Annotated in this window: 52 protein-coding genes, 2 tRNA genes, 1 pseudogene and 1 riboswitch (1 of these 56 cut by a window edge); of the genes and pseudogenes, 26 read left to right on the top strand and 29 right to left on the bottom strand. The window is 58.3% G+C overall.

The window, feature by feature from the left end:
• From ACZ5M5_RS25675 to ACZ5M5_RS25715, 9 genes are all read left to right on the top strand, one after another.
• Positions 1-1,207, top strand: partial view of a tetratricopeptide repeat protein gene (locus ACZ5M5_RS25675; protein WP_060740651.1) — the 3' portion only. 518 nt of this gene lie to the left of the window's left edge; 1,207 of the gene's 1,725 nt are visible here — the last part of the coding sequence; its start codon lies off the left edge, out of view; its stop codon occupies positions 1,205-1,207.
• A 4-nt stretch (positions 1,208-1,211) separates the two neighbouring features.
• Complete coding sequence (lolB, locus tag ACZ5M5_RS25680; RefSeq protein WP_464738150.1) at positions 1,212-1,829, top strand: lipoprotein insertase outer membrane protein LolB; 618 nt, start codon at positions 1,212-1,214, stop codon at positions 1,827-1,829.
• 1 nt (position 1,830) lies between these two features.
• The gene (ispE, locus tag ACZ5M5_RS25685; RefSeq protein WP_464738151.1) at positions 1,831-2,682 is read left to right on the top strand and encodes a 4-(cytidine 5'-diphospho)-2-C-methyl-D-erythritol kinase; all 852 of its coding nucleotides are present in this window, start codon (positions 1,831-1,833) and stop codon (positions 2,680-2,682) included.
• 37 nt (positions 2,683-2,719) lie between these two features.
• A tRNA-Gln gene (locus ACZ5M5_RS25690) sits at positions 2,720-2,794 on the top strand.
• Positions 2,795-2,841: 47 nt separating this feature from the next.
• Entirely contained in the window at positions 2,842-3,783 is a 942-nt protein-coding gene (locus tag ACZ5M5_RS25695) for a ribose-phosphate pyrophosphokinase (protein WP_003171603.1), read from the top strand.
• Positions 3,784-3,925: 142 nt separating this feature from the next.
• Positions 3,926-4,528: a 50S ribosomal protein L25/general stress protein Ctc gene (locus ACZ5M5_RS25700; RefSeq protein WP_060740648.1), complete on the top strand. Its 603-nt coding sequence runs from the start codon at positions 3,926-3,928 to the stop codon at positions 4,526-4,528.
• 166 nt (positions 4,529-4,694) lie between these two features.
• Complete coding sequence (pth, locus tag ACZ5M5_RS25705; protein WP_335945599.1) at positions 4,695-5,279, top strand: aminoacyl-tRNA hydrolase; 585 nt, start codon at positions 4,695-4,697, stop codon at positions 5,277-5,279.
• Between the two features lie 22 nt (positions 5,280-5,301).
• A complete protein-coding gene (gene ychF, locus ACZ5M5_RS25710) occupies positions 5,302-6,402 on the top strand; it encodes a redox-regulated ATPase YchF (protein WP_060740647.1) in 1,101 nt (366 codons plus the stop codon).
• 281 nt (positions 6,403-6,683) lie between these two features.
• Entirely contained in the window at positions 6,684-7,892 is a 1,209-nt protein-coding gene (locus ACZ5M5_RS25715) for an MFS transporter (protein WP_464738152.1), read from the top strand.
• 786 nt (positions 7,893-8,678) lie between these two features.
• On the opposite strand, the gene ACZ5M5_RS25720 is transcribed toward ACZ5M5_RS25715, so the two are convergent.
• A complete protein-coding gene (locus ACZ5M5_RS25720) occupies positions 8,679-9,266 on the bottom strand; it encodes a hypothetical protein (protein WP_060740645.1) in 588 nt (195 codons plus the stop codon).
• Between the two features lie 3 nt (positions 9,267-9,269).
• Positions 9,270-9,713: a DUF3592 domain-containing protein gene (locus tag ACZ5M5_RS25725; protein WP_060740644.1), complete on the bottom strand. Its 444-nt coding sequence runs from the start codon at positions 9,711-9,713 to the stop codon at positions 9,270-9,272.
• Positions 9,714-9,858: 145 nt separating this feature from the next.
• A riboswitch (cobalamin riboswitch) is annotated at positions 9,859-10,053 on the top strand.
• A gap of 141 nt (positions 10,054-10,194) precedes the next feature.
• Between ACZ5M5_RS25725 and ACZ5M5_RS25730 the strand changes: the two genes are divergently transcribed.
• Genes ACZ5M5_RS25730 through ACZ5M5_RS25740 form a run of 3 tightly spaced genes read left to right on the top strand, consistent with a single transcriptional unit; the run spans position 10,195 to position 13,009 of the window.
• Positions 10,195-11,208, top strand: coding sequence for an ABC transporter substrate-binding protein (locus ACZ5M5_RS25730; protein WP_060740643.1), 1,014 nt, complete (start codon positions 10,195-10,197; stop codon positions 11,206-11,208).
• A complete protein-coding gene (locus tag ACZ5M5_RS25735) occupies positions 11,205-12,221 on the top strand; it encodes a FecCD family ABC transporter permease (protein ID WP_060740642.1) in 1,017 nt (338 codons plus the stop codon). Before ACZ5M5_RS25730 ends, ACZ5M5_RS25735 begins: the two co-directional genes overlap by 4 nt.
• Positions 12,218-13,009, top strand: coding sequence for an ABC transporter ATP-binding protein (locus ACZ5M5_RS25740; protein ID WP_464738153.1), 792 nt, complete (start codon positions 12,218-12,220; stop codon positions 13,007-13,009). The genes ACZ5M5_RS25735 and ACZ5M5_RS25740 overlap by 4 nt, the downstream gene beginning before the upstream one ends.
• Before the next feature lie 48 nt (positions 13,010-13,057).
• On the opposite strand, the gene ACZ5M5_RS25745 is transcribed toward ACZ5M5_RS25740, so the two are convergent.
• The 5 genes from ACZ5M5_RS25745 to ACZ5M5_RS25765 form a co-directional block, all read right to left on the bottom strand.
• Complete coding sequence (locus tag ACZ5M5_RS25745; RefSeq protein ID WP_464738154.1) at positions 13,058-15,283, bottom strand: OsmC domain/YcaO domain-containing protein; 2,226 nt, start codon at positions 15,281-15,283, stop codon at positions 13,058-13,060.
• A 51-nt stretch (positions 15,284-15,334) separates the two neighbouring features.
• On the bottom strand, positions 15,335-17,035 hold the full coding sequence (locus tag ACZ5M5_RS25750; RefSeq protein WP_464738155.1) for a methyl-accepting chemotaxis protein: 1,701 nt from the start codon (positions 17,033-17,035) through the stop codon (positions 15,335-15,337).
• Positions 17,036-17,085: 50 nt separating this feature from the next.
• Entirely contained in the window at positions 17,086-17,520 is a 435-nt protein-coding gene (locus tag ACZ5M5_RS25755; protein WP_464738156.1) for a PDC sensor domain-containing protein, read from the bottom strand.
• Positions 17,521-18,017: 497 nt separating this feature from the next.
• Complete coding sequence (locus ACZ5M5_RS25760; RefSeq protein WP_464738157.1) at positions 18,018-19,079, bottom strand: ankyrin repeat domain-containing protein; 1,062 nt, start codon at positions 19,077-19,079, stop codon at positions 18,018-18,020.
• A gap of 66 nt (positions 19,080-19,145) precedes the next feature.
• On the bottom strand, positions 19,146-20,363 hold the full coding sequence (locus ACZ5M5_RS25765; RefSeq protein ID WP_464738158.1) for an MFS transporter: 1,218 nt from the start codon (positions 20,361-20,363) through the stop codon (positions 19,146-19,148).
• Positions 20,364-20,694: 331 nt separating this feature from the next.
• On the opposite strand from ACZ5M5_RS25765, the gene ACZ5M5_RS25770 reads away from it, so the two are divergent.
• The 3 genes from ACZ5M5_RS25770 (at position 20,695) to ACZ5M5_RS25780 (ending at position 23,630) form a co-directional block, all read left to right on the top strand.
• Complete coding sequence (locus tag ACZ5M5_RS25770; protein ID WP_464738159.1) at positions 20,695-22,752, top strand: methyl-accepting chemotaxis protein; 2,058 nt, start codon at positions 20,695-20,697, stop codon at positions 22,750-22,752.
• A 103-nt stretch (positions 22,753-22,855) separates the two neighbouring features.
• Positions 22,856-22,932: transfer RNA gene (locus ACZ5M5_RS25775), tRNA-Met, on the top strand.
• Positions 22,933-23,075: 143 nt separating this feature from the next.
• Positions 23,076-23,630: a hypothetical protein gene (locus tag ACZ5M5_RS25780; protein WP_464738160.1), complete on the top strand. Its 555-nt coding sequence runs from the start codon at positions 23,076-23,078 to the stop codon at positions 23,628-23,630.
• Positions 23,631-23,663: 33 nt separating this feature from the next.
• Here ACZ5M5_RS25780 and ACZ5M5_RS25785 read toward each other — a convergent pair whose 3' ends face one another.
• Positions 23,664-23,999, bottom strand: coding sequence for a hypothetical protein (locus ACZ5M5_RS25785; protein WP_464738161.1), 336 nt, complete (start codon positions 23,997-23,999; stop codon positions 23,664-23,666).
• A gap of 311 nt (positions 24,000-24,310) precedes the next feature.
• Here ACZ5M5_RS25785 and ACZ5M5_RS25790 point away from each other — a divergent pair, with 311 nt between their 5' ends.
• On the top strand, positions 24,311-25,519 hold the full coding sequence (locus tag ACZ5M5_RS25790) for a Druantia anti-phage system protein DruA (protein ID WP_464738162.1): 1,209 nt from the start codon (positions 24,311-24,313) through the stop codon (positions 25,517-25,519).
• Here the strand turns inward: ACZ5M5_RS25790 and ACZ5M5_RS25795 are convergent.
• The 4 genes from ACZ5M5_RS25795 to ACZ5M5_RS25810 all read right to left on the bottom strand — a co-directional run bounded on the left by ACZ5M5_RS25795 (position 25,509) and on the right by ACZ5M5_RS25810 (position 32,146).
• Positions 25,509-26,735 carry a hypothetical protein gene (locus ACZ5M5_RS25795; protein WP_464738163.1) on the bottom strand — a complete coding sequence of 409 codons (1,227 nt, stop codon included), beginning with the start codon at positions 26,733-26,735 and terminating at the stop codon, positions 25,509-25,511. The two genes, ACZ5M5_RS25790 and ACZ5M5_RS25795, sit on opposite strands and share 11 nt — an antisense overlap.
• A complete protein-coding gene (locus tag ACZ5M5_RS25800) occupies positions 26,735-27,883 on the bottom strand; it encodes a hypothetical protein (RefSeq protein ID WP_464738164.1) in 1,149 nt (382 codons plus the stop codon). Before ACZ5M5_RS25800 ends, ACZ5M5_RS25795 begins: the two co-directional genes overlap by 1 nt.
• Complete coding sequence (locus tag ACZ5M5_RS25805; RefSeq protein WP_464738165.1) at positions 27,880-30,525, bottom strand: ORC-CDC6 family AAA ATPase; 2,646 nt, start codon at positions 30,523-30,525, stop codon at positions 27,880-27,882. Before ACZ5M5_RS25805 ends, ACZ5M5_RS25800 begins: the two co-directional genes overlap by 4 nt.
• A gap of 706 nt (positions 30,526-31,231) precedes the next feature.
• Positions 31,232-32,146 carry a LysR substrate-binding domain-containing protein gene (locus tag ACZ5M5_RS25810; protein ID WP_207280904.1) on the bottom strand — a complete coding sequence of 305 codons (915 nt, stop codon included), beginning with the start codon at positions 32,144-32,146 and terminating at the stop codon, positions 31,232-31,234.
• A 112-nt stretch (positions 32,147-32,258) separates the two neighbouring features.
• Here ACZ5M5_RS25810 and ACZ5M5_RS25815 point away from each other — a divergent pair, with 112 nt between their 5' ends.
• From ACZ5M5_RS25815 to ACZ5M5_RS25825, 3 genes are read left to right on the top strand one after another with little or no spacing between them, the layout of a single operon-like run.
• The gene (locus ACZ5M5_RS25815; protein WP_207280903.1) at positions 32,259-32,615 is read left to right on the top strand and encodes a hypothetical protein; all 357 of its coding nucleotides are present in this window, start codon (positions 32,259-32,261) and stop codon (positions 32,613-32,615) included.
• The gene (locus tag ACZ5M5_RS25820) at positions 32,615-33,541 is read left to right on the top strand and encodes a DMT family transporter (protein ID WP_464738166.1); all 927 of its coding nucleotides are present in this window, start codon (positions 32,615-32,617) and stop codon (positions 33,539-33,541) included. Before ACZ5M5_RS25815 ends, ACZ5M5_RS25820 begins: the two co-directional genes overlap by 1 nt.
• A 45-nt stretch (positions 33,542-33,586) precedes the next feature.
• On the top strand, positions 33,587-34,315 hold the full coding sequence (locus ACZ5M5_RS25825) for a helix-turn-helix transcriptional regulator (protein WP_103308959.1): 729 nt from the start codon (positions 33,587-33,589) through the stop codon (positions 34,313-34,315).
• Here ACZ5M5_RS25825 and ACZ5M5_RS25830 read toward each other — a convergent pair.
• The 10 genes from ACZ5M5_RS25830 to ACZ5M5_RS25875 form a co-directional block, all read right to left on the bottom strand.
• Complete coding sequence (locus ACZ5M5_RS25830; RefSeq protein WP_464738167.1) at positions 34,302-35,000, bottom strand: 4'-phosphopantetheinyl transferase family protein; 699 nt, start codon at positions 34,998-35,000, stop codon at positions 34,302-34,304. The genes ACZ5M5_RS25825 and ACZ5M5_RS25830 overlap by 14 nt on opposite strands.
• Positions 34,997-35,368, bottom strand: coding sequence for a hypothetical protein (locus ACZ5M5_RS25835; protein ID WP_464738168.1), 372 nt, complete (start codon positions 35,366-35,368; stop codon positions 34,997-34,999). The genes ACZ5M5_RS25830 and ACZ5M5_RS25835 overlap by 4 nt, the downstream gene beginning before the upstream one ends.
• A 10-nt stretch (positions 35,369-35,378) precedes the next feature.
• On the bottom strand, positions 35,379-36,782 hold the full coding sequence (locus tag ACZ5M5_RS25840) for a GNAT family N-acetyltransferase (protein ID WP_464738169.1): 1,404 nt from the start codon (positions 36,780-36,782) through the stop codon (positions 35,379-35,381).
• Positions 36,783-36,844: 62 nt separating this feature from the next.
• The gene (locus tag ACZ5M5_RS25845; protein WP_092172228.1) at positions 36,845-37,402 is read right to left on the bottom strand and encodes an RBBP9/YdeN family alpha/beta hydrolase; all 558 of its coding nucleotides are present in this window, start codon (positions 37,400-37,402) and stop codon (positions 36,845-36,847) included.
• Positions 37,392-39,104, bottom strand: a complete 1,713-nt coding sequence (cmlS, locus tag ACZ5M5_RS25850) for a chloramphenicol-biosynthetic FADH2-dependent halogenase CmlS (RefSeq protein WP_103308968.1) — start codon at positions 39,102-39,104, stop codon at positions 37,392-37,394. Before cmlS ends, ACZ5M5_RS25845 begins: the two co-directional genes overlap by 11 nt.
• Positions 39,105-39,119: 15 nt before the next feature.
• A complete protein-coding gene (locus tag ACZ5M5_RS25855) occupies positions 39,120-39,740 on the bottom strand; it encodes an LbetaH domain-containing protein (protein WP_060740627.1) in 621 nt (206 codons plus the stop codon).
• On the bottom strand, positions 39,737-41,104 hold the full coding sequence (locus ACZ5M5_RS25860; protein ID WP_464738170.1) for an ANL family adenylate-forming protein: 1,368 nt from the start codon (positions 41,102-41,104) through the stop codon (positions 39,737-39,739). Before ACZ5M5_RS25860 ends, ACZ5M5_RS25855 begins: the two co-directional genes overlap by 4 nt.
• Positions 41,101-41,784, bottom strand: a complete 684-nt coding sequence (locus ACZ5M5_RS25865) for an SDR family NAD(P)-dependent oxidoreductase (protein WP_203225754.1) — start codon at positions 41,782-41,784, stop codon at positions 41,101-41,103. The genes ACZ5M5_RS25860 and ACZ5M5_RS25865 overlap by 4 nt, the downstream gene beginning before the upstream one ends.
• Positions 41,785-41,797: 13 nt before the next feature.
• A complete protein-coding gene (locus ACZ5M5_RS25870; protein ID WP_207280891.1) occupies positions 41,798-42,682 on the bottom strand; it encodes a hypothetical protein in 885 nt (294 codons plus the stop codon).
• Positions 42,683-42,708: 26 nt separating this feature from the next.
• Positions 42,709-43,017 carry a hypothetical protein gene (locus tag ACZ5M5_RS25875; RefSeq protein ID WP_060740623.1) on the bottom strand — a complete coding sequence of 103 codons (309 nt, stop codon included), beginning with the start codon at positions 43,015-43,017 and terminating at the stop codon, positions 42,709-42,711.
• Between the two features lie 222 nt (positions 43,018-43,239).
• Here ACZ5M5_RS25875 and ACZ5M5_RS25880 point away from each other — a divergent pair, with 222 nt between their 5' ends.
• The 3 genes from ACZ5M5_RS25880 (at position 43,240) to ggt (ending at position 48,906) form a co-directional block, all read left to right on the top strand.
• Complete coding sequence (locus tag ACZ5M5_RS25880; protein ID WP_464738171.1) at positions 43,240-44,469, top strand: cation:proton antiporter; 1,230 nt, start codon at positions 43,240-43,242, stop codon at positions 44,467-44,469.
• A gap of 47 nt (positions 44,470-44,516) precedes the next feature.
• A complete protein-coding gene (locus ACZ5M5_RS25885) occupies positions 44,517-46,901 on the top strand; it encodes a penicillin acylase family protein (RefSeq protein ID WP_464739454.1) in 2,385 nt (794 codons plus the stop codon).
• 151 nt (positions 46,902-47,052) lie between these two features.
• Entirely contained in the window at positions 47,053-48,906 is a 1,854-nt protein-coding gene (gene ggt, locus ACZ5M5_RS25890) for a gamma-glutamyltransferase (RefSeq protein ID WP_464739456.1), read from the top strand.
• Here ggt and ACZ5M5_RS25895 read toward each other — a convergent pair.
• From ACZ5M5_RS25895 to ACZ5M5_RS25910, 4 genes and pseudogenes are all read right to left on the bottom strand, one after another.
• Positions 48,888-49,121 (bottom strand): helix-turn-helix domain-containing protein, encoded by a 234-nt coding sequence (locus ACZ5M5_RS25895; RefSeq protein WP_060740620.1) that lies wholly within the window; start codon positions 49,119-49,121, stop codon positions 48,888-48,890. The genes ggt and ACZ5M5_RS25895 overlap by 19 nt on opposite strands.
• A 7-nt stretch (positions 49,122-49,128) precedes the next feature.
• Complete coding sequence (locus ACZ5M5_RS25900; protein ID WP_060740619.1) at positions 49,129-49,683, bottom strand: DUF2975 domain-containing protein; 555 nt, start codon at positions 49,681-49,683, stop codon at positions 49,129-49,131.
• A gap of 91 nt (positions 49,684-49,774) precedes the next feature.
• Positions 49,775-50,206 carry a methyl-accepting chemotaxis protein gene (locus ACZ5M5_RS25905; protein WP_371856606.1) on the bottom strand — a complete coding sequence of 144 codons (432 nt, stop codon included), beginning with the start codon at positions 50,204-50,206 and terminating at the stop codon, positions 49,775-49,777.
• A gap of 108 nt (positions 50,207-50,314) precedes the next feature.
• Positions 50,315-51,181, bottom strand: a pseudogene (locus tag ACZ5M5_RS25910) (PAS domain-containing protein); the annotation flags it as partial.
• A 128-nt stretch (positions 51,182-51,309) separates the two neighbouring features.
• Here ACZ5M5_RS25910 and ACZ5M5_RS25915 point away from each other — a divergent pair.
• The 3 genes from ACZ5M5_RS25915 to ACZ5M5_RS25925 all read left to right on the top strand — a co-directional run bounded on the left by ACZ5M5_RS25915 (position 51,310) and on the right by ACZ5M5_RS25925 (position 54,719).
• Complete coding sequence (locus tag ACZ5M5_RS25915) at positions 51,310-52,728, top strand: short-chain fatty acid transporter (protein ID WP_024618910.1); 1,419 nt, start codon at positions 51,310-51,312, stop codon at positions 52,726-52,728.
• 113 nt (positions 52,729-52,841) lie between these two features.
• The gene (locus ACZ5M5_RS25920) at positions 52,842-54,011 is read left to right on the top strand and encodes a hypothetical protein (protein WP_060740617.1); all 1,170 of its coding nucleotides are present in this window, start codon (positions 52,842-52,844) and stop codon (positions 54,009-54,011) included.
• A gap of 180 nt (positions 54,012-54,191) precedes the next feature.
• Entirely contained in the window at positions 54,192-54,719 is a 528-nt protein-coding gene (locus ACZ5M5_RS25925) for an SET domain-containing protein (RefSeq protein WP_060740616.1), read from the top strand.
• 10 nt (positions 54,720-54,729) lie between these two features.
• Here ACZ5M5_RS25925 and can read toward each other — a convergent pair whose 3' ends face one another.
• Positions 54,730-55,374, bottom strand: a complete 645-nt coding sequence (gene can / locus ACZ5M5_RS25930; RefSeq protein ID WP_003185433.1) for a carbonate dehydratase — start codon at positions 55,372-55,374, stop codon at positions 54,730-54,732.
• Between the two features lie 132 nt (positions 55,375-55,506).
• Here can and ACZ5M5_RS25935 point away from each other — a divergent pair, with 132 nt between their 5' ends.
• Positions 55,507-55,911, top strand: coding sequence for a hypothetical protein (locus ACZ5M5_RS25935; protein WP_060740614.1), 405 nt, complete (start codon positions 55,507-55,509; stop codon positions 55,909-55,911).
• A gap of 446 nt (positions 55,912-56,357) precedes the next feature.
• Here the strand turns inward: ACZ5M5_RS25935 and rimI are convergent, their stop codons facing one another.
• Together rimI and ACZ5M5_RS25945 are read right to left on the bottom strand one after the other, a co-directional pair.
• Positions 56,358-56,810 carry a ribosomal protein S18-alanine N-acetyltransferase gene (gene rimI / locus ACZ5M5_RS25940; RefSeq protein WP_047229376.1) on the bottom strand — a complete coding sequence of 151 codons (453 nt, stop codon included), beginning with the start codon at positions 56,808-56,810 and terminating at the stop codon, positions 56,358-56,360.
• Positions 56,803-57,582 (bottom strand): energy transducer TonB, encoded by a 780-nt coding sequence (locus ACZ5M5_RS25945; RefSeq protein WP_192264316.1) that lies wholly within the window; start codon positions 57,580-57,582, stop codon positions 56,803-56,805. Before ACZ5M5_RS25945 ends, rimI begins: the two co-directional genes overlap by 8 nt.
• Between the last annotated feature and the right edge of the window lie 89 nt (positions 57,583-57,671).

Here is a 57,671-nt window from a genome sequence, read left to right on the forward strand (position 1 = left end):
AAGCTTCGATCGCCTGTTGCAGCGCCACCCGAATAACGGCCAGCTGATTTTCGGCAAGGCCCTGCTGCTGCAACAGGATGGCGACACCCAGGGCGCCCTCACCCTGCTGGAAGACAACCCGCCGGAAGCCGGCGAAGTGGCGCCGATCCTGCTGCGTGCCCGCCTGCTGCAAGGCTTGAACCGCGGCGACGAAGCCTTGCCGCTGCTGGAAAAAAGCATCAAGAAGTACCCGGACGACAAACGCCTGCGCCTCACCTACGCCCGCATGCTGGTGGAAAACAACCGCATGGACGACGCCAAGGTGGAGTTCTCCAGCCTGGTCCAGCAATACCCGGAAGACGACGAGCTGCGCTATTCCCTGGCGCTGGTCTGCCTGGAAGCCAAGGCTTGGGAAGAGGCCAAGGGTTACCTGGAAGACCTGATCGCCCGGGAAAGTCATGTCGACTCGGCCCATTTGAACCTGGGTCGCATCGCCGAAGAACGCAACGACCCCGAGAGCGCACTGATCGAGTACGCCCAGGTCGGCCCGGGCAACGACTATCTGCCGGCGCAGTTGCGCCAGGCCGATATCCTGATCAGCAATGGCAAGACCGCCGATGCCCAGAGCCGCCTCGCGGTACAACGCGACTCCCAGCCGGACTACGGCATCCAGCTGTACCTGATCGAAGCCGAAACCCTGTCGGCCAACAATCAGGGCGACAAGGCCTGGAACGTACTGCAGCAAGCCTTGAAGCAGTACCCGGACGATCTGAACCTGTTGTATACCCGCGCCATGCTGGCGGAAAAACGCAATGACCTGGCCCAGATGGAAAAGGACCTGCGCCTGATCATCCAGCGTGACCCGGACAACGCCATGGCCCTCAATGCCCTGGGCTACACCTTGTCGGATCGCACCACCCGCTATGACGAAGCCAAGCTACTGATCGAACAGGCCCACCAGATCAATCCGGAAGACCCGGCGGTACTCGACAGCCTTGGCTGGGTGAATTTCCGCCTGGGCAATCTCGACGAAGCCGAACGCCTGTTGCGCCAGGCCCTGGAGCGCTTTCCCGACCAGGAAGTCGCCGCTCACCTGGGCGAGGTCCTGTGGGCCAACGGCAAACAACGCGAAGCCCGGCAGATCTGGAGCCGATTCCTCAAGGATCAGCCTGACAGCCCTATCTTGCGCAGCACCATCAAACGCCTGACCGGATCCGAGACCCTTTAAGATTATGTTTTTGCGCCATCTCATCGCTTTCAGCTTCATTGCCTTGCTCGCCGGTTGTGCGGGCTTCGGCGCCCGTGAATCCGTCCAGGGCCAGGGCAACCAGGCCCAGTGGCGCGAGCACAAGCAACAACTGAGCGGCCTCGACGGCTGGCAGATCGACGGCAAGATCGGCATCCGCGCCCCGAAAGACTCGGGCAGCGGCACGCTGTTCTGGCTGCAACGCCAGGACTACTACGACATTCGCCTGTCGGGCCCACTGGGTCGCGGCGCGGCCCGCCTGACTGGCCGGCCGGGCCAGGTTTCCCTGGAAGTCGCCAATCAGGGACGCTACGAGGCCCCGAGCCCCGAAGCGCTGCTGGAAGAGCAACTGGGCTGGAAACTGCCGGTTTCCCACCTGACCTGGTGGGTCCGCGGGCTGCCAGCGCCGGACAGTAAAAGTCGCCTGACCCTCGATGCCGACAGCCGCCTGTCCAACCTGGAACAGGATGACTGGCAGATCGAATACCTCAGCTATGCCCAGCAGAACGGCTACTGGCTGCCCGAACGCATCAAATTGCACGGCAGCAACCTCGACGTCACGCTGGTGATCAAGCAATGGCAGCCGCGCAAGCTGGGGCAATGACATGACCGCTGCACGCCTGACCCTGCCCTCCCCGGCCAAGCTCAACCTGATGCTGCACATCCTCGGCCGTCGTCCGGACGGCTACCACGAGTTGCAGACGATCTTCCAGTTCCTGGACTACGGCGACGACATCACCTTCGCCGTGCGCGACGACGGCGTGATTCATCTGCACACCGAGTTCGAAGGCGTGCCCCACGACAGCAACCTGATCGTCAAGGCCGCGAAACAACTCCAGGCGCAATCCGGTTGTACGCTGGGCATCGATATCTGGATCGAGAAAATCCTGCCCATGGGCGGCGGCATCGGTGGCGGCAGCTCGAATGCGGCGACGACTTTGTTGGGCCTCAACCATTTGTGGCAGCTTGGCTGGGACATTGATCGCCTGGCTGCCCTGGGCCTGACGCTGGGCGCCGACGTGCCGGTTTTCGTGCATGGCCACGCCGCTTTCGCCGAGGGCGTCGGGGAAAAACTCACCCCAGTGGAACCCGAGGAACCCTGGTACTTGGTGCTGGTGCCGCAAGTATCTGTAAGTACAGCAGAAATTTTTTCAGATCCACTGTTGACACGTAACTCTCCTCCCATTAAAGTGCGCCCCGTTCCCAAGGGAAACAGTCGAAATGACTGCTTACCGGTGGTAGCAAGGCGTTATCCAGATGTTCGTAACGCTTTGAATTTGTTAGGTAAATTTACCGAAGCAAAACTCACCGGAACTGGAAGTTGTGTGTTTGGGGGCTTCCCAAGCAAAGCTGAAGCTGATAAAGTCTCGGCCCTTCTTACAGAGACCCTTACAGGGTTTGTAGCAAAAGGAAGCAACGTTTCGATGTTGCATCGCAAGCTGCAAGACCTGCTCTAAAAGGAATCGAGTGCTGGGCACTCGCAGCAACAGATACAGGGGCGTCGCCAAGCGGTAAGGCAGCAGGTTTTGATCCTGCCATGCGTTGGTTCGAATCCAGCCGCCCCTGCCATTTTCCTATACTCATCCAGGTATACCCTCAGCCTTCAGGTACTGCGCGTGTCCAAGATGATGGTCTTTACGGGGAACGCCAACCCCGATCTGGCTCGGCGTGTCGTACGTCAGCTGCATATCCCTCTCGGTGACATTTCTGTCGGTAAATTTTCCGACGGCGAAATCACTGCCGAGATCAATGAAAACGTTCGCGGTAAAGACGTCTTCATTATTCAGCCGACTTGCGCTCCGACCAACGATAACCTGATGGAACTCGTCGTGATGGCTGATGCCTTCCGCCGTTCCTCGGCTACTCGTATCACTGCTGTTATTCCTTACTTTGGTTATGCCCGTCAGGATCGCCGTCCGCGTTCCGCACGTGTGGCCATCAGCGCGAAAGTCGTGGCTGATATGCTCACCGTAGTCGGCATCGACCGTGTCCTCACGGTTGATCTGCATGCTGACCAGATTCAGGGTTTCTTCGATATTCCCGTGGATAACATCTACGGCTCCCCCGTCCTGGTGGATGATATTGAAGACCAGCGCTTCGAAAACCTGATGATCGTGTCCCCGGACATTGGCGGCGTCGTGCGTGCACGGGCTGTTGCCAAATCCCTGGGCGTGGATCTGGGTATCATCGACAAACGCCGTGAGAAAGCCAATCACTCCGAAGTGATGCATATCATCGGCGACGTCGAAGGGCGCACCTGTATCCTGGTCGATGACATGGTCGATACCGCCGGCACCCTGTGCCACGCGGCCAAGGCCCTGAAAGAGCATGGCGCTGCCAAGGTCTTTGCCTACTGCACACACCCTGTGCTGTCCGGTCGGGCAATCGAGAACATTGAAAATTCCGTGCTGGACGAGCTGGTGGTGACCAATACCATTCCGCTGTCCGCTGCAGCACAAGCCTGTGCGCGTATCCGTCAACTGGATATCGCACCGGTGGTTGCCGAAGCGGTTCGCCGCATCAGCAATGAAGAATCGATCAGCGCGATGTTCCGCTAAGGGCCCTGCCCTTCCCAGGACATCTCGTTGACGAAAAGCGCCCCGCCCCGACATCACCTGTCGGGGCGGGGCTTTTTTGCCCATACCGTGCCTGACGCTGGTCGCAAACGTCACTCGGTCATGGCTATTTTGGAGATACAACATGAACGATTTTACTCTGAATGCTGAAGTGCGTTCCGACCTGGGGAAAGGTGCGAGCCGCCGCCTGCGTCGTCTCGCAAGCCTGGTTCCAGCTGTAGTCTACGGTGGCGACAAAGCCCCTGAGTCCATCAGCATGCTGGCCAAAGAAGTTGCCAAACTGCTCGAAAACGAAGCGGCCTACAGCCACATCATCGAGCTGAACGTTGGCGGCACCAAGCAAAACGTCGTGATCAAAGCCCTGCAGCGTCACCCGGCCAAAGGCCACGTGATGCACGCTGACTTCGTCCGCGTTGTTGCCGGTCAGAAGCTGACTGCTGTTGTTCCAGTGCACTTCATCAACGAAGCTGCTCCGGTCAAGAAAGGCGGCGAGATCTCGCACGTGACTTCCGAGCTGGAAGTTTCCTGCCTGCCGAAAGACCTGCCTGAATTCATCGAAGTCGACCTGGCTGACGCCGAAGTTGGCACGATCATTCACCTGTCCGACCTCAAGGCTCCTAAAGGCGTTGAGTTTGTTGCTCTGGCACACGGCGATGACAAGGCTGTTGCCAACGTCCACGCTCCACGTGTTGCTCCAGAAGCCACTGAAGAAGGCGCTGCAGAGTAATTTCACTCTGTCGCCGGAGTGACCGGAAACATCGCGGACTGGAACGTAGCGAGACAGCGGGCGAGAACGCGAAGTTTACTTAACGGTAAATCCGCCATTTTCGTCCACTGTCGCAACACCGCCTGATTGCGACATCGTTATCCACACTCCAGGAAGGGCCCCTATCGTGACTGCCATTAAACTGATCGTTGGCCTGGGAAATCCAGGCGCTGAATACGAACAGACCCGGCATAACGCAGGGGCCCTTTTTGTTGAGCGCATCGCGCACGCACAAGGCGTCAGCCTCACGGCCGATCGCAAGTATTTCGGCCTGACCGGGCGCTTCTCGCACCAGGGTCAGGATGTTCGCCTGTTGATCCCCACCACCTACATGAACCGCAGCGGCCAGGCCGTGGCGGCATTGGCCGGTTTCTTTCGCATCAAGCCTGAAGAAATCCTGGTGGCCCACGACGAACTCGACCTGCCTCCGGGCGTTGCCAAGCTCAAGCAAGGCGGCGGCCATGGCGGTCACAACGGGTTGCGCGACATCATCGCGCAACTGGGTAATCAGAATACCTTTCACCGCCTGCGGCTTGGCATCGGCCACCCAGGCGTTGCCAGTATGGTTTCTAACTTTGTCCTGGGTCGTGCGCCTCGCGCCGAACAGGAAAAACTCGATGCCAGCATCGACTTTGCCCTCGGCGTGCTGCCGGATATCCTCGCCGGTGAATGGAACCGCGCGATGAAAAACCTGCACAGCCAGAAGGCCTGACACTTATCCGAGGGGAAACACCATGGGATTCAATTGCGGCATCGTCGGCCTGCCTAACGTCGGCAAGTCCACCCTGTTCAACGCCCTGACCAAATCCGGTATCGCGGCCGAGAACTTCCCCTTCTGCACCATCGAGCCGAACAGCGGCATCGTGCCGATGCCCGATCCGCGCCTGGAAGCCTTGGCGGCTATCGTCAACCCCAAGCGCATCCTGCCGACCACCATGGAATTCGTCGACATCGCAGGCCTGGTGGCTGGCGCGTCGAAAGGCGAAGGCCTGGGCAACAAGTTCCTGGCCAACATCCGTGAAACCGATGCCATCGCCCACGTGGTGCGCTGCTTCGAAGACGAGAACGTGATTCACGTCTCCAACAGCGTCGACCCGAAGCGCGACATCGAAATCATCGACCTGGAACTGATTTTCGCCGACCTCGACAGCTGCGAAAAACAACTGCAGAAAGTTGCCCGCAACGCCAAGGGCGGCGACAAGGACGCGGTCGTCCAGAAAGGCCTGCTGGAACAATTGATCGCCCACTTCACCGAAGGCAAGCCTGCACGCAGCCTGATGAAGAACATGAGCACCGACGAGAAGCTGGTGATCAAGGGCTTCCACCTGTTGACCACCAAACCGGTCATGTACATCGCCAACGTCGCTGAAGACGGTTTCGAGAACAACCCGCACCTGGATGTGGTCAAGGCCATTGCCGAGGAAGAAGGCGCCATGGTCGTTCCGGTCTGCAACAAGATCGAAGCGGAAATCGCCGAGCTGGACGACGGTGAAGAGAAAGACATGTTCCTCGAGGCCCTGGGCCTGGAAGAGCCTGGCCTGAACCGCGTGATCCGCGCCGGCTACGAGATGCTCCACCTGCAGACCTACTTCACCGCCGGTGTCGAAGAAGTGCGCGCCTGGACCGTCCGCGTGGGTGCCACCGCACCGCAAGCCGCCGGTGTGATCCACACTGACTTCGAAAAAGGCTTCATCCGCGCCGAAGTCATCGCCTACTCGGATTTCATCCAGTACAAGGGCGAAGCGGGCGCCAAGGAAGCGGGTAAATGGCGTCTGGAAGGCAAGGAATACATCGTCAAGGATGGCGACGTGATGCACTTCCGTTTTAACGTCTAACCCGCCACGCCGCTCCACGCAGTATCCAAAAAGCCCCGTTATCGCCCCGCGATGCGGGGCTTTTGCGTTGGAGCATCTCGTTGCAATTCAGAACCGTCCGATATCAATCCGTCGCCCGCCTCCGCCTGGGCTTCGTTTGCTTGAATAACTGGCCTGCCCAAATAACGTGTAACGGCCCATTCGCAGGCGTGCTCAAATGACCAGCCGCCGGTTTGCCGTCCCATCAGTTTGTGTCACAGGCAGCGGGTTATTCATCAGTGTCACATGATAAAGGAAGCATCATGGCAAACCCCTACCGCGAACTTTTCTCCGCCCCGGGCGCCATCGGGCTAGTGATTACGAGCGCCATTGCCCGTCTGCCACAGGCAATGATCGGCATTGGCATCATCACCATGCTGGTGCAGCAGACAGGACTTTATTGGCTGGCAGGCGCGGTCGCCGGCACTTACACCCTGGCGACTGCGCTTATCGGTCCGCAAGTATCGAAACTCGTCGACCGGCGGGGGCAACGCCGGGTTCTACCCCCTTTGGCGGCCTTCAGCACCAGTATGCTGCTCGCGCTGATCATTGCCGTGTATATGAGCGCTCCGGTCACATTACTGTTCATTCTCGCGGCATTGGCGGGCACGATGCCAAGCATGCCCGCCATGATAAGGGCACGCTGGATACAACTTTTCCGTGGCAAGCCACAGCTACACACAGCCTTTTCCCTGGATACCGTTATAACTGAACTGGCCTTTGTCATCGGCCCACCACTTGCCATTGGTTTGAGCATCAGTTTTTTCGCCCAAGCCGGGCCCCTTGCTGCGGTCTTGTTGTTGATAGTCGGCGTGACGGCGTTTCTCATGCAGCGGCAGACGGAACCGAAGGTGGTCGTGGGCACGGCGAGGAGTACAGGGTCGGCCTTGCTTATCCCCGGCGTTCCTACCATCGTGCTGGCACTGTTGGCGATGGGCGTCATTGGAGGATCCGTTGACGTGGCGGTTGTCGCCTTCGCCAACGCACAGGGCTGGCCGGCGTCTGCCAGCTTCATCCTGGCAACCTATGCCCTCGGCTCACTGATCGCTGGCCTGACGTTCGGCGCCTTAAGGGCTTCCATGCCGATTGATCAGCAGTTTTTTATCGGCTCGCTGGTAACGGCGGTCACTGCTGTGTTGCCCATTCTTTCACCGAACGTCTATGTCCTTTCCGGAATGCTATTTTTGGCAGGCATGTCGTTTGCGCCAACGATGGTCATCATCATGAATCTCGGTACGATGATTGTTCCGCCTTCCAGGATCACCGAAGGGTTTACGTGGATGTCGACCGGCGTCAGCATCGGCGTAGCGCTCGGCGGCGTATTGGCGGGCTTGGTCATCGACGCCTGTGGCGCCCAGACAGGGTTCGGCGTCGCGATTGTCGCGGGCCTGGCCATGGTGCTGATAGTGTTTGCAGGGCTGCGTACACTGCGCGCTTCGTCTGCAACTGGTCACGAAATCACCTTCCAGTGAGGTGCATGACTGGACTTGATGCATGCCTCGATTTCCAGAATCCATTCAGTGTGGCCGCCACTCGGTGCCTCGCTAGGGCTCGGCATGCCCTCACTCCGGCATTTATGTAACTGAACCACCGTCATCGCGAGCAAGCTCGCTCCCACACTGGATCGGGAACGATCTACAGATTTGCGGCCACTGCAAATCCCTGTGGGAGCAAAGCTTGCTCGCGATAGCAGTGGATCAGCTTGCATCTGCGTTGAATGTACCCTCGCCTTCGCGAGCAAGCTCGCACGCATTGGGTCGCTGACGATCTACAGATTTTCGGCCACTGCAAATCCCTGTGGGAGCAAAGCTTGCTCGCGATAGCAGTGGATCAGCTTGCATCTGCGTTGAATGTGCCCTCGCCTTCGAGAGCAAGCTCGCACACATTGGGTCGGTGACGATCTACAGATTTTCGGCCACTGCAAATCCCTGTGGGAGCAAAGCTTGCTCGCGATAGCGGTGGATCAGCTTGCATCAGCGTTGGATGTACCGCCGTCTTCGCGAGCAAGCTCGCTCCCACAATGGGATCGCACTAGGACCGGAAGAGCCAGGTCGGCTATAAGGCCGCCTCGCGAGCAAGCTTTGCTCCCACAGATCTGACAGGTGTACGAGCGGGAGAGCCAGGCCGGCTGTCAGGCCGCCTCGCTTTTGATCTTGATCTGGGGCGCCCCGTTAACCACGCTGGCCGAACGCAGGCATTGTGGAGTGGGCATCCCGGCATGCATGCCGGGATAGCCGTGGCATTACTCCACAATCCGACTAGAACAGATAGCCTATGTAAATCGCAGCGCCGCCACCGGCCTGCAGGCCAGCGTTTATACCGGCCATGACCACCGCCCCCTTGGCCGACTTCGCCAGCCGCTGGTTGACCAGGGTGGAAGCGATGAGCGAGGTCGCCGGGTTGGAATTCAGTGCCATCGACAACGCCAGCAACTTGGGATCAAGCCCGAACAACAGCGCCGTGGCCGAGCCGCCGATTCCCAGGCCCACCCCTACTTCGGTGTACATGCAAGGTCCGGTGATATCGTCACTGGTCAGGTCACGAGCGACCAAGGCATCGCTGACAAACACCTTGCCGGTGCTGGGAAACGCCTCCGCCGCGCCGGCCGCAGCCACACCCTTGCCCTTGATCTGGATATTGATCTTGCCGAAACGCGGCAGCCGCGCGCCGAATCCGGCACCGACTCCGACGCCGCCGTAGCGGTAGCTGATGTCCTCGCCCTCGGGCGAACGCAGGATGATCGAACCGCCGCTGCCCGCCACCATGACCACGGTCAGGCCGCCGCCGCTGGCGGTCTGATACTGCCAGCGACTTTCATTGACCGGGATCGGGATGTTGTAGCTCATACGTTAAAGTCCTTTATGTGAATGAACCGCACCGCGACCGCGCTGACGGATAGCTTTTGCCAGACCGACCAGCGTGAACACCAGACCGATAAGACCCAGGACCCCGGAAGTGCCCCACAGCGCGGCCAAGTCATCGACGATGGCGCTGTTGGCAGGCTGCTCGGGCAGGTAATGCACCCGCACCGGCTGACCCTGCTGATAGCCGAAAATGAAGCCGCCCTGGGGGTAGGAGATTTTTTCACCACTGCTCGTGGTGAAGGCGATCTCAGGATGCGAACCACCGGCATTCAAGTGGCTGACGATGCCATCGGCGGTCTGTGCGCGGTCGAGAAACTCGCGTCGCTCAAGCGTGAGATTGATGGCAATGCTCAACAAACCGATACCAATCAGGGCAAACAGCAGGCCCAGCAATATCTTCCCGATGTGTGACGGGGTGTAGTTAGCCATGGTTTGTCTCAGTGTTCGTCCATGAAGAGGGCGACCAGAATAGCAAGAAGCGGCGCTATGCCGCACCTCCGGAAAATCATTCCCGCAACCGTACGACGCCAGGAGAAGACCTCTCAGTGGCGAGTGGTGATAAACACCCTGATCGACTACCATGCCCAGCGCCGGTTCCCCCACGGGACTAATAGGGAATCCGAGATGCCACGCACGGCATCAAACGGAACTGCCCCCGCAACTGTAGGTGCTGAGCCTGCTCCTCAATGGCCACTGGGATCGCCCCGGGAAGGCTGGAGCCAGGCGATGACGCATCAGTCAGGAGACCTGCCGGCCAAGTCAATCACTAACCGGCGGGGTGTCCGGGAAGGGCATCCTTGCGTTGCGCGTCACTGGGCCGATCGGCACTTCAGTGCTTCAGCGGCAGCGTTCGATGATGTGTTTTCCAGTCCGTCCCCTGCTCCGTGTACGGTCAACTGGAGTTTGCGTCATGCTGCTGCCCCGCCTTGCCCCCCTTGTCATCGCCCTGGGTCTGCCGAGCCTCGCCCACGCGGCTCCAACTCACTATCCCCTGACCCTCGAGAACTGCGGCAGCACGCTGACTTTCGAGCAATCGCCCAGTCGCGCCGTGACCATCGGCCAGGCCGGCACTGAAATGCTCTATGCCATGGGGTTGAGCGACAAGGTGGTCGGCACTTCGCTCTGGTTCAACGATGTGCAGATGAAATACAAGGCGCAGAACGACAAGATCGAACGCCTGGCTGATAACGAGCCGAGCTTCGAGGCGGTGATCGGCAAACGCCCGCAACTGGTGGCGGTGGAACTGGAATGGATGGTCGGGCCGCAAGGGGTGGTCGGTACCCGCCAGCAGTTTCACGAACTGAAGATCCCGACCTACCTGATGCCCTCCGATTGCGAAGCCAAGGATAATCTGGTCGGTGCGGACGGCACGCGGCTGGAGGCGTTTCGCATCGACAGCATCTACAAGAGCATCAGCCAGTTGGCTGAAATCTTCGACGTACAGGAGCGTGGCCAGCAGTTGAATGCCCAACTCAAGGCGAGCCTGGCGAAGTCTATCGCCACGGTGCAGGCCAAGGACCTCAAGCAGACGAGCGCGCTGTTCTGGTTCTCCAGCGCCAGTCTGGATATCGACCCCTATGTGGCCGGGCACAAGGGCATTCCTGACTTCATGCTCAGTACCCTGGGCGTGCGCAACGTGGTCGAATCCGATGAGGAATGGCCGACCGTCGGCTGGGAAACCATCGCCAAGGCCAACCCGACCTTCCTGGTCATTGCCCGCATGGATCGCCGACGCTTTCCGGCTGATGACCATGAAAAGAAGCTGCAATTCCTGCGCAGTGACCCGGTGACCCGCAATATGGACGCGGTGAAAAACAACCGCATCATCATTCTCGATGCGATGGCCATGCAAGCGAGCATCAGAATGTTCGACGGCCTGGAAACCCTGGCGACGGCCATCAGCGGCTACGACCTGCCGAAATGATTCCGACGCTGATTCGAACGTTGCTGGCGTTGGCGGCGCTGCTCCTGGCAGTGATTGCCGGCGTGGCCATCGGTGAGACGAGTATCGAGCCGAGTGTGGTGTTCCAGGTGCTGGCCAACAAACTGTGGGCCGCAGGTTATGCCCTCGACCCGATAGACGAAGGCATCGTCTGGAACTACCGGCTGACCCGTGCGCTGGTGGCGGCGGCCTGCGGTGCGGGCCTGGCGACCTGCGGGGTGATCTTGCAATCGCTGTTGCGTAACCCGTTGGCCGATCCTTACCTGCTCGGCATCTCCGCCGGCGCCTCGACAGGCGCGGTACTGGTGGCGCTGCTGGGCATTGGGGCGGGGCTGATTTCGTTGTCGGTCGGGGCCTTCGCCGGGGCCGTTGCCGCGTTCGCCGTGGTCGTTTTGCTGGCCCGTGCCAGCCGCTCACCCGCTGGCACCGGGCAGATCATCCTGGCCGGGATTGCCGGTTCGCAGTTGTTCAATGCGCTCACCGCGTTTCTGATTACCAAGTCCGCCAGCTCCGAACAAGCTCGCGGCATCATGTTCTGGTTGCTGGGAAATCTCAGTGGGGTCCGTTGGCCGTCGGTGTGGCTGTCGGTGCCCGTGGCATTGATCGGTCTTGCGGTGTGCCTGTGGCACCGGCGGGCGCTGGACGCCTTTACCTTTGGCGCCGACTCGGCCGCCTCCCTTGGCATTCCGGTACGCCGGGTGCAATTTCTGCTGATCAGCTGCGCGGCACTGGTGACAGCGGTGATGGTGTCGATTGTGGGCTCCATCGGTTTCGTCGGGTTGGTCATTCCCCATGCCGTGCGTTTGTTGCTGGGGACCCGGCATGCGCGCCTGTTGCCAGCGAGTGCGTTGGGTGGCGCGGTGTTCCTGATCGCCGCCGATGTCTTCTCGCGAACGCTGATCAAAGGCCAAGTCATCCCGGTCGGCGTCATCACTGCACTGGTGGGTGCTCCGGTGTTCGCGTTGATCCTGATCGGTCGGAGAAATGCCCGATGAATGCCGTCACCTCTGTCATCGGCGAATCCGTGCTGAGTTGTTCCGCCCTAGGGTTCCATGTGCGGGACGCCGAGTTGTTGCACGATATCCACTTGGACATCCGTCGGGGCGAAACCCTGGGCCTCGTCGGGCCCAACGGTTCGGGAAAATCCACACTGCTCAAACTGCTGGCGGGCGTGCGCGCCCCCAGCCGGGGCGACATTCGCCTCAACAACCAGCCCCTCAAGACGCTGGCACGGCGAACCGTCGCGCAGACCCTGGCTGTGGTTGAGCAACAAGCCGACACACTGGATGCGATCAGCGTGTTCGATGCCGTTGCCTTGGGCCGAACGCCGTGGTTGTCAGCCTTGAGTCCGTGGTCAAACGAAGACGCGGCCATCGTCCAGCAGGCGCTGTGGGACGTCGATGCGGCGCACTTGAAAAACCGCACCTGGCACAGTCTGTCCGGCGGTGAACGTCAACGCGTTCACATCGCTCGGGCCCTGGCCCAACGCCCGCAGATTCTCTTGCTGGACGAACCCACCAATCACCTGGATATCCAGCATCAGCTCGCCATCCTGAAAGTCGTGCAAGCGCTACCCGTCACGACGGTCATCGCCCTGCACGACCTGAACCAGGCGTTAACCTGTGATCGCCTGGCGGTACTGGAACGGGGCCGGCTGGTGGCCCTCGGCAAACCTCTTGAGGTGCTGACCCCGCAACGCTTGCAGGATACGTTCGGCGTGCACGCCCATTACCTGATCGACCCTTTCGACGGCGCGCAGATCCTGCGCTTTCGTTCCGTTTGACTGAATCTCGGGGTTCGGAAAAAACCGAACCCTATGCAAGCGCTGAGTTTAGCCAAGCGACGGGGCGAGCCCCGAAGATAAAGCCGACACATTGGCCCGCGCCGCGTGCAGTTTTTTGTAGCTGTCGATCAGGCGCAGGTGTCTATCGAGCCCCTCCAGCTTCATGCTGGTCGGCGTCAAGCCATGGAAGCGCACGCTGCCGTCCACCGAGCCGATCGCCGCATCCATCCGCTCGTTGCCGAACATCCGGCGGAAATTGGCCTCGTAGTCTTCCAGCTCCAGGTCTTCGTCCAGCTTCATCTCCAGCACCACATTCACGGCCTGGTAAAACAACCCGCGCTCAACCGTGTTGTCGTTGTACTGCAAGAAGGTTTCCACCGCTTCCTTCGCCTCTTCGTACTGCTGCAAGGCCAGATAGATCAGCAGCTTCAACTCCAGGATCGTCAACTGGCCCCAAGCCGTGTTGTCATCAAACTCGATGCCGATCAAGGTGGTGATGTCGGTGTAGTCGTCCAGCTCGCTTTCCACCAGACGCTCGACCAGCGCTTGCAGTTCGTCTTCGTCCAGGCGATGCAGGTTCAGGATGTCGGCGCGGAAAAACAGCGCTTTGTTGGTGTTATCCCAGATCAGATCGTCCACGGGATAGATTTCCGAATAGCCCGGCACCAGGATGCGGCACGCTTTCGCGCCGATATGCTCGTAGACCGCCATGTACACTTGCTTGCCCATGCCTTCGAGGATGCCGAACAAGGTCGCGGCCTCCTCGGCATTCGAGTTTTCACCCTGGCCGGAGAAGTCCCACTCCACGAATTCGTAATCTGACTTGGCGCTGAAGAAGCGCCACGACACCACGCCGCTGGAGTCGATGAAGTGCTCGACGAAGTTATTCGGCTCGGTCACCGCATGACCTTCAAACGTCGGCTGGGGCAAGTCGTTGAGGCCTTCGAAACTGCGGCCCTGCAACAATTCGGTCAGGCTGCGTTCCAGCGCCACTTCCAGGCTCGGGTGTGCGCCGAACGAGGCAAACACACCGCCGGTACGCGGGTTCATCAACGTGACGCACATCACCGGGAATTCGCCCCCCAGGGAGGCATCCTTCACCAGGACCGGGAACCCCTGCTCTTCCAGCGCCTGAATACCGGCCATGATTCCCGGGTACTTCGCCAGCACGTTGGCCGGTACATCCGGCAGTGCGAATTCACCTTCGATGATCTCGCGTTTGACCGCGCGCTCGAAAATTTCCGACAGGCATTGCACCTGAGCTTCGGCCAGCGTGTTACCGGCGCTCATGCCGTTGCTCAGGAACAGGTTTTCAATCAGGTTGGACGGAAAATACACCACCTCGCCGTCCGACTGGCGCACGTACGGCAGCGAGCAGATGCCGCGCTCTTCATTACCCGAGTTGGTATCGATCAGGTGGGAGCCACGCAACTCGCCGTCGCGGTTGTAGATGTTCAGGCAGTACTCGTCGAGGATTTCCGCCGGCAGCGCATCTTTACGGCCAGGCTTGAACCAGCGCTCGTCCGGGTAATGCACAAACGCCGCGTTGGCGATGTCTTCGCCCCAGAACTGATCGTTGTAGAAAAAATTGCAGTTCAGTCGCTCGATAAACTCGCCCAACGCCGACGCCAGTGCGCTCTCTTTGGTCGCGCCCTTGCCATTGGTAAAACACATCGGCGAGTGTGCATCGCGAATGTGCAGCGACCACACATTGGGGACGATATTGCGCCACGAAGCGATCTCGATCTTCATGCCCAGGTCCGCCAAAATGCCCGACATATTGGCGATGGTCTGCTCCAGTGGCAGGTCCTTGCCGGCGATATAAGTGCCGGCTTGGGAAACCGAATTGGGCATCAGCAACGCCTGGGCATCGGCGTCGAGGTTTTCCACCTCTTCAATGACAAACTCAGGCCCGGCTTGCACGACCTTCTTCACCGTGCAACGGTCGATGGAGCGCAGAATGCCTTGGCGATCTTTGTCGCTGATATCCGCCGGGAGCTCGACCTGGATCTTGAAGATCTGGTTGTAGCGATTTTCCGGATCGACAATATTGTTCTGCGACAGGCGAATGTTATCGGTGGGAATATTGCGTGTCTGGCAATACAACTTCACAAAGTAAGCCGCGCACAACGCCGATGAAGCCAGAAAGTAATCGAACGGCCCGGGGGCCGAGCCGTCGCCCTTGTAGCGGATAGGTTGATCGGCCACCACCGTAAAGTCATCAAACTTGGCTTCAAGTCGAAGGTTGTCGAGAAAGTTGACCTTGATTTCCATACGGGATTACCAGCATCACGAGCAAAAAATAGGCGGCCATTATCCGCTTTTTCAATCGGAAGTCTTGTGCTTTAGCCCACCCCTTTTGACTTTGAAACGTCCCAGCACACGCTGCATCAGTGAGGCCCGCTCCGAAAGATCCTTGGCCGCCACCGCGCACTCTTGCGAGTTGGACTGGTTTTTCTGCGTCACTTCATCGATCTGCTCCAAGCCGATGCTGGCCTGCTGCAAACCCGAAGCCTGCTCGCTGGAGGCCTGGTAGATCAGCGAAACCAGGTTGGAAACCGCGCTGGTTCCGTGGACGATGTTTTTCAGCGATTCGGCGGTCCGGCCGGCGATGATCATGCCGCGCTGGGTCTTGCTCGACGAATCGGCGATCAATGCCGCCGTCTGTTGGGCGGCCTCGGCGCTGCGGGCGGCCAGGCTGCGCACTTCGTCGGCGACGACGGCAAAACCGCGCCCAAGCTCACCCGCCCGGGCGGCTTCGATGGCCGCGTTCAGCGCCAACAGATTGGTTTGAGCGGCAATGTTGTCGATGGTGGTGATGATCGCGGTGATGTCCTTGCCCGAGTTGTCGATTTCAGCCATCGCGGCAATCAGCTCGCTCATCAATTTATCGCTCTCCCCCGCATCGGCCCGTGATGCCTGGGATTGCTCATCGGCTTTCTTGGCGTTGGCGGCGTTGTCCCGGGTCTGCGCAGCCATTTGCGTCATCACCGCGCTGATTTCGGTAATGGACGACGCGGAGTTCGACGCACCATCGGACAACGACTGGCTCAGATCGGTGACCTGCGCCGAGCTGCCAGTAATCTGGGTGGCGCTGGTCTGCACCTCGGAAATCAGCTGGTTCAGGTTGCTGACCATCTTCTCCAGTGACTTGCCAAGGGTATCGTGGGGCGAAGACAAGCGGACCTCCAGGTCCAGATCACCTTCGGAAATACGCTCGGCCACCCTCACCTGCCGTTGCAGGCTTTCGGACATGTCATTGAGTGCGGCAGACAGTTGCCCGACCTCATCCTCGGATTGCTGCACCAAGCGGCGCGAAAAATCGCCCAGGCTGATGTTGGCGGCCAACGCAGCGGCCTCGCGGATCGGCCCGACGATTTTCGCCGTGGCGAACCAGAGGGCGACCAACGCCAACAGGGAAATGCCCAGCCCTACCGACACTTGCCAGATGCTGTTGCTGATACTGCGCGCTTGCAACTCCTGCTCCAGGGCGATGGCCTGGGCCATGACCACGGCCTTGGGCAAACGAATCAACACCGCCCAGGGCTTGCCTGTGCGACCGAGGGCAATGGGCATCAGCACTTCGATATTCTGGGTTTGTGGATTGAGCAGGCCGTCACCCCGACCGCCCTGGATATCGCTGAGCACTTTTTCCCAGGAGTCGGGCAACAAGGCCTTGATGGATTGCCCGATCAGGTCGGTGCGCTGGCTGTCCGCAACCACCAAGCCCTGGTTACTCAGGATCGAAACCGTGCCTTTGCCGCCGTAGAGTTCGGCAGACATCTGTTCACTGAGTTTCTGGATAAAGGCGATATCGAAGTCAGCCCCGACCACACCGTAGAACTTGCCGTTGGCCACGATGGGCACCGACAGGGTGGTCAGCCAGACGTTCTTGCCCTGGACCACATAGGGAATGGGATCGAGCACACTCTCCTTCAGGGTGTCGCGCGGGCCGCTGTACCAGCCGCCCTTGGGCACGCCGTTGGGATGACGATCCGGGGAGTCATACTCGACCAATGGCTGCACCGCGACATGACCGTCGGCGCTGCGAGTCCAGTAAGGCGTGAAGCGTCCCGTCAGGGATTATTGCCGTCGGTAGCGTTACGGAACGCCGGATCCTGGCCGTCCAGCGCATTGGGTTCCCAGCAGGAGTAGGTGCCGTTGAAGTCCGGGTTATCCTTGAGGACGCTGAGCAATACGCTGTTGATCTGCTCACGCCCCAACGCCAAGGGACTTTGCGCGGCCTTGCTGGCGGCAAAGGTGTTGGCCATGGTGCGGGCGGCGTCCAGCGCATTCTGCAACTTGGCCTGGATGGCATTGGCACGGGACTCGGCGAGGTTCTGGATTTCCCGGATCGTTGACTTTTCAACCAGCGCCGAGACTTCGGAAGCGACGTATTGCTCATTGGTCCGAGCGGTAAAGAGCCCGTAGACAACCAGGCTGATGGATGAAACAAACAGGCATACGCCTGCTGTGACACAAATGCGTGCCTGCAATGACTTGAACTTCATATCATCCCCTACCTGATTCTATTTATTGCCAACGCTAAAGACGACGGCCTTTAACTTGTGCACGACGCGGCAAATAACAATCGATCACGGCTGTTTACGCTGTCCACAAGACAATCGCCTTGAAAGGGCACAGCGATGCAGCGCTTTATAAGTATTTGAATCGTGGCAGGTTGGGGCGTAAATCCGCTCTATCCACCTGAAAAGCAGCTAGAGGTATTCAAATCAAGAACCGAAGGCCTTAAGTGCCAGGGCAATAAGGGCGATAGGTGGAAAGAATGCGCGATCCCTGCTTTTCCAGTAACCCTGGGGTCACTCTTGAATAATCTCGCAGAATCCATTCAGACCAATAACCACAGCCACAAATTAACACGACCGACTTTTGTACAAAATCGAACTTAGGCGTTATACAAAACAGTACTTTGGTCGTAATTCAACACCGACGCACGAGGTGTCACGCCGGGCTATTCGCTCCTGAAAAGGCGGGACGCGCCGTCGCGTCACCTGCTGTAGGAAGGCGCCGCCAATGGCACCGGCTGCGGGTTGGCGATCACCCAATGCACGGCCAACTCACAGAGACGATCAGTCTGCTCGGCGTTATCGTTGCCACCCCGCAAAACAGCAGCCATCGCCCGGGCTTCAGCGAGGTCGGCCTCAGGCAAGGGCACGGCGCTGCCCAGATGGTCAACCAGAGCCACCAACATCGCTTTGAAATCGGCGTCCCAGTTGGCCGATCCGTTGTGGTGAATCTCTCGGGAGATACGGCCACTGATGCGGATCACCTCACCCTGCGCCGTCGCTGCGGCGCCTGAGGATGGCACCAGCAGCTCCCACAATTGCTGATGCTGGTCTGGCCAGCCACTGGCCGTCACGACGATGGCGGCCTGACCGTCGTGAACCTTGCGAGAAGCAACGGGCGCGACGTCGAAAAGGCGATAGAGACGGGTCAGGGCAGCGTCCGTTGCTTCGAGGTAATCCGGGTTGAAAGAGGCCCGGTGAAATTCGAATTCACGGCCGATGCGCTGCACTTCAGCGAGCATACCGTCATCGCATTGCAGCCCTGCCGCCAGCAGCGTCTGGGCGATTTTCGCGGTGGCCTCGATATCGGCATTGCGGGTAGTGGCCAGGGCAATATGCAGGACACCGTGCCCCTGCCGACTCTTGGCATCGACATTGGCGCCCCGGCGGATCAGGGCCGCGATGGCCTCGGCTTTGTGGCTGTTGGCCGCGGCATGCAACGGCGTGTAGCCCTGGTAGTCCTGCGCCTCGATATCGGCGCCCAAATCCAGCAGCAGATCGATACCCCCGATCCAACTCGAACTGCGATGGTGCAGGGGCGTTCGTTGGTAAGTGTCACGGGCATTGATATCGGCGCCCTGCTCCACCAACCAGCGGGCCAGTTCGTCGGGACAGTTGTAAAAGCCCAGCGCGGTGCTTTTGCTGTAGCCGCCAGTGGCTTCAAGCTCGCACGCCTCGAACACGGCGACCAACTCGGCAAACGAGGCCTGTTCCAACAACTGACCGAAATCCTTCGGCAGTGTCTTGCGTTTACGCTTACCCATGGCGGCGGTCACCGTTCTGATCAAAAGATTTTTCAGCATGAAACTCAACGGCTATCTGGAGGCGGATCAGACTTTTTTAGTCCTCGGCAAGAAAATCGCCAACACCCCAAGCAATGGCAGGAACGAGCACAACCAATACACGTACTCAATGCCACGAATGTCCGCCAGATGCCCCAGCAGCGCGGCGCCAATCCCGCCGAAGCCGAACATCAGCCCGAAGAACACGCCGGCGATCATCCCGACATTGCCCGGCACCAGTTCCTGGGCGTACACGACGATGGCCGAGAACGCCGAAGCGAGGATGAAGCCGATGACCACGCTGAGGATGCTGGTCCACAGCAGGTCGACGTGAGGCAGAATCAGGGTGAACGGCGCCACACCGAGGATCGAGAACCAGATCACCGCCTTGCGCCCGATCCTGTCGCCAATCGGTCCGCCAAAAAAGGTCCCCGCCGCCACTGCGCCGAGGAACAGGAACAGATACAACTGCGAAGAGGCCACCGACAGGTCGAACTTCTCGATCAGATAGAACGTGAAGTAGCTGGTAAAACTGGCCATGTAGAAGTACTTGGAAAACACCAGCAGCCCCAGCACCACCAGCGCACTCAAGACCCGACCCTTGGATAGGCCATGGGTGGCCGCCTGGCCTTGCTTGAGCTTGAACAGGTTCAAGTGGTTGGCGTACCAGCGGCTGATGCGGTACAGCACGAACAGCGCAAACAGGGCGAACAACCCGAACCAGGCCACGTTGCCTTGCCCGTAGGGAATGATGATCGCCGCCGCCAGCAGCGGGCCGAAGGCAGAGCCGGCGTTACCGCCCACCTGGAACGTCGATTGCGCCAGCCCGTAGCGCCCACCCGAAGCCAGTCGTGCCACCCGCGATGCTTCCGGGTGGAAGGTCGACGAGCCGATACCGATCAATGCCGCCGCCAATAGGATCAAGGCAAAACTGCCAACCATGGACATCATCACAATGCCGATCAACGTGCACACCGTCCCGGCCGGCAGCAACCAGGGTTTGGGGTGGCGATCCGTGTGATAGCCGACCCAGGGCTGCAACAAAGATGCGGTCAACTGGAACGTCAGGGTGATCAGGCCAACCTGGGTGAAGGTCAGGCCGTAGCTGTCCTTGAGCATCGGATAGATCGAGGGCAGCACGGCCTGGATCAAATCGTTGATCAGGTGCGCCAGCGCCACGGCGCCGATGATGCGCATGACCAACGGGCTGCTTTGCGTCGGGGCGGCAACGGATGGGGTGGCAGCCTGGGTATTGCTGATAGCCATGGGAGTTTCCATACGACAGAGGGTGCACATGGGCAGGTGCGTCAATGTGCCATTTTTCGGTGCGACAAGGCTATCCCCTTAGCTTGCTATCGACCTTGAAAAATTTGTCGAATTCCAAAGTGATAGCCCAACGCCATGGTCTGAATCTTGCCTTGTTAATGGGCTACAACGCGGCTCCTTACAAAGGAGACCGAGAATGGGAAGTTTCGCTACAGAGCTGGCCTACCAAGCCGATTTGGACAAACTTTCGAGGCCTTTTAAAAGGGCACCCGTTGTTGCACTGTGTAAAAACGCACAAAAACAGTGCAGGGGTGTCCAGGGGAGTATGGGCATGCAGGCTTTTCTATCACCGGGAATCAGGTTGTTGGGGCATTTCGGCTTCGCCCGCAAATTCCAATTGCTGTTCCTGCTTTTTATCCTGCCGCTCATGGGCAGCCTGTGGCTCATCGGCCAGGACTATCGCGACAAGCTCAGCCTGATTTCCGGAGAACGCGCCGGGGTTCGCCAATTGCTGGCCTTGGATAATCTCGACAATCTGCTCACCGCCCAGCGCAACCGCGCCGCCCGCTGGCGCGCCACCGAGACCAATCGGCAGCCGACACCCGCGACGCTGGCCGCCATGGCGGCGTACGAAGCGGTGCAACCCGCCCTCAACCAAGCCGCCAGTGACCTGGCCAATACCCTGCAAACCGAAGGAGTCGAACCCGATACCCTCGCCCGCTATCAAACCCTGCAAACCAGCCTCAATGGTCTGGACTCCAAGAGCCTGGGCAGCGTGGGTTGGTGGCCGGACGGCTACGACCGTTTCACCGCGGCCCTCAGTGCACTGCAGGCGTTGCGCGAGCAGATGGTCATGGACAACCGCCTGACCCTCGCCTCCTGGCTGGAAACCTACCTGCTGACCCAGATTTCGACCCAGCAGACACCGGACCTGATCGAACGGGTCGGCCGTCTGGCCAGCGTTGGCCAGGCCTCCGTGGTGTCGGGCCAGTTCACGCTGCAGAGTCGCCTGCAACTGCGGGACCTGCGCAGCCGTATCGGTGATGCCCGGGACCAACTGGTCAAGACCGGAGCATTGCTGGAAACCCGCCTGCCCAGCGATCTGCAAACCTGGGCCGGACAATTCCAAGGCAGCCTCAAGCACTTGGACGCCGGCCTGAAAGTGCTGGATGACGGCGTGTTCGGTGGCTCCATCAACCTGAAGCCGGAAGACTTCGAAAAACACATGGACGCCCTCCTCACCGACCTGGCGACCCTGCGGCAACAATCACTGGTGGCACTGGATACGCGGCTGGATCACTACCACGGTTCGGCGATTCGCCAGTTCACCCTGGTAGCGACGGTGCTGGGCTGCCTGCTGCTGGCGGCGCTGTATCTTTTTGTGTGCCTGCAAGCGTCGATCCGGCGCAGCGCCAGCGGCATCACCCTGCTGGCCGAGGCCCTGCGCGACGGCAATCTCAGCCTGCAAGTGCCGGTACAAGGGCGCGATGAACTGGCGGCCATCAGCACCGCCCTCAACGTCGCCGTGGTGCAGTTGCGCAACAGCCTGCTGGGGGTGGACCACGAAACGTTGCAGTTGAGCAATGCCGTGCGCACCCTCAATACCCACTCCAGCGGCGCCCTGGGAGAAGTCGAAGCCCAGCAGATGCAAATCAGCCAGATCGCCGCCGCCGCGACGCAACTGGCCGCCACCTCCCAGGGCGTGGCCAAGAGTTGTGAACAGGCCTCCGATAGTGCCCAGCAGACCCGCCGCATCGCCGCCGACAGCAGTCGCGACAGCCAGCGCACGACGGCGAGCATCCAGCAGCTCAACCAGCGACTCAACGAAACCGCCGCCGCACTGGGACGCGTCAGCGAACAAGGGCAGCAGATCCAACTGGTGGTCGATACCATTCGTGGCGTGGCCGAGCAGACCAATCTTCTGGCCCTCAATGCCGCCATCGAAGCGGCTCGCGCCGGGGAACAGGGCCGTGGTTTCGCCGTGGTGGCCGATGAGGTGCGCAGCCTGTCGCAACGCACCCAGTCCTCCACGCAACAGATTGCCGGCACCGTCGACAGCCTGCGTGCCACAGTCAACGAAGCGGTCAGCCTGATGGAAGCCGCCTGCGGCCAGGCCCAGACCGACGCCCAAGCTGTCACCGGCCTGGGCGAACGGCTGGGAGAAATTGCCAGCGCCGTGCAAAGTGTCACCGACACCCTGGCGCAAATCGCCACCGCGGTGGATGAACAAGCCAGCACCGCCGACGAGGTCAGCGGCAATATCCAGCAGGTCGACCAGGCGGCCATGCGCTTGCTCGAAGGCGCACGGGCCGTGAACGTGGCGGCGGATACCTTGAGTCAGGGGAGCCAGGCCTTGAGTGCCAACACAGGGAGATTTCAGCTCAGCTGACAGGGATTTGCAGCGGGGATTGTTAAGCGGTTGAAAGCGCAGAGAAATATTTCAGATTTACGCTTGACACATCTTCGTTACCGGCGAATAATGCGCGCCACTTGGCTACATAGCTCAGTTGGTTAGAGCATAGCATTCATAATGCTGGGGTCCGGGGTTCAAGTCCCTGTGTAGCCACCAAGTACCGATCCATAGATGTCTACAGCAGTCTATGAATCACCTCAAGAAGCCCGCCTCGTGCGGGCTTTCTTGTTTCTGGCTGTTCACCTCTGTCTACCCCCTATCCTTCCCCACCGTGTATGCCCACGTGTACCCAAGGCGAGTTGACGAAGCTAGTAGAGAAACGCACGAAAATCTCCTCCAAGCTGGAGAAAGCAAAACGGGAGCAGCGCGTCGAAATCGAAAAAGCTCAAACCGCTGAACAACGTGCCGCCGACGCATACGCAGCAGCATTGGCCGACGGTGACGACGCAGCCGAAGAGCGTGCCGAAAAGGCTCTCAAGCTAGCCTCGGAAGCAATGGCACAAGCCTCTCAAGGTAAACGTGGACTCAATACGCTGCTGGCTACGTTAACGACCGAGATCGAGAAGTTGGATGTTGCGATCTCAGACGCGAAGCAGCGGCTAGCGGATTATCGTCAAGATCAGCTGAACGCTGCACGTCTACTCTGGGCAGAACGCTTGGACAAGGCGGCACAAGACTTTGCCAAAGCCGCCGCGCAGTTCACCGCGACAGAGAAAGCGCTCGGGCGTCGCTATAGCAACTTGGAGGATCTCAACGTCCCTTTGCAGGCCCCAATGGGTCCCAAACACATCACCCATCGCAAAATCCTTGAAATGGCACAGGCAATTTCTATCGAAGAATTGCTAGTAGCGTGACCCGTACATATCACCGCTGAAGCGGTAACAATCCTAAACCGGAGCCTCTAGGCGGAACACCAAGCGTGTACCACTTAGCTTGTGTTCCGGTTTTTCATTTTCGGTGTTCCAGCCGCGAAACCCTTGTAAACCGGTGCTTCCAGCGTATGTGGAACACATGGAACACACAATTCTACAGCTATCTGAGAGCCCCCTTGCCCCATGCCAAGCGTCGGCCTTCAGCGGAGGAGTACGCGCCACCACCACCACCACCACCACCACCACCACCACCACCACGGAGTGCGCGTCCTTTTTCGCTCGCTCGTGATCTAGATCATCCGCTCTGACCTTGTAAGCGACTTCAGGCCAACTGGCGAAACCTGGAATCATGGGTCCTCCCAAGGGGGCCGCCCCCTACACGGGTTATCAGACTCGCAAGATTCCTCTAGCTGATTTTTTTACATGGATGTCCGTCTTTATTGCCTCCTGGACACCTCGACGCAGTGAACAACAAGGAGATAATCACTCGGGCGTTTGGAGGCGATGCGTTCTCAACCTGCGGTCTCACCCACACCTGATACCGCAGGGATGTTAGGGTGCTATCCTATGGTCACACCACACGGATTCAGCAATCCCATGTTCAGAGCAAAGCTGGTATCGAATACGTTGATAAAAATCTTCAAAGTTGAGTGAAAACTAGAGTGACCGGCCGCCAAAAATTGAACGTTGCACTGAGCAAAGACCAAGCTTCTTTACCAGAAGAGGATCTGATCGATTGCTCGTCGAGCCACGATGAACAATCTCGAATTCAACTTTGCGAGGAAATTCATAAGGCATGGGCTGCTTGTCGCGACTCTGTGGCGACAGGTGATAAAAAAGCGATTCGTGGGTTCCATTTGTCAGCAAAAAAATGGGACCGATCGGTTGACTATTCTCAATTACAATCAAAACTGGAAAAATATAAAAGTTATTTCCCGCATGGCAGCTCTATAAACCCCGAGAAGATACAAGCCGAACTCGTACTGGTAACTGAAAGATCACTTGCAGAGAACCTCTTTAAGATAACTCGTGGCTATTGGTCTATGCCGTATTCTAAAGGCTACGGCCGACGCCTTCGATTTGTAATTATGGATCGCTATCACGAAGCAGTGATAGGAATTATCGGACTGCAATCACCGTCGGCAGATCTAGCCTGTAGAGACAAATATCTTGGTGCTGAAAAAACCAATAAACTTGAGTTTATAAATAATACGCTTGACGCATACACCATTGGAGCAACACCGGCTTACGCGGCGCTCCTTGGCGGAAAATTAATTGCAGGCTTATTACACTCAGAAGTAATACGCCAACAATACTGGCGTCTATACGGCAACAAGAAAACCACACAACTCAACAAGCGAATACCTCAACCTCTGTTAGCAATTACTACGGCCAGTGCTTTTGGCCGAAGCTCAATATACAACCGGCTCAGAGACGGCAATAGGCTTCTTGCTAAGTCTCTGGGCTATACGAAAGGGTATGGAACAATTCACCTAGAAGAATTATATCCAAAGCTTACCGGATGGTTGAAAGATACTGGTCGCCATGTTCCAGCCGGTTTCGGGAATGGACCAAAAGTAAGATGGCAGAATATAATGAGGGCGCTTTTAGACCTCGGCATTTCAAGAGACTATCTCTCGCACGGAATCAAAAGAGAAGTTTTCATCTTCGAACTAGTCCATAACATTCAATCGGTATGCAGCAATAACGAAACACCCAATATTGCGAACTTCGATGATGAGGAATGGCTAAAGTTCTGGAAGGAGCGGTGGGCTATCCCCCGCTCCGAACGAGATTCAACTTGGAAGTCCATAGATTCATATCAAATAATCAAGAACTCCCTTACACCCGACGAATTGGTTATTTCTTAACGATCCCAAAACTCAAACCGATAAATGTCATGAAAAAGATCAAGATAGGGATAACTAGATCGCCTGTTTTACCCGAAGCTGACACTTTATAGACGGACAGAGCAGCCGCGCCTGCGATAAGCCCTGAAGCCACCCAAGGTCGATATCCGCCGACCCTAAGCGGGAAGTCGTATCGTGCAACAATAATTTCAGATCTACCGTCCGCTGAGAGCAAGTCGTGACTGCTAGGCACGGGCTGGACAGGCTGTGCGGGTTGAATCCCTACCTGCGACGATTGCACTGGCGTTAATGGCGCAACGGTATCCTTCGGCTTTTCCTTCGGCTTAAATATGCATGTCCGTATTGAAAGATGGCCATCCGCAGCCCTAAAAAGAGGTGTGGTGGTAACCCCGATGCTTTTAATATCTCGACTCGAGTCAGCCCTCACGCGCCGGGAGCTTATGAAAGCTGCAGCCGGATGAGAAATATCCAACACTACCTCCCCAAGAGCATTCCTTATTGCATCAGAGCTCGTTCTAGCAATAGTATTTACTTCTAACCGAAGATCATCCCCCATGCTTACATTAAGTTTTCCAGTTTTTCTGAGCTTCCTTCTAGTAATCCACCCCAACTTACCAATATGAAATAAGAATGGTGCATTTGCGCTCATGCCACTTACTGCAAAATCAAGCTGAAAATATGCTTTCGAAACTCGTTCCCAGCCAACGACTGAAGAATTCGACTTTAAGTTGGGAATAGGCGCTGTCGAATACTGTACATAAGTACCAGGCGAGCTTTTACTTGGCCCAACGATACTTGGAAAATTCGTAGTTATATTTTGTATTGACGCAAGCACGTCTATGCCTGAGTTATCAGAGAAAACGTAATCCTCAAGAGCAATATCTAATACCAATAGTTCACCCTGACAAGCAGCCTTAAATACTGTCCCCTTGCGAATTGGTGCCACTTCGGGCACTCCATGCTCATTAACACCAATTAAAGCGATGAGAACATTCTGCTTCGAACCTAAGCGCCGATGAAAAACGGTGTCCCATAACGAAGAGCATACATATTGTTGTCTATACCTTAAGCGAATATGCGCCCCGGTAGGGAGACCTATGCTGTGAATAATATCTTCTACGTAGCGTCTATGATGCAAGGTAGTCAAACATAACAAGGGTTTCTCTTTTTTACCAAACGCTCGTACGATTTGATTCTCACCCTTACAGAAAAACATCAATTACTCTCCACATTGAAGCTGCCCACCTCTGAAAGAGCCAAATTTACACCTTGCAGATCCTCTATGTGAATCACATAAACATCCCCAACTCCGCTAGAGTATTGATCAGCCGAAAACGATTGTGGGCGCGACTTAATTAACGCAACCTCTCTGCGAGAGGACAAAGCTAAAGCTACGCCGACCGCTTGAACTTTTGTACCAGAATGAATCACGGAAATATTAGAGCTAGAATGTGATTCAATTTGATTCATAATAATGCGAATACAGCCACGATAGTCCAGAACATCGCAATATTCCCATTGCTCCGCAGGGAGGACAGGTGACGCATCCTCCTCAGAGCCTCCATATATCATATTAAGCAGAGATATCTTAACTTGTTCCTGCCTCCACTGATGTTTCGGGTCATCGGTGGTAGGAAGTACCCAGTAAACATTTTCATCCGCGCCGCTCAAGGTCCCGATACCCAGAAAACTTAATCCGCGCTGAAGCCTAGCCGGAAACATCGATGGCAGAGCAATAACATAGCTCGGTAAATGATCATGCTGAATCCCAGGTGCTAATTCGTTAGCACTGACATCAATGACTCCAACCTCTCTTAAATCGCGCGGACTCCAAACGGCCACAGGTTCATTCATACTCGCAGCAGTAGGTTCATGATAGAGAGCGGCCGTAGTATAGAAGACCCTCAGATCAATATTAACGCCAGTTCTGATCAGAGATAGAATTGTCGACATTATGAGCGTAGCGGAGCTGCCACTGATATCTAGCCCAACATTTACGGGTTGAGATGTTTTTTTCTCACCGACAGCAACGGATATCGCCTTAAATACTTCATCCGGACTCTCAGCATCAAAGTACTCTATAACTTTATTTAATTTCTTCAGCTTTGGAACAAGTTCTTTTTTACGCTTTTTATTATCCTGCGGGTTCGTCTCATAAACCCCAAGCAGAATTTTTTTAGTAACTTTTACATTCCGCTCATACAGGGCCTCCGGTACCGCCAGTATCCTCTGCTCGAAACCACATGATCCAATAAATATGTCCAATTCAATATGTTGATCCTGCAGAAGCTTCAACTCTGGAAGTACAGCCAATGCATCCGAGACACTTTTCTTTTTAAGGATGAATCTTTTTCGAGCAATCATTGTTCTTCCTCCGGAAAAAGATCCTGATAAAGTGGATTCACTGGAGGTGGAGCATAACGTAGGTACGCCTTAGCGGCGAAGGCTTTTGGGTTAGTAAGAAATTCAGCAAAATCTTCTATCTGTTTAATATCAATATAATCTTCTCTAATCAAAGACGTACCAAAACTTGGTAGTAATGACGAGCGCAATTGCCACCTCATAGTTTCAGTTCCAGCGGACTCCTTCCCTCTACTTGGCTGCAGCTCGATAAAAACGGCACGTCTTATCAATTCCTCTTTCAGCGCTACTAAGCCATCCCCATTGGTTAGCTTTTTCAACTCTCGATCCAGCTCCACACCGAAAGCCAAGCTCATCTCCAACCGATATCGCCGATGTAGTTTAGGTTTGCCATCGCGGTCAACTCGATCAGGGGATTCAACGAGTAGATTTTTCACTAACTGTCCGAAGCTAGAAAGAATCCCAGCCATCTCAGCCCCATAAGGATGGTAACCACTGACCCTTTCTCTTAGAGCTGTAGACACCTTAGTTATAGATTTATGCTGAATGTGATCAGGGATAAGCTTGACAGTTAGTTCATTAACAGAGGCACGAGCAAACATTTCCCTCACCATATGAAGGATTGTTGAAACATCCCCGCTCCATGCATTGGAGAGTACGTGAATTCCAAAATAAAATGCTTTTTGCCCCATGCGACCGCCCTTAGTGGAGCGGATTGCGGCAGCAAGTTCAGGATCTCGTTTAAAAGCACTATCACCGATTAGTATTTGAGTAGTACCAGCATACTTCGCTGCTTCAAGCCTTTTATCGAGAAGATTTGTAATAAAGTCACGCCGTTCTTTTTCCTTTTCCGCCGGAATCGAAATTTGCCCCGCATCAATGAGGCTAAACTCTCTGTTCACATCGATTCTGGAATTATCAACGTGATCCGGTCTAAAGCCATAAGGCTCGCTAGAAACCTTAAAAACATGGCTATCGTCACGCAGCCATAGCACAGTATTGAGGATGGATTGGATCGCTGGTGATAGTCTATGTGAAGTATAGTCATCCAGAAGAAAGGCGACTCTCCACTCCTGAAGGCCTGGGATTAATGTACGCGCATACCTACAAAGTTCCCGTATGAACGTTGGAGCAAGCTTAAATACTGTTTGTCTATTTTCGAGCATGTCACGACTCAGCTGCAATCTGAATCTATCAAGCGTATCAGCGCAAGCTTGTAACGGATCCATGCCAGGAATTCTTATCAGCTCAACATCAAAACCAACCTGCTCAAATATAAACTTAGACAATTTTATTCTAGCAGCTTCAGTTAGCCCCAACGCCTGTGTCATTAGTGGTGTCACCGCACACATTGCCAATGAACGTAATAGTTCGCGCGTCAACACTAGATTGAAATAGCTAGTAATTTCCTCGCTTAGTTCTTGCGGGCGTCCTTCTTTCCGTGCAATCCATAGCAGGTCATTTTGTAGATCGCTTGCGCAGCCAATGTAAACACCAAAGAATCCAAGCTTATTTAGAATATCTGGATCACTTTTAAATCTGGAGACATGCGTCCGAATACTTAAATGACGAAACACCATTGACTTACCACAGCCTCGAGGCCCAACCAATACTGAGGGCTCAGGAGTCTGTAGTAAAGAAATCCAAGGAAGATGATCAACAAATAGTTTCAGGAGCAGCTCATCACTTGCTAAATGTTCAGCACTGATAGCCTCAAACGGATGAAACTTTGCCTTTACTTGTGGAAGCATCGTAAGCGAAAGTGCAGCATCTCTAATCCGTTCGACATACATTGCCGGCTCAGGAAAAAAACGCCCAGGGTCATCATCAGCGAAAGCCTCAATAATCTCTATAAGAGCTTTCAAAAATCTAGAATGCCGAGAAGCAATTGCACGATCGGCATGTAAATGATTATGCAATAAGGCGAGGCACTTTGCTAAAGAAGACCAGTCATCATCAGACTTTTTAGTTTCTTTATCTAAAGGCTTAACGCTCCCTAGATCTATCACTTTCACTGAGTGCGAAGGTAAATCTGGATCAATAGCAAGTCGATCCGGATCTGTCTCTACGAGCATAACGTTACCTAGATGCAGGTCGTCATGCTTGTAACCTTTCCTCTCTAGAATCAATACAGCTAGAATTAAGGACTCCGCAATTTTCGCGACTAAGAGCGGGTCGATTTTGTTGGGATTGCGATCCAAACATTCCTGTAGTGTTTCGCCTTCTAACCAATCACTCAAAAAACAAACCCACTTACGCTGGTCAGCTGTGACTGGCTGACTTTCAAAGGGTACTGCTCTACCAACAGCAGCTAACAAATGAATAAACTCTTCCGCTCCACGCAACTTGGACGCTAACTCGACCTCAACTAAGGGTGATTTATCTCGGTAGTCTGCTGGAATGCAAAACTTTGCTGCCAGCTCACGCTTCGTCAAAGGGTCTAACACACGTAGAACAAAGCCCTTTTTGCCCGTGCGTAAATGTAAGTTTTGGATATATCCTTCGTCATCCCTTTCTAATATCTCATAGGTTGTCGTGCTTCCATTTGCGTCCGTTTCCAGTGCGAACGTCGGAGGAAATGGACCGCCACGCTTCAACCACTCTTGAATTTCCTCTGAGATCACTGGTCCTTTATTCTCAAGCACAAACGTTCCCTCGTAACCCGGTGAATCTCACTCATGGCGGATTCTGATTGATCTAATTCTTCTGTCAGTGCATCAGCGCGAAAAACGTCACGGCTGATGCCGACTGATGGCGGATTGGCTTATCTGCAGTTCTACGCGTAAACCACGGTTTTTTCTACAGCATTGGCTGTCCAAAACGGATGCACGGTGCCCGTGAAGGCTCGGTTAGACTCATGTACCAGCCTGAGCGCAAAGCGCTCACAAAAATGTCCCCCCCACCTATGCTTCGCCTTGCGACGCCCAATTGATCCACCGCCCCTCCTCACCCGCTGACAAAGGATGTCGAAATGGGTTGAGCAAAGAGGATCTACAAAGATGGCATAGAACATCCGATGGGCGCTGGACATACTGGATAGGGATGCAGTTTCATCCCCCTTGCCCTCACCTCACTGTCGGCAGAAGGTCGGGCAAAGAAGTGACTACCAGGCCGAATGGCAACACATCACCAACCAACTGGTGGTGCTATACCTTGCGAGGATACCAGGGCATCAGTAGGCAGAAGCATGCGGCATGTATGCCTACATGTATGCCTGAAAAAAATAGACATCTAAAGACTTTCAAATACAACAAGTTACACTACCAGTTCAAATGACTGTGTACCACCAAGTACTAAAAAACGGCCTATCGAAAGATAGGCCGTTTTTTTATGCCTCAAAAAAAGGGCCGCTCAGCAGGCCGGCAGTCGACGTACCTGGCTGAGCTCTCGCAGATACGACGCAACCTCCTCACCCAGCCATTCGGCAAACTGCTGCCGCTTGGCCTCGACGCGCTCGCGGTCCGGCAGCAGTAGCCAATACGGGTAGGCATACGGCACCGCATGCTCGCTCAACTGCACCAGTTCACCCCGCCCGATGGCGTCATGCACCAGGCTGCGACGCACCAGCGCGATACCCTGCTTGAGTCGCACGGCCTCCAGCACCAGATTCGAATCGTTGCTGCACAGCCCCTTGCGCGTGACCTCGGTGTCCAGCCCCGCCGCCTCGCACCAGGGTTGCCAGGAGTCCATGGTGAAAATGATCGGGCTCGCGACGATCTGCGCCGGCGTATGCGGTAGCTGTCCGCCATTGAAGCCCGGGGAAGCGACAACGATCATTTCGTCGTGAAACAACAGCTGTTTTTCCACCTGCTCCCAGTCGCCCCGCCCCATGCGCACGCTGACGTCCACCGCCTCCTGCGCCAGATTGGTCACGGTGAGACTGGCCTGCAGACGCACCGTGATATGCGGGTAACGCGCCTGGAATCGACCGATGCGCGGCAGCAGCCAGGAGAAGCCGAAGGAAGGCATGACCGCCACCACCAGCTCCGAAGCCTTGGGTTGCGCTTTAACCTGGCGAGTCGCATCGGCGATGTTCTTCAACGACTCACGCACCTGCAACGAGTACAACCGACCGTCTTCAGTGATGCGCAAGGTACGTCCCTCGCGCACGAACAGTGTCACACCCAGCATCTCTTCCAGCACCTTGAGCTGCTGGCTGACCGCCGAATGAGTGACGTGCAGCTCCGTCGCCGCCAAGGTGACACTGGACAAGCGGCTGACAGCTTCGAAACTGCGCAGACAACTGAGGGGAGGGATCGCCGACATGTAAGCCCCGCTAACAATTACTTCAAGAAATTACTGATGTTTTTACCGAAACCGGCCATTTAATGTAAGCGCAGATGTATTTTCCAATGACTTTTTCAGAAGGAAGACCAAGGTGCGTACGTTAACGGTCTCTTTCAGTGCCAATTCCCAGGGCTCATCCGACGGCGAGCCGGACTGGGTCTACATCTATCTTCGCCCGACCGAGCTGATGTCGTTGCACTTGCGCCAGGACATCATTGCTTACGCCCTGAGCGGCAGTCATTGGGTGAGCTGGGAAGGTCGCGACATGCTCCTGGAGCAAAGCCAGAGCCTCAGGTTGAGCGCCGGCAAAGCGCTGATCGACGGTACCGGGGTGCTGCAGCTTGCCTTGGCGCCGGCGCCACAGGAAACCATCAAACGCTTGGGCCAATGGCGCATCGCCCCCCTGTTACCGAGCCGGGCCCTGCCGCTGCGGATCGAGATCCGCTGATGGCCCTGTCAGTGGCTGGCGAGGCGACGGGCCTCCATAGCCGACTGGGTTTCGCTGTCACGATCCTGGCGTCCACATTTCTGATGGGCTCAAGTTTCGTGTCGGGCAAGATATTGCTCGAGCAGGGATTCGATCCCTTGATGCTGGTGGGCTGGCGGTTCTTCCTGGCCGCGCTGGCAACCTTGCCGTTGGTGTTCATGCAAGGTGGTTCCTGGCGTGCCAACCTGCTCCCACGCCACTTGGACGCCCGGCAGGTGCTGGTGATCGCCATCATCGGCCTTACCCAGACCACGGCCGTGATGAGCCTGCTGTTCCTGGCAATGCGCACCGTCTCGGCCTCCACGGCCGCGATCCTGCTTTTCACCAACCCAGTGTGGGTCGCGGTAGGCAACCGACTGTTCTTCGCGCAGCCGCTCAAGGCCAACCGCCTGTTGGGCCTGGTTACAGGCTTGATCGGCGTCGCGCTGGCCATTGGCGCTGACTTTGCAAAAGACCCACAGCCTGGCGCCTGGATCGGCGTGACGCTGGGTTTGGGCGCCGCCGTCAGTTGGGCCACCGCGACACTGATCATCAAGCGCAACCCGGTGGCGGTCGGCACGTGGACCTTGAGTTTCTGGCAACTGTTCATCGGCGCCCTGGGGGCACTCGCCTGCGCCCTTCTGGCCGGCGAACACTGGCCCGATCACCTCTCGATCCAGCAGTGGGGCTGGTTTGCCTGGCTGGCCATACCGGCCTCGACCGGCTCGTTCGGGCTGTGGTTCGTCGCGCTGAAACAGGCAGACGCTACCAGCACCAGTGGCTGGCTGTTCCTGGCGCCAATGTTCGCGGTGCTGCTGTCCTGGGCTGTACTGGATATCCAACTCTCCGTTTGGCAATGCCTTGGAGGTCTGTTGGTCGCGGCTTCGATCTGGCTGATGAACCGTTGATCCGCATCCTGCGAGCTGAGCCGGCAATCATTGAAAAGGAAATGAATGATGTTATCGCAAGCGCTTGAGTTTCTTCTGGACGGCCCCGGCATCTCGACCAGCAGCGATCTGTTCGATCGCTTGAAAGAACCGGTTCTGCAACTGGGCTTTGGCCGCTATGAACTGCGCCTCAAACCAGACAGAAACGCACGGGAGCGCAGCGAGCTGGTTATTGGCGATTACCCACAAGCCTGGCATGAGGCCTACGAACAGGCAGGCTACGTCAGGATCGACCCGGTCATGTTGCACTGCATGCACAACGTCACGCCCATCGTCTGGACCGAGCGACTGTACAGCTCACCGCAACAACACAGCCTGCGAGCGCTGGCCGTGGCGCACGGCCTGGAGCATGGCGTCACCTTCGCCCTGCACGGCCCGCAAGGCCAGTTCGGGACATTGGGCCTCAATCTCCAGGCACGCGACGCTGATCAGGCGCAAGCGATGATCAGGCACCACATGGGTACGCTATCGATGCTCAGGGACGCAGCCCTGCAAGCCGCCCTGGCCCTGATGGTTCCGCCAGCGCCCGTCACCCAGGTCAAACTGACCCGGCGTGAAAAGGAAATACTGCGCTGGAGTGCCTTTGGCAAGACCAGTTGGGAGATCTCGAATATCTGCTGCTGTTCGGAAGCCAACGTGGACTATCACTTCAAGAATATCCGCCGAAAGTTCAGCGTGACGACGCGTAGCGCCGCCGTTGTCCAGGCCCTGTCGATGCAGCTCATTCAGATCTGACACAGCAAGGCATCCGGCCAGGCGCCTGGTGCCAGCTGAAATCGAGTTCTGGCGACCACTCACCGCACAGGGCCAACCGTGAAGGCAACAGATCGGCTGTAAGCACCTCACCGGTGAGTGTGCCGACCCCTCCGGCCAGGTTGAAACTGCGCTGGGAAGGGGCGGCATCTTCGGGGCGACATAAGCACCGCGTATCACCACGTATCCCACTCCCTCGGTATTTGAGCAGACTCTCGCGCCGGGTCCACAACCACACAAAGTCGGCTTCCCGCGTCCCCTCATCGCGACTCTGGAGCCAGCGACGCTCACTCTCGCAAAAGTATCGACGCACAGCACTGCGCCAGAAGACCGGGGCGGCACCGTCCTCGTAATCAAGGCCCACACGGGACGACCCCACGGCCAGCAGGCCCAGGCGCTGGGCATAAGTCACACTGGCGAATAGCCGGGGATGGGTACAAATGCGCAATTGCCCCGAGGCCTGCTGTTCGATCACCACTCGTTGCGGATCGCACTGCACAAGCCCGGCCACCGTCAGGCGCAGGGCAATGCGTGCGTTGAGGTAACGAACTCGCTGGCGCTCGCCCAAGGTCGCGGCGTGGCGCATCTGCTGTGCATCCAGCACGGCATGCCAAGCGGCATCAGCCTGTGCATGGACCGGGAAGACAACCAACTGCAACGCGCTCATGCAGATTGTTCACGGGCATTGTGACGGACCTGCAACCGGGCATAGAACAAAGCATAGGCTCCCGCCAGGCCCAATACCGGGAGCAGGGTCAGCACCGGGTCCGGCGTGCCGATCATCATGTGCACGCTCAGCAGCACAGCCGCATAGATCAACATCGCCCAAGCGGCCACTCGCACCGCAACGGCCTGGTGCGGGCTGCGGCCGATACGGCGGCTGATAAAGGCCGAGAACGCGAAAGTAGCCGCGAAACTGAGCAGCCACTGCGCCAAGGCCGATTGCGCCATGGCCATCCAGGGTAACTGACGGGCGCAGAATGCTACCCAACCGGCGTAAAGGGTGGCCGACGCGGTGGAGCTGACAAGCCTCACGACCGAAGGGTTAACCCATGAGTTTCTTGAGCGCACGCGCGATCCCCCGCTTGACCCGTATTCCCGTGGCCGACACCCGGAATTGAGCGGCCAGCTGGCTAATGTGCTGGCGATGCACGCTGTGCCCGATGGTCGGACCGAAGACAAACAGCCACTGGGGCAAATGCCAGTCGAGACGGCTCAGAAGACGGCCAACGTCGAAATACATCACGCGCACGGTTTCACCGCTGTAGGGGTGTTTTTTGCTGATCGGCAGGCATTGCGCCCCTAGTCGGGTGTAGATCGGCACCAGGATATCGATGGCGTCCAGCACGATGTACCGGCTCTGCAAATGCAGGGTAATCCTGCCCAGTTCGCGCAGCAGTGCCAGCATCACGTGATGCCCGGCGTACTCGGGCAAAATGGCGACCCGGGACATCTCGACAAAGCCCGCCGCCCACAACCATTGAGGCAAGGGCGTCGACATCTCGATCTCGCAGCGCTCACGATAGCCGCTGTTGACGACGACACGCCCCGCCCCCACACATTTGTTGCCCAGCCGCGCGCAGACCTGGATGGCGTAAGGGTCCCATTCATCCCACAAGACTCGCGGATCCTGCACGTCCTCCAGACGACCGTAGTGACGGTTGGCAGCCAGGCGGCACGTCAGCAAATCGTCCATGGCGCCGGTCCCTTCGATAATCGCGACATGGATCAGGCGATCGATGGCCGGACTCTTGCGTAGCGCCACGGGCAGGCTGTCGAAGGAGAAGTGCCGACGCTGGCACAGCAGCATCAACGCCACCGCGGTGCTCGAGGGGTTGTCCAGCACCCGGAAATGACAGAGGAAGCGGCCCTGGTCCTCGAAACGCCCCAGGACCTGCACACGCACCATGGCCAGGCCACTCCAGGGACAGTTGAACTGCAGTTCCAGATCCATGCCCGGCACGATCACTACATCTCGGTCCAGTACCTCGAAGGCGCCGTTGAGCGGGCTGAGGTAATGCAACTGTACGGTCAGGCGACGATTGAACAGTATGGGGCTTCGCGCCGCCGCCCTGAGTGACGCGTCGGCGCGATCGCGCTCATTCAGGTACGCCGGCCTGGAGCCGCAGCTCACCAGTTCCAGGCAGGGTCGGTCATTGCCTGACCACCGTCCCTGCATGTTCACCGGCACTTGCGGGCGATGCAGGCACTGCTGGAAACACAGCGCCACGGTGAACGGCTCGGGGTTGGCACTGTAGAGACCGGCCGGCACTTCAAGCACGCAATGCGCCTCGTCCCGGACCGCCAACGTGGCCGGCACACTGTGCCCTTCAAATCGGGCATGCACCGGGATACGGTGGCACTGCCCTTGCGCAACCCCTCGAACCGATGGCGATAATGCGGCGCCAAGCTCATCGCCCGGCAGCACAGACACGGCATTAGCTGACATAGCATCGTCCTGATGGCTTAAAGAAATACAGGCCGCCGTGGCAGCCTGTGTTCAATCGTCACTCAGTGACTCAGTGACCGGGCAAAGGATTGCAAGAGGTTGTAGCCCTGATCCCAGTACCCCAACTGCGACTTCCCATTGATGTGGCCCAGCTCGCCCAGGTTGGTGCAACCGCAACCCAACTGGCGGGCGCTGCGCTGCACGTAATCCAGGTCCCCGTAGGGGTCGTTCTGGCTGGTGATCACCGTGACCGGAAAGTCGACGCTCAGTTGGTCGGCCGGTCGGAAGCCACGGGCCTGCTCCGGAAACTGCTTGCCATTGGGGTCCGGCACCGCGACCAGAAACGCGCCGCGCATCAGGTCCGAGCGATGTCGCGCCGCCCACTCCAGGAGCAACAGGCACCCCAGGCTATGGGCGACCACGACCACCGGTCGTTGCTGCCCGGACAACAGCGCCTGCAAATCCGCGACCCACTCCTCGCAGTCCGGGTTATCCCAGTCACGGTGCTCCAGCCACAATGAATCGGGATGCTCGGTCTTCCAATGCCGCTGCCAGTGGGTATCACCGGAGTTGCCGACGCCCGCCAGGAAAAGCCAACTGAACCCCTCGTCATACTTCATATTCGACACCTACCCCATCGAAGCGCAGGCGATCCTGCACCAGCACTCGTTGCCCATGCTTGTCGAAACCATCGAGCAAACCGGCCTCCATCAGCCGGATAACGAACTGCGAGGAGTTCACCTCCCCCACTTCGTTGAGGCGCACCATCAACTCCTTGTAGCCGAATTTCTGCTCGTAGAGGTCCTTGAACAGTTGCACCAGGGCTTCGCTCACGGTGTACTTGGTCATGTCCTTGCCGGCCCCGTTGGACAGGATCCGCTTGAGGCTCAGCTTGAAGCTCAGGGGCTCGATCTTGAAATAGTCGGCGGTCTCGACCCGGTCGCCCAACCAGTTGAAGCTGGCGATGCGGTTCAACTGTTTGGTCAAGTCGGAGATCCAGCGCACGCGAGCCGGGTTAAGCTCGGCATCCATGAACTCGTCGGTCAACTCATTGCGCTGGTGCCGGCCGATGGCAATCATGGTCGAGGCGCGGTCCTTGAAGTCGCCAATCTGCGGGCGGTTCTGTTTTTCCCCGTTGACCAATTGCTCGAACCACTCCTTGCGCTTCAAACGTTCGTCGGCCGACTCGCTGATGCGACGCTTGGTCCAGAACTCGGATTCCGGCTCAGTGAACGAGGCAAACGTGTAGAAGGACGCCAGAAACTCGTGGTACTGGTTGTAGGTCTCGCTGTAGCTGCGGTTGTACCAGGCGTGGACCTTTTCGTTCTGCTCCGGATGCTGCATCAGGTAGTCAATGCTGCTGGCTGCGCTGACCGCCGACTGCGAGGCCAGGTGCACCCCTTGGGAGAACAATGGGTCGGTGAAGCAGGCCGAATCGCCACACAGGAAAAAGCGGTTGCGGGAGAAGTATTTGGTTTCGTAGGACCAGTCACGCACCAGCTTCACATCCTCGCAACGCTCCACACCGTTGAGGATCGACAGGGCTCGCTCGCTCTTGGCCAGGGTCTTGTCATAAAAAGCATTGAGCCCCATGGCCTTGATATCGGCCAGCTTGCTCTGGTCGACAATGGTACCCACGCTGTAGATACCGTCCTTGAGCGGGATCATCCAGATCCAGCCATCTTCGAAGGTGATCGAGAAAGTGGTGCCATTGAGGTCGTTCTTGAACGGGTCCGGGGTCTTGAAGTACGACCACAAGGCCACGCTTTTGTAGAACTCGTCGTACTCACGCAGATCCAGCTTGCGCACCAGCGGGCTATTGCTGCCTGAAGCGTCGATCAGGTAGTCGGCCGTGAATTCGCTGGTCTCGTCCTTGTGCCGTACCGTTACGCTGACGTTGTCGGCCTGCTCGGCATCCACATCGATGACGGCCGCCTCCTCGAACACGCGCACACCGCGCTCACGGCAGGTGTCGAGCAGCATCTGGTCAAAGTCCGAGCGCAGAACCTGGATGGCGTGGTCGAACACCCAGTCTTCGGTCTTGGGCGTGCTGAACGAGAAGGTCCACGGCGCTTCGGTCTTGCCCCACAGGAAGGTGGCGGAAGGCTTGAGCACGTAGCCGGCCTGCGCAATCTTTTCACTCAGCCCGAGGCGGTGCAGGATCGACAACGTGCCCGGCAAGAAAGATTCGCCTACGCGGTAGCGCGGGAACTTCTCTTTTTCGAACACCGTCACCTGGTGCCCGAGTTTTTGCAAGGTCAACGCTGCGATACTGCCAGCAGGACCACCACCCATGATAATGACGTGTGCAGACTTGTTCATGCGGGTACTACTCCTTTAGACCAGTTGAAGGATTTTCTGGCGGGCCGTGGATGTGCAGTGCGAATGCGCCGGGATGCACTCGCTGAGGGTGCAACCGGCCTGGATCGTCACATCGTCTTCAATCACCGTCTGGGGCGTGACCACGGTACTGAGCCCGATGAAGCAGCGATTACCGAGGGTCACGCTGTTACCGGCATTGAAATGCGGTGACAGGAAGTTGTTGTCGCCCAACTGCGAATGGTGGCCCACGCTGCAGTGGTAATTGATCATGTTCCAGGAACCGATCCGGGTGTTGACACCCACGTGGCAATCGGCGGCGATGACATTGCCGCGGCTGGTGCGCAAGTCCAACCGATGACGGACGCTGGGGTGGATGAAGTTGGGCGCCAACAAACGGCCATCGCTGAAGTACGCGTCGATCAGTTGCTGGCGCAAGGCAATATCGGCCACCCCCAGGACGTAGCGATAACGCGGGTCCAGGCCTTGGGCGGGCCACGGCGCGGCAGGGGCGGCATCGCCCCCGGCCTCATCCGGCACGATCAGGTGACGCACCACTGCCAACGGCTCGATGTCTTGCAGGTAAGTCGCCAGTTCCAGCGCGAAGCGCCCGGCGCCGAGGATCACGATATCGCTCATGAGAGCACCGCCCGGGTCTTCTTGAACCGATTGGAAAAAGCGATTTCATCGACCTTGTTGACTTTGACGGGCAACTTGTAGGCTTCCAGGCAACTGCCCAGATGCTCGAGCACATGCTGTTTGAGGGCCTTCTTGCTCTCCACGCCTGCGGCCATGACATCCATGTGTACAGCCTGGCCAGTGATCGCATTCGGCACGCCGTAGACCACGCAGTCGTCGATCAGCGAGCTGCGCAGCATCACGTCTTCGATTTCGGTGGGTAGCACCTTGAGCCCCCCGACGTTGATCAGCTCCTTTTGCCGTCCCTGGATCCGCAGATAACCCTCTTCGTTCTGCTCCACCAGATCACCGGTACGGAACCAGCCATCTTCGGTGACGTTATCGGTGTCCTGGTTCAGGTAGCCGACAAACTGGCTGCGGGTCTTGAGCTGCAACTCGCCATCGACAATGCGGTACTGAGTGTTCGCATCGGCCAGCTTGAAAAAGGTGCTGGCCGAGGACTGGCTGACCGTAGCGCTGATACCCGTTTCACTGGTGCCGAATGTTTGCAGCATCTTGGCCTTGGGGAACGCCTGCTGGACCCGTTTGAGCAGGCTTTGCTGCATGCTTTCAGTGCCATAGGTGATCAGCCGTACCGAGGACAGGTCATGCTGTTCGTGATGCCGCCCCATCAGGATCAGGTTAAGGAAGGTAGGGCTGACCGGCAGCACCTTCACCCCATGCCGCGCCACCAGCGCGCAGATCGATTCGGGGGCCCGATCGACCGGCATCACCGCGCACCCGCCCACCGCCAGCGTGTTGAGCAAGGAGTTCAAGCCGCCGATGTGGTCGAACAACAGGAACATCAGGATCGAAAGGGGCTTCTTGCGCTCTTTGCCCAGCTTGGTGTCGATCAGGTCATCCAGGTCATGCAGGATCGCCTTGGGCGCGCCGGTACTGCCGCTGCTCAACAACACCAGGCCTGAGCGCCCCTTCTCCCGCAGCGCGCTGTAGTACTCAGGGCTTTCGTCGGCGACCGGTTGTGCCAGCGAGTGATGCCCCCAGGCATCGGCGACGATCTCGATCCGATGCTGACACCGGGCGGCACCTTGCAGGGTTTGCAGGGAACGCTCACTGAGATCGACTAGCGGCGCCACAATATTGCGGTTCAGGTACAAGGCCAGCAGCGCAGCGACGCCAGACACGCTGTAGTCACTGTTGAGGATGACCGCATCCCCCGGTTTGACGCCGTGGTCGACCAGCCAGGCCAGGCACTGCTGCACCTTGGCATGCAGATCGCTGTAGGTGCACTGCTGCTCGCCGTGCAACAGCGCCACGCGCGGCCCCGGTTCGGCCAGCGTTGCCAGCAAGGCATCGCGGCTCATTGCACACCTCCCAGGCTGAGGGTTTCACCCGTCACAAAAGCCGACTGGCTGGAGATAAGAAACGTCAAGGGTCCGATCAGGTCGGTAAACACACAAGGCCTGGCTATCGTCTGGCGCTCAATCATCTTCTGTCTGATCTCTTGAGGAAGTGTGCGGGTCAAAGAGCTTCGGTACAGCGGTAACACCAGGTTATTGATGCGAATGCCAAAAACCGAAAGTTCCTTGCTCAACGTTCGGGTCAGCTGTTCGACAGCGGCTTTGCTGGCGGCATATATCGATTGGCCTGGAATAGCCCAATGGGTCGCCACGGTAGATATATTCACGATGACACCCGGATGCTCGTTCTTCTGCATTAACTTGACGGCTTCGCGGGTAACATTCATCAAGCCAAATACATTGCTCGCAAATAAACCCTGGACCGTCTCGGCAGGCGTCAACTGAAAAGGCGCCATATTGGCTTCGCCGGCGTTATTGATCAGCACATCCAGTTGCGCATGACTCAAGCGAATATGCTTGATCATTTTCCTGACCGCACTGGCGTCGTTCAAATCCAGACAGAAGTGCGTATAGCGCTCATGTTCAATTGAACCTTCACCGCGACTGCAACCAATGACGACGTGGCCCTGTTCCAGAAAATACAGCGCCGCTTCTTTACCAACGCCTTTGCGGGTACCGGTCAACAATATAATCATATCAATGCAACTTATATCCGATGAGTAGCGGCAGGCTGTACAGCGGCTTTATCGGTGCATTTGCCAAACTGCCAGAAGCAGGTTTTACCAGTGACGGGACTTCGCGCTTGATCAACCGCACACCGCTAAGGGGATACCCTGCCAGTTCCGCCGCATTACTCACCAGGCACTGAACGCGCATTTGCAGGCATAAGGACAATCGCCAACTGTCGAGACTGCGTGCAAACAACTGCGGGTTGCCGATGAACAGTACCCGACCGATCGGCTCGAACCAGCGCCGGGTCATGCGCTTGACTATCAGGTAGCAGGACTCGCCGGTCACTGAATCGACGATCATCAGGTGCCGACACTCGACCCCCGCGTGATCCCGGAAGACCACGCTTTCCTGCTCGCTCAGCCAGCCCGCGACTCGATGGACATCGGTTTCCAGGCGATAGCGCCGACGTATTTTCAGCGGATTGGGGAAGGGGTACATCAGCACCAGCTCGGTTTCCAGGTCGATAAAGCCGAACTTCTTGCTGATCTCGTACACATCCGGCGTGGGCGTATAGTTGAGCAGCGTGACCTTGCGCATCGACAGTACCGGCAACAACAGCTTCAGGCTTTCCTTGCGGTACTCGACCTGTACATACCAACTATGCAATTCGCAGAAGCGCTGCTGCCCGTTGCAGGGCTGGGTGGTAAACAGCAAACCGAGAAAACCCACCACCACGTCGCCGTCGAGCATCACATAGCCGAAGTAGTCCTCTCCCCCGGACCAGATATCGGCAAACATGCGCTTGCGCACATTTACGCCTATCCAGTTGGAGTTCAAGGTGGACTCGCGCAACAGCTTGCACACCGGGTACATGTCACTGCTCAGCGCTTTACGGACCGTCACGTTCACGTCGATGCTCCCTGCGTGGCGTTCATTCAGGCAGAGGCCAGTTGAGGAACCTGCTGCTCGGCGATAATGAAATCAATCAAACAGGCAACGCTGCTGAACGGGCTGACGGTCTGTGACACCGCTTTTTCCGACGTCAACGAGATTTCAATATCCAGTTCGTCGTCCAGGCCTTCTTCTACCGCAGCCAGAAAGCTGACCAATTGCATGGAATCGAACACCCCGGTAGTACCATAAAGCGCCAACGTATCGATATTTTGCAAATCGATCTTCTCTTTACGCGTGGCATTAACTTCAATCAGGGCTTGATGAATGATCGTAAATATCGCGTCTTTCATAATCGACCTTCTGAATTATCGGCAAACATGAGTCGGGCACGACTAACAAGCCGCACAACAACGAAGCGAGGAAAATCTAACAGGTTCATCTCATCAAAAAATACTACCAGATCTGATAGTTTTTTTATCCCTACGCGCTCCGCTAACATCCTCTGCCTACTGCCAGCACGTTATATAGAGCCCGGTGGCGGCGTACCCTCAATTCTCGGACAAGGTAACCCCATGCTCTTCTTGCAAATCGTTTTTATAATATTAACGGCCAAGGTTGCAGGTGCCTTTCTAAAAAGACTAGGGCAACCAGAAGTGGTTGGCGAGATGATCGCCGGGTTTGTATTGGGCCCTTTAGTACTTGGTTTTTTCTTTCCCGACTTCCACCACGCACTATTTAAGGGCGACGCTGTTACACAATTAAAGGTGCTCAGCGACCTCGGTATTCTGCTGTTCATGTTTGTCGTTGGCGCCGAGTTCCGTATGCCTGAACAGCACTCCCGCTACGCCCATGGCAAAGTGCTGCTGATCGCCGGCTGCAGCATTGCCCTGCCCTTCATTCTGGGCGTTGCGATCGCCCCTCTTCTCTACAGCACCTTCGCACCTGCCGGCGTCCCCCATCTAGGCTTCAACCTGTTCATTGCAACGCTGTTTTCGGTCACCGCGTTCCCGGTCCTGGCGCGCATTCTGAAGGAGCGACGGATGCTCGACAGTGAGGTCGGTGCGCTCTCGCTGATGGCTGCCGCCGTGAGTGATGTCTGTGCCTGGGTGCTGCTGGCGATCACCGCGATGAGTTTGCAATTGGACCGTCAATGGCAGGAGTTGGCTCTACGATTGTGTGGCCTGGCAGCCTTGTGCGGCGCTTCATTCTGGTGCGTTCGTCCCTTGTTGAGGCGCTGGATAGCCCACCTTGAGGGCAGGCGTACCTTGACCCTGCTCGCGGTCCTTGTGTGTGGTGCGCTGGTGTACGGCAGCATCACCGAATGGCTGCAAGTTCATGCCGTGTTCGGGGCTTTTCTGTTCGGCGCGTGCCTGCCGCGAGACCAACGGCTGCTGAACATGCTGGTCGAGCGAGTGGAGCATATTGCGGTCATCGTGCTGATGCCCGGTTTCTTCGCCCTCGCCGGGCTCAACACCACCGCTGCGACGTTTTCGGCCGTCGGTGTAAGCCTGCTAGGCCTGGTGCTGCTGGTGGCAATCGCCGGCAAACTGTTGGGCGGTGCATTGGGCGCCCGCTTCGCCGGTTATTCGACACCGGTCGCCATTGACATCGGCGTATTGATGAACGCCAGGGGCCTTATGGAACTGGTCGTACTGAAAATCGGCCTCGACCTGGGGATTATCGGCAAAGAGCTCTTTACCCTTTTTGTCATCATGACCGTGGTCACCACGGTCATGACCGGCCCCTTGCTCAACCTGCTGCAACGGTTGCGTCACGCTCGCCAAAGGCTGGGTGTGCAATGACCGCCCTCAACGTCCCCCTGCCCCCCACGCCCCTTGCAAAACCACGCATGCTCAAGCGCATCGGCGTCTTCGTTGCGGCGGCGCTGCTGATCGGCGTTACCGTGATCGCCATCTACCTCTATGGCAAGCAACCGCAGCGACAGGGGCTGGCCAGCCTGCCTGGACTACAGTCGCCAGTCGAGGTGCGGTTCGATGAGCGTGGCGTACCGCATATCACTGCCGGCAACGAGTCCGACGCATACCGAGCCTTGGGTTACGTGCATGCCCAGGACCGCCTGTTCCAGATGGAAATGCTCCGGCGCCTGGCCCGCGGTGAACTGGCCGCCGTACTGGGCAGCAAGCTGCTGCCCACCGACAGACTGTTCCGCACCCTGCGTATCCGTGAACAAGCAGACTGGCAGGTGGCGCATGCCGATCACCAGAGCGCGACCTGGCAGGCGTTGCAGGCGTACCTGGACGGTATCAACGCCTATCAGATGGAAAATCCACGCCCTGTAGAGTTCGACTTGCTCGGTATTGAGAAGAGGCCGTTCACCGCCCAGGACGTCTACAGCGTGGTCGGCTACATGGCCTACAGCTTCGCCGCTGCGTTTCGTACCGAACCCATGCTGACCTACGTCAAGGACACGCTGGGGGCGCCCTACCTGGCCATTTTCGATCGCAGTTGGGACCCAAGAGGCGCCCTTGGCAGCCAGGCACTGAACGCCACCGACTGGCAATCGATGGCGGCGCTGGCGCAGCTCAGCGAACAGGCCGTGAACCATTCCGGGCTACCGCAGATGGAGGGCAGCAACGCCTGGGTTGTCTCGGGCCGGCGCACGCAAAGCGGCAAGCCGTTGTTGGCGGGTGACCCGCATATCCGTTTTTCCGTACCATCGGTGTGGTACGAAGCCCACCTCAACGCCCCCGGTTTCGAACTCTACGGCGATTACGAAAGCCTCGTGCCGTTCGCCTTGCTGGGGCACAGCAACGACTTCGCCTGGACCCTCACGATGTTCCAGAACGATGACATTGACTTGATTGGCGAAACCACCAATCCCGACAACCCCGATGAAGTCTGGTACCAGGGCCGTTGGGTCGCCATGCAGGAAGAACAGCAGAGTATCGAGGTGCGTGATGCCGAACCGGTCATGCTGCGCCTGCGCCGCTCCCCCCACGGCCCGATCATCAATGATGCGCTGGGCGACAATGCCCCTGGCCGGCCCATCGCCCTCTGGTGGTCGTACCTGGACGGCGATAACCCGGTGGTGGATGCCTTTTATCAGCTCAACCGCGCCAACACGCTGGACAAGGCTCGCACGGCGGCGTCACTGATCAAGGCCCCGGGACTCAACGTGGTGTACGCCAATGCCCAAGGCGACATCGCCTGGTGGGCGGCTGCGCGATTGCCCAGGCGCCCGCCCCAGGTCACCGCGGATTTCATTCTCGACGGCAGCACCCCCGAGGCCGACAAGGACGGCTACTACCCGTTCAGCGCCAACCCGCATGAAGAAAACCCGGCCAGGGGCTACATCGTCTCCGCCAACGCCCAGCCCGCCTCGCCAGATGGCATGGCGATACCCGGTTATTACAACCTGCCCGACCGAGGTCGACGCCTGACCCGACAACTGGACCGGGACGATCAATGGAACATCGAAAAAAGCACCCGGCTGCAACTCGACACCCAGACCGGCTATGCCCAACGTGTGTTGCAACCGGTGTTGCCGATCCTGCGCGCGGCGATTGCCGACCCGCGCCAACGCCAGTGGCTGGAGAAGCTTGCGCAGTGGCAGGGCGACTACCCGCTGGACTCGATCGACGCCACGCTGTTCACACAGTTCCTTTATGACCTGAGCTATGGCGCCCTGCACGATGAGCTGGGCGATATGATGTTCCAGAACCTGTTGAGCACCCGCGTAATAGACGCTGCGCTGCCGCGTCTGGTCGCCGACGAGTACTCGCCCTGGTGGAAGGACAGGACACAACCGGACGTGCAGACCCGGGCCGACGTGATCGTTCGTGCCTGGAACACCAGCATCGCCCATCTGCAGGCCACCCTGGGTGACGACGCCACGCAGTGGCAATGGGGCAAGGTGCATCAACTGACGCAGGCGCATCCGCTTGGCAGCCAGAAATGGCTGGCACCGCTGCTCAACGCAGGCCCTTACCCGGCCCCCGGGAGCCACGAAGTGCCGAACAACTTCTCCGCACCGCTGAGTCCGGCGCCCTGGTCGGTCACCTACGGTCCCTCGACGCGACGGGTCATCGACCTGGCCACGCCGGACAAAGCCCTCGGCATACTCCCGGTGGGCCAGAGTGGCGTTCCGTTCAACAGCCACTATGAGGATCAGGTCCTGCCCTTCATGCGCGGCGAGTACCAGGCCTTGCACCTTTCATCGACGGACGTGGCCCGGCATACCCAAGGCACCCTGACACTGACGCCCGCCCCTTAGGTTCATCGGCCCTGGATGCCACGCCACACTGCGGCGTGGCAAATGCGCTGTCGAGCCCTCAAGACTGGGGATGGCGCGTGAACAATTCGGCTTCTGGTTTGCGCCCTACACCTCCCATCGCTACAGTCGTTCTCTATATTCCACACCACGGATGGAGCGACACGTGCCTACAGACCTCAAACCGAATTTTCATCGCCTGTCAGCCGTTTCGCTGCTGGCTGTCGCTCTAACACTCGCGGCCTGTAAGGCGCCACTCTCCTCCACAGCGACACCGGCATTGCCCGCCCCACCGGAGGTCATCTCCGGCTTCCGCACCGATCTGCAGACCCGCTACGCCGAGAAGCACATGGCCGCTGCGGCCAATCCTTTGGCGGCCGAGGCCGGGCGCGAGATGTTGCGGCGCGGCGGCTCGGCCATCGACGCGGCCATCGCGATGCAGGCCGTGCTGACCCTGGTGGAGCCGCAATCCTCGGGCATCGGTGGCGGTGCGTTCATTGTGCTGTGGGATGGCAAGGCCGTGCGCACCTACGACGGGCGCGAAACGGCACCGGCTGGCGCCACCGAAAGACTTTTCCTGCAAGCCGACGGCAAGCCCATGCCGTTTACCGCCGCCCAGATCGGCGGTCGCTCCGTGGGGACACCGGGGGTGTTGCGTGGGCTGGAACTGGCCCATCGCAAACATGGCCGCCTCAAATGGGCGACGCTGTTCGAGCCAGCCATCACGCTGGCGGAACAAGGCTTTGCGATTTCACCCCGCCTGCACACGTTGATCGCTACCGACCCGTCCTTGCCGGGCTCGCCAGACATGGCCGCCTACTTTCTCAACGCTGATGGCAGCCCGAAGGCGGTTGGCACGGTGCTGAAGAATCCAGCCTTGGCCGGCGTGCTCAAGCGCATCGCCAACGAAGGCCCCGATGCGCTGTACAAAGGCCCGATCGCCGAGGAGATCGTCGCCAAGGTACAAAACCACGCCAACCCCGGCAGCCTTTCGCTCAATGACCTCCAAGGCTACACCGCACGGGAGCGACCAGCGTTGTGCACCGACTACAAGCGCTGGCAAGTCTGCGGCATGCCACCACCGTCTTCGGGCGGGGTTGCCGTGGCGCAGATCCTCGGAACGTTGCAGGCCCTGGAACAGCGCGACAGCCACGCGGCCCTCGCGCCTTTGAAACCGGTCAAGACCGCCAAGCCCGCCGGCATTGAACCGACCCCCGAAGCGGTGCACCTGATCGCCGAAGCCGAGCGCCTGGCCTATGCTGACCGCGCCCAATACATTGCCGACCCCAATTTTGTCGCCGTGCCGCTCAAAGGCTTGGTCGATGCCGGCTACCTGGCCAGCCGCGCCAGCCTGATCGGCCCTCGTAGCATGGGCGTCGCCAAGCCCGGGACACCACCGGGCATCCAGGTGGCCTACGCCCCGGACCGTTCCCCCCTGCGTATTTCCACCTCGCAAGTGGTGGCCGTGGATGACCAGGGTGGCGCCGTGTCCATGACCACGACCGTGGAATCGGCGTTCGGCTCACACTTGATGGTCCAGGGCTTCATGCTCAACAACCAGATGACCGATTTCTCGTTCATCCCCGAAGAGAATGGGCAAAAAGTCGCCAACCGCGTCGAACCGGGCAAGCGCCCACGCTCGTCCATGGCACCGACGCTGATCTTCGACCGTCGGGGAGAACTGGTGGCCGCTGTCGGCTCCCCCGGCGGCTCCCAGATCATCGAATACGTCGCCAAGTCAATGATTGGCCTGTTGGATTGGGACCTCGACCCGCAAACCGCCATCAACCTTCCCAACTTCGGCAGCCGCAACGGCCCAACCGAACTGGAGAAAGGACAGTTCAGCCCGGCACTGATCCAGGCGCTGAAAGACAAAGGCCATGAGGTGAGCGAGATCGACATGAACAGCGGCACCCAGGCGATTGTCCGGGTGCGTGACGCGCAAGGGAAAACCTCGTTGGCCGGCGGTGCGGATCCAAGGCGCGAGGGTCAAGCGCTGGGCGACTGATCGCCCTCGCCCTGCGGTTGATAGACCAGCAGATCCGCGGGCTGACAGTGCAGATAGCTGCAGATGGCTTCGAGGGTCGCCAGGCGTATGCCCTTGACCTTTCCTTGTTTCAACAAGGAAAGGTTGGCTTCAGTAATGCCGATTGCAGCAGCAAGGTCCTTGGATTTGACCTTGCGCAGGGCCAGCATCACATCGAGTTGAATAACGATGGGCATGGGGATCTCAAACGAATGTTCTGTTTTCTGAATCGATTTCACTGGCCTGGGACAATATCCGGGCAATGATCGCAATACAGGCGGCAAGAAATAAAGCGACGAAAGACGGTGCGGTAATACTGAAGGTCAGCAATCGCTGGCCGACCGGCGCATTGATCGTCACCAGCAGGCTGAGAAACGGCTCGCAGATGAAGTCCAGCAGCACCCACAACGCCACCGCGCGCCCCGCATTTCCCAGGTAAACCGCTGCTGCAGTGGAAAAGTATTGCCCTTGGGCGTAGTGCTTGAAGAGCCTGCGCAAGTTGGTGAGCCCGACCGCCAGGGCCAGCAAGGGAATGCTCGTCAACAGTATCCCGCCCAGGCGCTGCCACCCCGTCAAGCGCATCGTCTCTTCAGGCAAGCTCGACAGCTGCCGCTCGGTCAGGGCAAACCCCAGGCCGTATCGGGAGGCCGCTTCAGGGTACAGCCAGGCCACGGCGTTGACGACCATCATCGCGACCATGAAAACAAGGGTGACGGCGGCCATCCGCTGGCTGTACAGCGCAAGACGATTCGAGTGCATGTGAGGCTCCAACAGAATAAGGGAGCCCAAAACATAGCCATTAAATTATCGCAAAACAATAATTAATATGTAAAAAACAATAATACTCTCTCTACGTGGACAACTGATTGGCAAACTGGCTCACGGCATCGACCACCTTCTTCGCCCCGTCCTGGATCTCGACGATCACCGTCCCCGCCTCGGCGGCCAGGGCCAGGCCATGTTCGGCCTGGTGCTGGCCGTCGGTCATCAACGCCACGGCGTTGCGGGCCATGTCCTGGTTCTGGCGGACCACGCCGACGATTTCCTCGGTCGCCTGGCTGGTACGCGATGCCAGTTGGCGCACCTCATCGGCCACCACCGCAAAGCCCCGTCCTTGCTCGCCGGCCCGGGCCGCTTCGATGGCGGCGTTGAGCGCCAGCAGGTTGGTCTGTTCGGCGATGCCGCTGATGGTCTTGACGATGGTACCGATCACTTGGGATTGCTCGTTCAACGCCTCGATGCCTTCGCCAGCGGTTTGCATGTGCCGGGCCAGGTCGCGCATCACGTCCACGGCCTGGGTCACCACAGTCGTGCCGCGCTGGGCGCTGTTGTCGGTCTGCAACGAGGTGCTGTAGGCAATGTTGGCCGCTTCGGCGACGGCTTTTTCCTGGTTGACCTGGTCCGTGATGTTGGTGGCGAACTTGACCACTTTGTACAGTCGCTCGTTGGCATCGAGCACCGGGTTGTAGGAGGCTTCCAGCCAGACCTCGCGGCCGTTGCTGTCGACGCGCTTGAAGCGCCCGGCCACGAACTCGCCACTGTTCAGCCGCTTCCAGAATTGTTGATATTCCGCGCTGTTGTATTCCTCGGGCTCACAAAACATGCGGTGATGCTTGCCCTTGATCTGCGCGAGGTTATAGCCCATGGCACTGAGGAAGCGCTCGTTGGCCGTCAGTACGTGACCGCCCAGATCGAACTCGATCACCGCCGTTGAACGCACCAACGCACCGATGAGGTTTTCATGTTCACGGGAACCCTCGATGGTGCGGGTCAGGTCATTGGAATACATCGAAAAAAAGCGGATCCGCCCGTCGGCATTCCGTACAGGCTGGAGGATCGAACGCAGCCAGGCCTCCTGGCCATTGCCCCGCAGCAAGCGCACGGCACCGGAGAAGTGTTCGCCACGGGTCAGCGCCGCCTTGAAGCGAGCCTGGAATTCATTGGATTTCAAATACGCGGGAACCAACTCATCCATAGACCGGCCGATCAGGTCCTGGCTCTTGTAGTTCATATCGTCGAGGAAATTCTGATTGACCGATTGAATCCTTCCATCGGCATCCAGGGTGAGACCAAGCATTTCACGGTCCAGGCTTTCCTTGACTTGCATAAGGCTGGACAGTTCTTGGCGAAGAGCCAGTAGCTCCTGCTTCAGGCGGTTGTTGAACATGGGCAGCTCCAGGAACAGCAGAAGAATTAGTAGGCTGTTCTCTTGCCATCGGCCCGGCATTTTTTTTCTAAAGAGCGCCGCGAGCCCCATTGAAAATATTCCCGGGTGACCTCGAACCCGATAAGCCTTCCACGGTCACTGGATTGTTCTACTGTTGCCCTGACCTTTGAGCCTTGCCGCCATCAATACCCCATAACCATAAAAACGAGGTAATTGCCGTGACCACTGACATCGAAGACAGCCGTTCGGCCCGCTTCGCCTTGCGCTGTTCCAGTTTCGCCGAGCGCTGGTTCCCCGACTCCTGGGTCTTCGCCGCACTGGCGGTGCTGGTGGTCGCCGTGGCGACGCAATTCATCGGCGCCACGCCCACGGCAGCGGCCATGGCGTTCGGCGACGGCTTCTGGAGCCTGATCCCATTCACCATGCAAATGGCCTTCGTGGTGATTGGCGGTTACGTGGTTGCCAGCTCGCCGCCCGCCGTCAAATTGATCGATCGCCTGGCGCGCATTCCGACCAACGGTCGCTCCGCGGTGGCGTGGGTGGCACTGATTTCCATGGTCGCGTCGTTGCTCAACTGGGGACTGTCGTTGGTGTTTGGCGGCTTGCTGGTGCGTGCCCTCGCCCGCCGCACCGACCTGAAGATGGATTACCGCGCCGCCGGTGCCGCCGCCTACCTGGGCCTGGGCGCGGTGTGGGCGCTGGGGTTGTCTTCGTCGGCGGCGCAACTGCAGGCCAACCCGGCCAGCCTGCCACCTTCGATCCTGTCGATTACCGGCGTCATTCCGTTCACCCAGACGATTTTCCTCTGGCAGTCTGGCGTGATGCTGCTGGCGCTGATCGTGATCTCGTTGATTGTCGCCTACGCCACCGCTCCCGGCCCCAACAGCGCCCGTGACGCCGCCGCCTGCGGGATCGACCCGAGTTTCAGCATGCCCGCGTTGCAGCCCCGTACCCGCCCCGGAGAATGGCTGGAGCACAGTCCGCTGCTGACCATCGCCCTGGTACTGCTGGCCGCCGGCTGGCTGTTCCACGAGTTTTCGACCAAGCCTGCGATCAGTGCCATTTCCGGGCTCAACACTTATAACTTCCTGTTCATCATGCTGGGCGCCTTGCTGCACTGGCGGCCGCGCAGCTTCCTCGACGCCGTGGCCCGCGCGGTGCCGACCACCACGGGCGTGTTGATCCAGTTCCCGTTGTACGGCTCGATCGCCGCGCTGCTGACCACGGTCAAGGGCAGCGATGCCCAGACCCTGGCCCACCATATCTCGACCTTTTTCGTCCAGATCGCCTCCCATGACACCTACGCCTTGCTGATGGGCGTCTATTCGGCGGTGCTGGGCTTTTTCATTCCTTCCGGCGGCGGCAAGTGGATCATCGAAGCGCCCTACGTCATGCAGGTGGCCAACGACCTGAACTATCACCTGGGCTGGGCCGTGCAGATCTACAACGCCGCCGAAGCGCTGCCCAACCTCATCAATCCGTTCTACATGCTGCCGCTGTTGGGAGTGTTGGGGCTGAAGGCGAGGGACTTGATCGGTTTTTCCTTCGTGCAGTTGCTGGTGCATACACCACTGGTGCTGGCGCTGCTGTGGGCGCTGGGGACGACCTTGAGTTATTTGCCGCCAGTGATGCCATAAAGCCATAAAAAAGGGCCGATATTTCCATCGGCCCACTTCTTCTTCGGCTCGGTCTGTTTCAGTATGGATACGCCCTGCTTTTGAGGGTCCCTCACGCTGAAAAGGATCTGAGCATGTTCAAACTCGCAGTACTCCCTCTTGCCGCCCTTACCCTGAGCGCCACCGTCCACGCCGCCGACGTCACCAAGATCGACGTACAGCTGGGCAGCACCGAGCGCGTCACCCGCCTCTTTGCCTACCCCAACAACTGCAACGTCATTTGTTTTCGCGACTGGACCCTGGAGCAGACCGTCCAGCATTACCTGACCCAAAGTGTGCAGCGCGACGGCTACGACACCGCCAAGGTCCAGGTCAACATCGACAACGATAAGGTCTATGCCAGCATCGACGGCGTGCCCAAGAACTACGGCCAACCGCTGAAGGCGCTGCTCGACGCCGGGGACCTGGCGTACAACGGTGCCTCGAAACTCAACAGCGACAAGAAATGGTCCTACAACTGGTACCTGTTCCTGCCGCTGGGCATGGCCCTGGAAAACCGCAAGAGTGTCGAGTTGCTGCACTTCCCGCCGGATTACTCCCTGACCCAGGCCCAGGATTACCTGGAGTCGGCGACCACTGATCGCTGGGCCACGCTGCTGACCGTCAACGGCATTGCCGTTGAACAGACGCCGGCCTACCAGACCATCATCGACATCGCGCCCATCGCAGCGCCGTCCAATGCTGGCAGCACATTGGAGGGGCTCTACAGCTACTTCAACGATTACCAGACCACCATGGTCACACAGGTCACCCAAACCGCCAGCGGCGCCGCATTGCCGATGGTGGCCTTCGGAGCACCCGTTCGGAACTGGATCAAGACCCAGTACGGCCAGACCGTTGGCGTGCTCGGCCTGGCGACCATCACGCCGACCGCGGGGGTCAAGGTCCCGGTCCTGGGCTCCAACCACCCGAGCTATATCTGGTATGCCGCTGACAAGGAAAACTACGACGGTGACGAAGCCAAGGCCGATGCCGCCGGCTTGAAAGTCATGGGCCAGGACCTGAGCGCCGCCTGCTGGCAAGCCGGCATGGGCAGCAAGCCGGGCACCGACCCGAGCACCCTGCTGAACCAGTGCACGCAGACCTGGCAGGTCACGCAAAAGGAAAAGACCTGCGAATTGTTCTACACCTCGGTGCGCAAGCTGAGCGAGGCAGATGCAGCGAAAAAATGCGAAACGCCAGCGATCAAGTCGCAACTTCCGCAACTTAAAGTGCCCATGCCGCTGCCTGCCGAGGCGGTGTAAACCTTGAGGCGCCTTCCCGCGTAAGCTTGCGCTGACACGGGAAAGCGCTTTTGGCTCCTGTCAGACTCGACAGTAGATACGGCCCTGGACTTGGGCGAAGCTATCAAAAGCTTTTTCAACGACCGTCGGCAGGATCGCCGGCGCCAGCAAGTCGAGTGTCTATCACCGACAAGGACTGTCATGAGCCTGTTCATCCGCGATGACACCTGTTCCCAACACCGGGACTGCATCTATCCGGAAAAACAACTCAGCACCCGCCTGGGCTACCCCTCTGTGCACGATTTTGAAGTGCACCAGACGACCGACGGGCGCGGCCACGGCATCATCGCCCGCAAGTCCTTCGCACCCATGACGAGGATGTGCAGGGTGTCGGGGTTGCTGGTGAGCCGACGGCGCCTGCACACGTTGCAGATCCTGCCGGACGTGCACATGTATGACCCACGCTTCGCCGGATTGCTGCTGCACTCCTGCAACCCGAATGTATTCCTCGACATGAGCGAACTGTGGCTGTGGTCACTGGCCCGTATCGATGAAGGCGACTGCCTGACGATGGACTACGCCAGTACCGAACAGAAACTGTATCGCCAATTCGCCTGCCGGTGCGGTTCGTACAACTGTCATGGCTGGATTACCGGCTATGACGAACCGCCCAATGAGCAGGGAATGACATTTCTACGGCACTGGCGTCGTCAGTGTCACCGCGACTGACGAGCCGGCGTCAGGGCGCGCCGACCGGACGCAGCCGATACTGCGGCGGCAATTGCTCGAAACCGCTGATCGTGGTGTCCAGGCTCTTCCAGCGTCCGTCCTTGATGCCGTAGATGCAGCCATGAATCGACAGTTTCTGCCCACGGTGCCAGGCGTTCTGCACGATGCTGGTATGGCCGACGTTGGCTACCTGCTGGATCACGTTGAGTTCGCACAGGCGGTCGACCCGCTCTTCTTCGGTCGGTAACTGGCCCAACGCCTCGCGATGCTCGTAGTACAGGTCGCGAATCGAGCGCAGCCAGCCGTCGATCAGGCCCAGTTGGCGGTCCTGCATCGAGGCACGCACGCCGCCACAGCCGTAATGGCCGGTGACCAGGATGTGTTTGACCTTGAGCACGTCCACTGCGTACTGGATCACCGACAGGCAGTTGAGGTCGGTGTGCAGCACCACGTTGGCCACATTGCGGTGCACGAACAGATCGCCCGGCAGCATGCCGACGATCTCGTTGGCCGGCACCCGCGCATCGGAACAGCCGATCCACAGGTACTCCGGGGTTTGCTGACGAGCCAGCTTGGCGAAAAAGTCAGGATCCTCCTGCTTGATCGCATCGGCCCAGCGCGCGTTGTTATCAATCAGATCTTGTAATTCGTTCATGCTGTCTAGCCTCGATAGAGAGTGCGCAACTGTGACAGACGAGCGCCGGTCGAGGTCACGTCGGCGATGCATTGGAATTCCTGGCTGCGCTGTCGGTCGACACCAGTAAGGCCCACAGTATGAGGAAATGCCATGAATGATTCACGACGCCCTTTCGATGCGACGCAACCGGAACCCATCGACGACAATGAAGATCGCATGGGCTCGATGCATGAGTTGGAGTTCGACGACGAGCAGCCCAGCGCGAAAATCGGCGACGAATTGCCGCCAGACGAACGCGAACAACTGATGCCTCGTGAACGCGTGCGAGCAGCGGGCATGACAGGCGCCTCGACGGATGATCACGAACCGACCGATGACGACATGAGCCCGGAAACCCTCATCCACGAAGACGGCGCCCGGGATGCCTTTGAGGCCGGCGACGACGAACGGGCTGACTGGGACCTGAGCATCGTGCACGAAAATGACATCGGTGGAGGCGACGGGCTGGACGAAGCGGAGATGGCCGATATCGACCCGTTGGATGGCAAGCGTTGACCCGGCAATCGCCATCGCGAGCAAGCTCGCTCCCACATGGTTTTGTGTTGATCACAAACTTGATGCACACCGCCAAGCCCCTGTGGGAGCGAGCTTGCTCGCGATGGCGGTGGATCAGTTTGCATCGATGTCGAATGTACCGCCGTCTTCGCGAGCAAGCTCCCACATGGTTTTGTGTTGATCACAAACTTGATGCACACCGCCAAGCCCCTGTGGGAGCGAGCTTGCTCGCGATGGCGGTGGATCAGTTTGCATCGATGTCGAATATACCGCCGTCTTCGCGAGCAAGCTCCCACATGGTTTTGTGTTGATCACAAACTTGATGCACACCGCCAAGCCCCTGTGGGAGCGAGCTTGCTCGCGATAGCGGTGGATCAGTTTGCATCGATGTCGAATATACCGCCGTCTTCGCGAGCAAGCTCACTCCCACATGGGGTCACGGCGCGTCAGTCCACCAAGGTGCACGCCATGACCACCGCATCCTCACGGCCCCCCACCGCCGGGTAGTAATCCCGACGTCGGCCCACTTCGTTGAAGCCATAGCGCTCATACAAGCGGAACGCCGTGCGGTTGCTGTCGCGCACCTCCAGGAAACATTCCCGGGCCTCGGCCTTGTAGGCGATGGACATGAGGTGTTCCAACAGGCGCAACCCCAGGCCACGGCCCTGGTTTTCCGGTTTGACGGTAATGTTGAGCAAGTGCGCCTCATCCAGGATGATCTGCACCACGCCATGGCCCACTTGCTGCTGGCCTTCGAACATCAGCCATATCTGGTATTTGCCCAACCCGTCGAGAAATATCCCGCGAGTCCAGGGGTGGCTGTAGGCCGCGTATTCGATTTTCAGTACAGCGTCGAGGTCCGCCTCGGTCATCGGGCGGAACGATACAGCGTCACTCATTCGATTCTTTCCAGCGCGCCATCAGCCGGCGCATGGCTTGCCAGACATCAGCCTTGCGCTGTGGCGTCTCCATTAACAGTTCCAACCCGGGCAATGCCCAGGCCGAGCCCAGGCCTTCGACCTGCAGTTCGCGATTGAACGCTTCGGCATCCGCTTCACCGGCAAACTTCACCGCCGGCAGGCCGATCAGCCACAGGCACACGCAGGGCTCGTCTTCGAGCCGAGCCGAAACGAAGCCCTGGACGAAATCCCGCGCCGCTTCCGGCCCCTGGTCCATGGTGCCCCGTGACAACAACGGCCAACGCACCGGCTCGCCGATGATTTGCGGGCTGTCCGGCAGACCGGCGGCACGCAGCATGTCCTTGAGCAGCAAATAGGCCGGATCGCGGCTTTGGAACGGCTCGCCCGTGGGCAACTCCACCAACAGCAGGCAACGCCCGGCCCGCAGCAGTTGCAGGGCGAAACGCGGTGGGGCGACGTAGGGAGCCTTGGGCGGCGCCTCGACCACCTCTTCCACCGGCTTGGCATTGGTGCGGGTCGAGGCCAGGCTCGGGCGCGGCACTTCGATTTTTGGTCGCTCGGGGGCTGGCGCGGGCGGCTCGGCGACTGTCTTGGCCACAGGCGCCGTCACGGCCGGCGCGATGTACTCGGGCTCGGGCGCTTCCAACAGCTCGGGCCGCGACGGGGCGGCGAACGGCAATTCGGTACGCGGCAGCCAGTTGACCACCTGCATGGCGGTCAGATAGGCGCGGCGACGGGACTCGATAAGCAAGGGTCGGCCACTTGTGGATAACTGAAAGTGGAAGCGATTCTACCGCCCTTCGCCGCGGATCGCTTCCCTGTTGGAGCAATTGTTGATCG

It is taken from the genome of Pseudomonas sp. Van50 (assembly GCF_055390755.1).

Excerpts from the sequence above, each read along its gene's own strand:
- lolB (WP_464738150.1), top strand. The coding sequence starts at position 1,212 with ATGTTTTTGCGCCATCTCATCGCTTTCAGCTTCATTGCCTTGCTCGCC.
- ispE (WP_464738151.1), top strand. The coding sequence starts at position 1,831 with ATGACCGCTGCACGCCTGACCCTGCCCTCCCCGGCCAAGCTCAACCTG.
- ACZ5M5_RS25700 (WP_060740648.1), top strand. The coding sequence starts at position 3,926 with ATGAACGATTTTACTCTGAATGCTGAAGTGCGTTCCGACCTGGGGAAA.
- ychF (WP_060740647.1), top strand. The coding sequence starts at position 5,302 with ATGGGATTCAATTGCGGCATCGTCGGCCTGCCTAACGTCGGCAAGTCC.
- ACZ5M5_RS25715 (WP_464738152.1), top strand. The coding sequence starts at position 6,684 with ATGGCAAACCCCTACCGCGAACTTTTCTCCGCCCCGGGCGCCATCGGG.
- ACZ5M5_RS25720 (WP_060740645.1), bottom strand. The coding sequence starts at position 9,266 with ATGAGCTACAACATCCCGATCCCGGTCAATGAAAGTCGCTGGCAGTAT.
- ACZ5M5_RS25725 (WP_060740644.1), bottom strand. The coding sequence starts at position 9,713 with ATGGCTAACTACACCCCGTCACACATCGGGAAGATATTGCTGGGCCTG.
- ACZ5M5_RS25730 (WP_060740643.1), top strand. The coding sequence starts at position 10,195 with ATGCTGCTGCCCCGCCTTGCCCCCCTTGTCATCGCCCTGGGTCTGCCG.
- ACZ5M5_RS25735 (WP_060740642.1), top strand. The coding sequence starts at position 11,205 with ATGATTCCGACGCTGATTCGAACGTTGCTGGCGTTGGCGGCGCTGCTC.
- ACZ5M5_RS25740 (WP_464738153.1), top strand. The coding sequence starts at position 12,218 with ATGAATGCCGTCACCTCTGTCATCGGCGAATCCGTGCTGAGTTGTTCC.
- ACZ5M5_RS25745 (WP_464738154.1), bottom strand. The coding sequence starts at position 15,283 with ATGGAAATCAAGGTCAACTTTCTCGACAACCTTCGACTTGAAGCCAAG.
- ACZ5M5_RS25755 (WP_464738156.1), bottom strand. The coding sequence starts at position 17,520 with ATGAAGTTCAAGTCATTGCAGGCACGCATTTGTGTCACAGCAGGCGTA.
- ACZ5M5_RS25760 (WP_464738157.1), bottom strand. The coding sequence starts at position 19,079 with ATGGGTAAGCGTAAACGCAAGACACTGCCGAAGGATTTCGGTCAGTTG.
- ACZ5M5_RS25765 (WP_464738158.1), bottom strand. The coding sequence starts at position 20,363 with ATGGCTATCAGCAATACCCAGGCTGCCACCCCATCCGTTGCCGCCCCG.
- ACZ5M5_RS25770 (WP_464738159.1), top strand. The coding sequence starts at position 20,695 with ATGCAGGCTTTTCTATCACCGGGAATCAGGTTGTTGGGGCATTTCGGC.
- ACZ5M5_RS25785 (WP_464738161.1), bottom strand. The coding sequence starts at position 23,999 with ATGATTCCAGGTTTCGCCAGTTGGCCTGAAGTCGCTTACAAGGTCAGA.
- ACZ5M5_RS25795 (WP_464738163.1), bottom strand. The coding sequence starts at position 26,735 with ATGTTTTTCTGTAAGGGTGAGAATCAAATCGTACGAGCGTTTGGTAAA.
- ACZ5M5_RS25800 (WP_464738164.1), bottom strand. The coding sequence starts at position 27,883 with ATGATTGCTCGAAAAAGATTCATCCTTAAAAAGAAAAGTGTCTCGGAT.
- ACZ5M5_RS25810 (WP_207280904.1), bottom strand. The coding sequence starts at position 32,146 with ATGTCGGCGATCCCTCCCCTCAGTTGTCTGCGCAGTTTCGAAGCTGTC.
- ACZ5M5_RS25820 (WP_464738166.1), top strand. The coding sequence starts at position 32,615 with ATGGCCCTGTCAGTGGCTGGCGAGGCGACGGGCCTCCATAGCCGACTG.
- ACZ5M5_RS25825 (WP_103308959.1), top strand. The coding sequence starts at position 33,587 with ATGATGTTATCGCAAGCGCTTGAGTTTCTTCTGGACGGCCCCGGCATC.
- ACZ5M5_RS25830 (WP_464738167.1), bottom strand. The coding sequence starts at position 35,000 with ATGAGCGCGTTGCAGTTGGTTGTCTTCCCGGTCCATGCACAGGCTGAT.
- ACZ5M5_RS25840 (WP_464738169.1), bottom strand. The coding sequence starts at position 36,782 with ATGTCAGCTAATGCCGTGTCTGTGCTGCCGGGCGATGAGCTTGGCGCC.
- ACZ5M5_RS25845 (WP_092172228.1), bottom strand. The coding sequence starts at position 37,402 with ATGAAGTATGACGAGGGGTTCAGTTGGCTTTTCCTGGCGGGCGTCGGC.
- cmlS (WP_103308968.1), bottom strand. The coding sequence starts at position 39,104 with ATGAACAAGTCTGCACACGTCATTATCATGGGTGGTGGTCCTGCTGGC.
- ACZ5M5_RS25855 (WP_060740627.1), bottom strand. The coding sequence starts at position 39,740 with ATGAGCGATATCGTGATCCTCGGCGCCGGGCGCTTCGCGCTGGAACTG.
- ACZ5M5_RS25860 (WP_464738170.1), bottom strand. The coding sequence starts at position 41,104 with ATGAGCCGCGATGCCTTGCTGGCAACGCTGGCCGAACCGGGGCCGCGC.
- ACZ5M5_RS25875 (WP_060740623.1), bottom strand. The coding sequence starts at position 43,017 with ATGAAAGACGCGATATTTACGATCATTCATCAAGCCCTGATTGAAGTT.
- ACZ5M5_RS25880 (WP_464738171.1), top strand. The coding sequence starts at position 43,240 with ATGCTCTTCTTGCAAATCGTTTTTATAATATTAACGGCCAAGGTTGCA.
- ACZ5M5_RS25885 (WP_464739454.1), top strand. The coding sequence starts at position 44,517 with ATGCTCAAGCGCATCGGCGTCTTCGTTGCGGCGGCGCTGCTGATCGGC.
- ggt (WP_464739456.1), top strand. The coding sequence starts at position 47,053 with ATGGAGCGACACGTGCCTACAGACCTCAAACCGAATTTTCATCGCCTG.
- ACZ5M5_RS25895 (WP_060740620.1), bottom strand. The coding sequence starts at position 49,121 with ATGCCCATCGTTATTCAACTCGATGTGATGCTGGCCCTGCGCAAGGTC.
- ACZ5M5_RS25900 (WP_060740619.1), bottom strand. The coding sequence starts at position 49,683 with ATGCACTCGAATCGTCTTGCGCTGTACAGCCAGCGGATGGCCGCCGTC.
- ACZ5M5_RS25905 (WP_371856606.1), bottom strand. The coding sequence starts at position 50,206 with ATGCGCGACCTGGCCCGGCACATGCAAACCGCTGGCGAAGGCATCGAG.
- ACZ5M5_RS25920 (WP_060740617.1), top strand. The coding sequence starts at position 52,842 with ATGTTCAAACTCGCAGTACTCCCTCTTGCCGCCCTTACCCTGAGCGCC.
- ACZ5M5_RS25925 (WP_060740616.1), top strand. The coding sequence starts at position 54,192 with ATGAGCCTGTTCATCCGCGATGACACCTGTTCCCAACACCGGGACTGC.
- can (WP_003185433.1), bottom strand. The coding sequence starts at position 55,374 with ATGAACGAATTACAAGATCTGATTGATAACAACGCGCGCTGGGCCGAT.
- ACZ5M5_RS25935 (WP_060740614.1), top strand. The coding sequence starts at position 55,507 with ATGAATGATTCACGACGCCCTTTCGATGCGACGCAACCGGAACCCATC.
- rimI (WP_047229376.1), bottom strand. The coding sequence starts at position 56,810 with ATGAGTGACGCTGTATCGTTCCGCCCGATGACCGAGGCGGACCTCGAC.